The organism is Nonomuraea typhae (assembly GCF_009760925.1).
Classification (GTDB): domain Bacteria; phylum Actinomycetota; class Actinomycetes; order Streptosporangiales; family Streptosporangiaceae; genus Nonomuraea; species Nonomuraea typhae.
Genome location: NZ_VRLV01000002.1, coordinates 1185502 through 1235091, shown reverse-complemented (window position 1 = coordinate 1235091; position 49590 = coordinate 1185502). Strand labels below are relative to the sequence as shown.

At 71.1% G+C, this 49590-nt stretch carries 45 protein-coding genes, 1 tRNA gene and 2 rRNA genes (1 of these 48 only partly in view); 35 read left to right on the top strand and 13 right to left on the bottom strand.

Annotation, left to right across the window (positions count from 1 at the left end):
* The 18 genes from FVE25_RS12270 to obgE all read left to right on the top strand — a co-directional run.
* A 23S ribosomal RNA gene (locus FVE25_RS12270) occupies positions 1 to 121 on the top strand; the annotation flags it as partial.
* 77 nt (positions 122 to 198) lie between these two features.
* Positions 199 to 315, top strand: a 5S ribosomal RNA gene (rrf, locus tag FVE25_RS12265).
* Between the two features lie 175 nt (positions 316 to 490).
* The gene (locus FVE25_RS12260) at positions 491 to 1810 is read left to right on the top strand and encodes a bifunctional folylpolyglutamate synthase/dihydrofolate synthase (protein ID WP_157246520.1); all 1320 of its coding nucleotides are present in this window, start codon (positions 491 to 493) and stop codon (positions 1808 to 1810) included.
* 76 nt (positions 1811 to 1886) lie between these two features.
* A complete protein-coding gene (locus FVE25_RS12255) occupies positions 1887 to 2228 on the top strand; it encodes a DUF4233 domain-containing protein (RefSeq protein WP_246266928.1) in 342 nt (113 codons plus the stop codon).
* Positions 2229 to 2299: 71 nt separating this feature from the next.
* Positions 2300 to 4291: a hypothetical protein gene (locus FVE25_RS12250; protein ID WP_157246519.1), complete on the top strand. Its 1992-nt coding sequence runs from the start codon at positions 2300 to 2302 to the stop codon at positions 4289 to 4291.
* Between the two features lie 148 nt (positions 4292 to 4439).
* Positions 4440 to 4850, top strand: a complete 411-nt coding sequence (gene ndk, locus FVE25_RS12245; RefSeq protein WP_157246518.1) for a nucleoside-diphosphate kinase — start codon at positions 4440 to 4442, stop codon at positions 4848 to 4850.
* Between the two features lie 382 nt (positions 4851 to 5232).
* Entirely contained in the window at positions 5233 to 6264 is a 1032-nt protein-coding gene (locus FVE25_RS12240; RefSeq protein WP_157246517.1) for a rod shape-determining protein, read from the top strand.
* Complete coding sequence (gene mreC / locus FVE25_RS12235) at positions 6264 to 7142, top strand: rod shape-determining protein MreC (protein ID WP_157246516.1); 879 nt, start codon at positions 6264 to 6266, stop codon at positions 7140 to 7142. Before FVE25_RS12240 ends, mreC begins: the two co-directional genes overlap by 1 nt.
* Positions 7139 to 7603: a rod shape-determining protein MreD gene (gene mreD, locus FVE25_RS12230; protein WP_157246515.1), complete on the top strand. Its 465-nt coding sequence runs from the start codon at positions 7139 to 7141 to the stop codon at positions 7601 to 7603. The genes mreC and mreD overlap by 4 nt, the downstream gene beginning before the upstream one ends.
* Entirely contained in the window at positions 7600 to 9642 is a 2043-nt protein-coding gene (gene mrdA / locus FVE25_RS12225) for a penicillin-binding protein 2 (RefSeq protein ID WP_157246514.1), read from the top strand. The genes mreD and mrdA overlap by 4 nt, the downstream gene beginning before the upstream one ends.
* Complete coding sequence (gene rodA, locus FVE25_RS12220; RefSeq protein WP_157246513.1) at positions 9639 to 10805, top strand: rod shape-determining protein RodA; 1167 nt, start codon at positions 9639 to 9641, stop codon at positions 10803 to 10805. The genes mrdA and rodA overlap by 4 nt, the downstream gene beginning before the upstream one ends.
* A 4-nt stretch (positions 10806 to 10809) precedes the next feature.
* Positions 10810 to 10989, top strand: a complete 180-nt coding sequence (locus FVE25_RS12215) for a hypothetical protein (protein ID WP_157246512.1) — start codon at positions 10810 to 10812, stop codon at positions 10987 to 10989.
* 20 nt (positions 10990 to 11009) lie between these two features.
* Positions 11010 to 12920 carry a TIGR03960 family B12-binding radical SAM protein gene (locus FVE25_RS12210; protein WP_157246511.1) on the top strand — a complete coding sequence of 637 codons (1911 nt, stop codon included), beginning with the start codon at positions 11010 to 11012 and terminating at the stop codon, positions 12918 to 12920.
* A 323-nt stretch (positions 12921 to 13243) separates the two neighbouring features.
* Complete coding sequence (locus FVE25_RS12205) at positions 13244 to 14008, top strand: TIGR03936 family radical SAM-associated protein (protein ID WP_157246510.1); 765 nt, start codon at positions 13244 to 13246, stop codon at positions 14006 to 14008.
* A 141-nt stretch (positions 14009 to 14149) separates the two neighbouring features.
* A complete protein-coding gene (locus FVE25_RS12200) occupies positions 14150 to 17152 on the top strand; it encodes an Rne/Rng family ribonuclease (protein ID WP_181019544.1) in 3003 nt (1000 codons plus the stop codon).
* Between the two features lie 230 nt (positions 17153 to 17382).
* Positions 17383 to 17685: a 50S ribosomal protein L21 gene (gene rplU, locus FVE25_RS12195; protein WP_157246509.1), complete on the top strand. Its 303-nt coding sequence runs from the start codon at positions 17383 to 17385 to the stop codon at positions 17683 to 17685.
* Positions 17686 to 17704: 19 nt separating this feature from the next.
* Positions 17705 to 17962, top strand: a complete 258-nt coding sequence (rpmA, locus tag FVE25_RS12190) for a 50S ribosomal protein L27 (protein WP_157246508.1) — start codon at positions 17705 to 17707, stop codon at positions 17960 to 17962.
* 737 nt (positions 17963 to 18699) lie between these two features.
* Positions 18700 to 20052: a GTPase ObgE gene (gene obgE, locus FVE25_RS12185; RefSeq protein ID WP_157246507.1), complete on the top strand. Its 1353-nt coding sequence runs from the start codon at positions 18700 to 18702 to the stop codon at positions 20050 to 20052.
* Between the two features lie 356 nt (positions 20053 to 20408).
* Here obgE and FVE25_RS12180 read toward each other — a convergent pair whose 3' ends face one another.
* Positions 20409 to 21236, bottom strand: coding sequence for a helix-turn-helix domain-containing protein (locus FVE25_RS12180; RefSeq protein ID WP_219825436.1), 828 nt, complete (start codon positions 21234 to 21236; stop codon positions 20409 to 20411).
* Positions 21237 to 21255: 19 nt separating this feature from the next.
* Here FVE25_RS12180 and FVE25_RS12175 point away from each other — a divergent pair, with 19 nt between their 5' ends.
* The 5 genes from FVE25_RS12175 to FVE25_RS12160 all read left to right on the top strand — a co-directional run bounded on the left by FVE25_RS12175 (position 21256) and on the right by FVE25_RS12160 (position 26455).
* Positions 21256 to 21777: a TIGR03086 family metal-binding protein gene (locus tag FVE25_RS12175; protein WP_219825435.1), complete on the top strand. Its 522-nt coding sequence runs from the start codon at positions 21256 to 21258 to the stop codon at positions 21775 to 21777.
* Between the two features lie 81 nt (positions 21778 to 21858).
* Entirely contained in the window at positions 21859 to 22977 is a 1119-nt protein-coding gene (gene proB / locus FVE25_RS12170; protein WP_246266926.1) for a glutamate 5-kinase, read from the top strand.
* A gap of 4 nt (positions 22978 to 22981) precedes the next feature.
* Entirely contained in the window at positions 22982 to 24286 is a 1305-nt protein-coding gene (locus tag FVE25_RS12165) for a glutamate-5-semialdehyde dehydrogenase (protein WP_281367842.1), read from the top strand.
* A gap of 20 nt (positions 24287 to 24306) precedes the next feature.
* The gene (locus FVE25_RS53785) at positions 24307 to 24483 is read left to right on the top strand and encodes a hypothetical protein (RefSeq protein WP_181019543.1); all 177 of its coding nucleotides are present in this window, start codon (positions 24307 to 24309) and stop codon (positions 24481 to 24483) included.
* A gap of 82 nt (positions 24484 to 24565) precedes the next feature.
* A complete protein-coding gene (locus FVE25_RS12160) occupies positions 24566 to 26455 on the top strand; it encodes a serine/threonine protein kinase (protein ID WP_157246504.1) in 1890 nt (629 codons plus the stop codon).
* Positions 26456 to 26755: 300 nt separating this feature from the next.
* Here FVE25_RS12160 and FVE25_RS12155 read toward each other — a convergent pair whose 3' ends face one another.
* Entirely contained in the window at positions 26756 to 27778 is a 1023-nt protein-coding gene (locus FVE25_RS12155; RefSeq protein WP_181019542.1) for a M48 family metallopeptidase, read from the bottom strand.
* Positions 27779 to 27866: 88 nt separating this feature from the next.
* Between FVE25_RS12155 and nadD the strand changes: the two genes are divergently transcribed.
* The 5 genes from nadD (at position 27867) to FVE25_RS12130 (ending at position 31574) form a co-directional block, all read left to right on the top strand.
* On the top strand, positions 27867 to 28481 hold the full coding sequence (gene nadD / locus FVE25_RS12150; RefSeq protein ID WP_157246502.1) for a nicotinate-nucleotide adenylyltransferase: 615 nt from the start codon (positions 27867 to 27869) through the stop codon (positions 28479 to 28481).
* A 25-nt stretch (positions 28482 to 28506) separates the two neighbouring features.
* On the top strand, positions 28507 to 30378 hold the full coding sequence (locus FVE25_RS12145) for an ABC transporter ATP-binding protein (RefSeq protein ID WP_157246501.1): 1872 nt from the start codon (positions 28507 to 28509) through the stop codon (positions 30376 to 30378).
* Positions 30379 to 30416: 38 nt separating this feature from the next.
* The gene (rsfS, locus tag FVE25_RS12140) at positions 30417 to 30812 is read left to right on the top strand and encodes a ribosome silencing factor (RefSeq protein ID WP_157246500.1); all 396 of its coding nucleotides are present in this window, start codon (positions 30417 to 30419) and stop codon (positions 30810 to 30812) included.
* Positions 30809 to 31435: a histidine phosphatase family protein gene (locus tag FVE25_RS12135; RefSeq protein WP_157246499.1), complete on the top strand. Its 627-nt coding sequence runs from the start codon at positions 30809 to 30811 to the stop codon at positions 31433 to 31435. The genes rsfS and FVE25_RS12135 overlap by 4 nt, the downstream gene beginning before the upstream one ends.
* 66 nt (positions 31436 to 31501) lie before the next feature.
* Positions 31502 to 31574: transfer RNA gene (locus tag FVE25_RS12130), tRNA-Ala, on the top strand.
* Positions 31575 to 32175: 601 nt separating this feature from the next.
* Here the strand turns inward: FVE25_RS12130 and FVE25_RS12125 are convergent.
* Positions 32176 to 32574 (bottom strand): hypothetical protein, encoded by a 399-nt coding sequence (locus FVE25_RS12125; protein WP_219825433.1) that lies wholly within the window; start codon positions 32572 to 32574, stop codon positions 32176 to 32178.
* A 612-nt stretch (positions 32575 to 33186) separates the two neighbouring features.
* Positions 33187 to 33696 (bottom strand): peptidase inhibitor family I36 protein, encoded by a 510-nt coding sequence (locus tag FVE25_RS12120; RefSeq protein ID WP_157246498.1) that lies wholly within the window; start codon positions 33694 to 33696, stop codon positions 33187 to 33189.
* Between the two features lie 190 nt (positions 33697 to 33886).
* Between FVE25_RS12120 and FVE25_RS12115 the strand changes: the two genes are divergently transcribed.
* The gene (locus tag FVE25_RS12115; RefSeq protein ID WP_157246497.1) at positions 33887 to 37555 is read left to right on the top strand and encodes an nSTAND1 domain-containing NTPase; all 3669 of its coding nucleotides are present in this window, start codon (positions 33887 to 33889) and stop codon (positions 37553 to 37555) included.
* A 40-nt stretch (positions 37556 to 37595) separates the two neighbouring features.
* Here FVE25_RS12115 and FVE25_RS12110 read toward each other — a convergent pair whose 3' ends face one another.
* On the bottom strand, positions 37596 to 38261 hold the full coding sequence (locus tag FVE25_RS12110; protein ID WP_157246496.1) for a DNA alkylation repair protein: 666 nt from the start codon (positions 38259 to 38261) through the stop codon (positions 37596 to 37598).
* Positions 38262 to 38671: 410 nt separating this feature from the next.
* On the opposite strand from FVE25_RS12110, the gene FVE25_RS12105 reads away from it, so the two are divergent.
* Positions 38672 to 39118, top strand: a complete 447-nt coding sequence (locus FVE25_RS12105; protein WP_157246495.1) for a MerR family transcriptional regulator — start codon at positions 38672 to 38674, stop codon at positions 39116 to 39118.
* Positions 39119 to 39133: 15 nt separating this feature from the next.
* Here FVE25_RS12105 and FVE25_RS12100 read toward each other — a convergent pair whose 3' ends face one another.
* Complete coding sequence (locus FVE25_RS12100; RefSeq protein ID WP_157246494.1) at positions 39134 to 39634, bottom strand: hypothetical protein; 501 nt, start codon at positions 39632 to 39634, stop codon at positions 39134 to 39136.
* A gap of 33 nt (positions 39635 to 39667) precedes the next feature.
* Here FVE25_RS12100 and FVE25_RS12095 point away from each other — a divergent pair, with 33 nt between their 5' ends.
* The gene (locus tag FVE25_RS12095; protein WP_181019541.1) at positions 39668 to 40411 is read left to right on the top strand and encodes an SDR family oxidoreductase; all 744 of its coding nucleotides are present in this window, start codon (positions 39668 to 39670) and stop codon (positions 40409 to 40411) included.
* A gap of 5 nt (positions 40412 to 40416) precedes the next feature.
* Here the strand turns inward: FVE25_RS12095 and FVE25_RS12090 are convergent, their stop codons facing one another.
* Positions 40417 to 41151, bottom strand: coding sequence for a maleylpyruvate isomerase family mycothiol-dependent enzyme (locus FVE25_RS12090; RefSeq protein WP_157246492.1), 735 nt, complete (start codon positions 41149 to 41151; stop codon positions 40417 to 40419).
* Between the two features lie 44 nt (positions 41152 to 41195).
* Here FVE25_RS12090 and FVE25_RS12085 point away from each other — a divergent pair, with 44 nt between their 5' ends.
* The gene (locus tag FVE25_RS12085; protein WP_157246491.1) at positions 41196 to 42161 is read left to right on the top strand and encodes a helix-turn-helix domain-containing protein; all 966 of its coding nucleotides are present in this window, start codon (positions 41196 to 41198) and stop codon (positions 42159 to 42161) included.
* Here FVE25_RS12085 and FVE25_RS12080 read toward each other — a convergent pair.
* A complete protein-coding gene (locus FVE25_RS12080) occupies positions 42091 to 42963 on the bottom strand; it encodes a hypothetical protein (protein ID WP_157246490.1) in 873 nt (290 codons plus the stop codon). The two genes, FVE25_RS12085 and FVE25_RS12080, sit on opposite strands and share 71 nt — an antisense overlap.
* Positions 42964 to 43098: 135 nt before the next feature.
* Between FVE25_RS12080 and FVE25_RS12075 the strand changes: the two genes are divergently transcribed.
* Entirely contained in the window at positions 43099 to 44040 is a 942-nt protein-coding gene (locus FVE25_RS12075; protein ID WP_157246489.1) for a GNAT family N-acetyltransferase, read from the top strand.
* Here the strand turns inward: FVE25_RS12075 and FVE25_RS12070 are convergent.
* Both FVE25_RS12070 and FVE25_RS12065 read right to left on the bottom strand, forming a co-directional pair.
* Positions 43936 to 44910: a hypothetical protein gene (locus FVE25_RS12070; protein WP_157246488.1), complete on the bottom strand. Its 975-nt coding sequence runs from the start codon at positions 44908 to 44910 to the stop codon at positions 43936 to 43938. The two genes, FVE25_RS12075 and FVE25_RS12070, sit on opposite strands and share 105 nt — an antisense overlap.
* A 37-nt stretch (positions 44911 to 44947) precedes the next feature.
* Positions 44948 to 45916, bottom strand: coding sequence for a helix-turn-helix transcriptional regulator (locus tag FVE25_RS12065; RefSeq protein ID WP_157246487.1), 969 nt, complete (start codon positions 45914 to 45916; stop codon positions 44948 to 44950).
* A gap of 46 nt (positions 45917 to 45962) precedes the next feature.
* Between FVE25_RS12065 and FVE25_RS12060 the strand changes: the two genes are divergently transcribed.
* Positions 45963 to 46412: a hypothetical protein gene (locus FVE25_RS12060; protein WP_157246486.1), complete on the top strand. Its 450-nt coding sequence runs from the start codon at positions 45963 to 45965 to the stop codon at positions 46410 to 46412.
* Here FVE25_RS12060 and FVE25_RS12055 read toward each other — a convergent pair.
* A complete protein-coding gene (locus FVE25_RS12055; RefSeq protein ID WP_157246485.1) occupies positions 46409 to 46765 on the bottom strand; it encodes a hypothetical protein in 357 nt (118 codons plus the stop codon). The genes FVE25_RS12060 and FVE25_RS12055 overlap by 4 nt on opposite strands.
* Positions 46766 to 46839: 74 nt before the next feature.
* Between FVE25_RS12055 and FVE25_RS12050 the strand changes: the two genes are divergently transcribed.
* Positions 46840 to 47595 (top strand): SDR family oxidoreductase, encoded by a 756-nt coding sequence (locus tag FVE25_RS12050; RefSeq protein WP_157246484.1) that lies wholly within the window; start codon positions 46840 to 46842, stop codon positions 47593 to 47595.
* On the opposite strand, the gene FVE25_RS12045 is transcribed toward FVE25_RS12050, so the two are convergent.
* Entirely contained in the window at positions 47592 to 47972 is a 381-nt protein-coding gene (locus tag FVE25_RS12045; protein WP_157246483.1) for a hypothetical protein, read from the bottom strand. The genes FVE25_RS12050 and FVE25_RS12045 overlap by 4 nt on opposite strands.
* Positions 47973 to 48032: 60 nt before the next feature.
* Positions 48033 to 49590, bottom strand: the 3' portion of a protein-coding gene (nhaA, locus tag FVE25_RS12040; RefSeq protein WP_157246482.1) for a Na+/H+ antiporter NhaA. Its footprint extends 239 nt past the window's final position; the window shows 1558 of its 1797 coding nt (coding positions 240–1797); its start codon lies off the right edge, out of view — the gene reads right to left on this strand; the stop codon is at positions 48033 to 48035.

Sequence of the window (49590 nt, the reverse complement as noted above, 5' to 3'; positions counted from 1 at the left end):
AGGTCTCCCACCCCTGTGAGGGGGGTAAGGCTCCCGGTAGACGACCGGGTTGATAGGCCGGAGGTGGAAGCGCGGTAACGTGTGGAGCTGACCGGTACTAATAGGCCGAGGACTTGACCACAAAGCAGACTCTCTTGTGAGAGTCGTCTTGCTCGCGTCCACTACGCAATTCTGAGACAACAAACGGTCTCAAGATGTTGCGGTGGTTATGGCGGGAAGGAAACACCCGGTTACATTCCGAACCCGGAAGTTAAGCTTCTCTGCGCCGATGGTACTGCACTCGGGAGGGTGTGGGAGAGTAGGTCGCCGCCGCACAAAACTTGATCAGAAAGGGCCATCCCGGCACGGGGTGGCCCTTTCTGCGTTACACGTGAGGGGCTGTCCCGTGCCGGGACGGCCCCTTTTTGCGTTGTGGAGGCGTGTGCCGCACGTACGTTGCAGATGCACACGCCGCGGTCGAGGGAGTGGGGGAGGTCAGTAGGGTTGGAGGGTGGACTATCGTGCGGTTGAGCGTGCGATCTTGGACCGAGGCGTCGAATGGAAGTTCGAGCCCACCCTGGACCGGATCGCGGCTCTGTTGGATCTGCTTGGCTCGCCTCAGCGGGCTTACCCTGTCGTGCACATCGCCGGGACCAACGGCAAGACGAGTACGGCCCGGATGGTCGAGGCGCTGTTGCGGGAGCGGAATCTCCGGGTGGGGAGGTTCACGAGTCCGCATCTGGTGTCGATGCGGGAGCGGATCTGCGTGGACGGGGAGCCGCTGAGCGAGGAGCGGTTCGCTGAGGCGTATGCGGACATCGCGGCTTTCGTGGAGCTCAATGACACCACGGGGCGCCCGATTCAGTTCTTCGAGCTGCTGACGGCCATGGCGTTCGCGGTGTTCGCGGACACTCCGGTGGACGTGGCGGTGATCGAGACGGGAATGGGCGGCAGCTGGGACGCCACCAACGTCGCGGACGGGCAGGTTGCCGTGATTACGCCGATTTCGCTGGATCACACCGAGCGGCTGGGGCCGGACGTCGCGACCATCGCGGGGGAGAAGGCGGGGATCATCAAGGCCGGCTCCACCGCGATTCTGGCGCAGCAGGAGCTGGAGGCCGCCGAGGTGCTGATGCGGCACGCGGCCGACGTCGGGGCGGTCGTGGCCCGGGAAGGGCTGGAGTTCGGGGTGCTCGGGCGCGAGATCGCCATGGGCGGGCAACTGCTCAGCCTCCGCGGGCTCAAGGGCGCGTACGAGGACGTCTACCTCCCGCTGTACGGAGCGCATCAGGCGGGGAACGCCGTCACGGCGCTGGCCGCCGTCGAGGCGCTGACCGGCGGGGACGATCCCCTGGACATCGAGCTGGTACGGCAGGCGTTCGCGCAGGTCAGCTCGCCTGGGCGGTTGGAGGTCGTGCGGCGGGAGCCCACCGTGGTGGTGGACGCGGCGCACAACCCGGGCGGGATGGTGGCGACGCTCGACGGGCTGCACGAGGCGTTCGACTTCGCCAAGGTGATCGGGGTGGTCGCCGTCATGCGGGACAAGGACGTCTCGACGATCCTCGACCTTCTCGAGCCGGTCTTCGACGAGATCATCGTCACCCGCAACTCCTCGCCTCGGTCGATGCCGCCGGAGGAGCTGGGGGCGCTGGCCGAAGGGTTCTTCGGGCCGGATCGGGTGCACGTCGTCGCCCGCCTGGACGACGCCATCGACCGTGGCATCGCGATGGCGGACGCCGAGGGCGAGTTCAGCGGCACCGGGGTGCTGATCACCGGTTCGGTGATCACGGCCGGGGACGCGCGGTTTCTGCTGAAGGCGGATGGGCGATGACGTCCGCCGCCGGTCGTCTGGTACGGCGGGCACCGGGTAACCGGGGCGCTGGCCGTACCGGTGAGAGAGGTGTGTGGTGAACTTCGCGGTCACGCCGGGCATGCGGCGGCTGGGCTCCAGCGTGCTCGGGATGGAGGCGATCGTCGCCGGGCTGATCACGCCGGTGGCGATCACGGTCGGCGGGGTGACGCCCGCGCTGGCGATGGTGGCCGGGCTTGGGCTGGCGGTGTTGTGCCTGGTGACGATCGGGCTGCTCAGGAAGCCGGTGGGGTACGTTCTGGGGACGCTGGTTCAGGTGCTGGCGATCGCGACCGGGTTCCTGGTGTCCATGATGTTCTTCCTGGGGGTGGTGTTCGCGGCGCTGTGGTTCACCGCGATATTCGTCGCTCGCCGTGTCGAGGGCGTGACTTCCCGCTAAAGTCGGCCAACATGGCCGTCCCCCCAATTCAGCGGTCCCCGAAGGCGGCTGCCGCGGGGCCCTCCGCAGGCGTGAAGTTCCCGTGGTTGCTCGACGTCGTGCTCGGGCTGCTCGTCGTGGCGGCGTTGCCGCTGGCGATCGTCGCGATTCCCAACACCGTCTCCGTCGTGGCCGATCTGCTGCCCGGCGACATCGACCGGGTCGGGCTGACGCGCGCCCACGGGCTCACGCTGCCGGCGATGATGCTGACCGTGCCGCTGGCCGCCGTGGCGTTGCGGCGCATGCGCGTGGCGTACGTGCTCGTGGCCGGGCTGGCGTTGCTGGCCGTGGCCGACGTCGCCGGCGGTTATGCCGGGTCCACGTTCCTGGTCGGGGTGCTGCGCGTGCTCCACGGCGTGGGCGCCGGCGTGCTGATCCCCGCCACGCTGGTGGCCGTCTGGGATCGTCCGCCGGTCATGCGCGCCCTGTGGACCGGCATGCTCTCCGTCAGCCTGCTGGCCGCCCAGGCGCTGGCCCTGTGGCCGCTGGACAAGGCCGATCACTGGCAGATCACGCTTCAGCCGTACCCGCTGCTGACCGGGGTCGCGCTGGCGCTGGCCGCCGCGTACCTGCTGGTCTGGCTGCTGCAGGGCGAGAGCGCGGCCCCTGCGCCGCGGGCCAAGGAGCGCAGCCGGCTGTTGCTGGCCACCGTGCCCGCGGCGGGCATCGCGGTGCTGGCCATCAGCACGGCCAGCCAGGACTGGAGGGCCGGGCTCGTGGTGCTGGTCGCCGTGCTGTCGGTGGCCGCGCTGCTGGCGCTGGCGACCATCGGCGGCGCTGAGAGCCGCACGCTGGCCTACACGTTCGTGGCGGTCGGGGTCGTGCTGCTGCCCATGCTGGCCCAGGTGACCACCGTTGAGCTGGGCGGTCTCGGCGGGCCAGGGCTGAACGGGCTGTGGGTGGCCTTCGGGGTCGCCGCGCTGGCGGCGATCGGCGCCGCCGTGGCGGTGGCGCTGTTCGGCGGGAACGTCGTGTCCTGGCTGACGCGTGGCGGGCTGGTGCTGATGGTGCTGGGGCTGGCCACGGTGCGGCTGATGGCGCCCGCCCAGCAGGGAGGGCTGCTCGTGGTGCCGTTCACGTTCCTGGCGGTGGGCGCCGCGGTGGCGCTGACGGCGGCGTTGAGGCGGGCGGGCGTCGGGGTGGCGCTGTTCGGGCTGGCGTTGTGCTTCCCCGGGGTGCTGTCCGGGTACCTGCTGGGGACCGGGGTTCAGGTCATGATGCTGCGCGGCAAGCGTTCGGCGCAGGCGCTCGTGGACGGGTACGTCGAGGCGCTGCACACGTGGGCGCTGATCGGCGGATTCCTTATCGTGGCGGTCATCGTGCTCGGGGCGCTGCTGGGCCGGCGGTCCGACGCGGGGCCGGTCGTGGCCGAGGGCGCCTCTGAGGGTACGGCTGCCGCCGCGGCGTCCGAGGAGGGTACGGCTGCCGCGGCTCCGGCCGAGGGCGGTCCCTCCGGGGCGGGTGATGGCGCCTCTGGGGATGCTCTGGGCGGCATAGGCGGTTCTGGGGAGTCTCGGGAGGGTTTGGGGGACTCTGGCATGGCTCAGGCGGACGTGGAGGCCGCTAGGACGGGCCAGGCAGAGACGGAACCAGCCAGAGCTGAGGCGAAGACGGATCCAGCCAAGGCTGAGGCGAGTCCTGAGGGCGGAGGGCGGCAGGAGCAAGAGCGGGCTCAGGAGCGGAAGCCGGAGCAGGCTCCGCGACCAGCTCAGGCGGAGAAGCCGGAGCAGGCTCGGCCACCAGCTCAGGCGGAGAAGCCGGAGCAGGCCCCGCGACCAGCTCAGGAGCAGGAGCCGGAGCAAGCTCCGGAACAGGCTCGGGAGCGGGTTCGGGAGACGGAAGCGGATGAGGTGGACGAAGGGGACCGGCCCACGGGGGAGATTCCGCGAATCGTGCTGCCCACCCCCGTGAACGGGGACTCGCCGGTCACCGCCGATCCGGCTCGGGCGGCCGGCGAACGGGATCCCGTGGCGCCTGCCGTACCGCCGCCTGCGCAGTCGCCGGAGGACGACGACAATCCGTGAACTGCACGGCGGGGGAGCGCCGCCGGGACGGTAAGCTGGGCCGCGACGTGAGGACGGAGACCGTCCCGCGATGCGGGCCTCGCGGAGCGAAGCAGATCATCGCCCCCAGCTGCCCCGGCCCCAGAATCCGTTCAAAGGAGAACTCCACGTGTCCGAGCGCACTCTTGTCCTGATCAAGCCCGACGGGGTGAAGCGGGGCCTCATCGGTGACGTGATCGCCCGTGTCGAGCGCAAGGGCCTCAAGGTCGTCGCCATGGACCTGCGCACGCTCGACGTCGACACCGCGAAGGCCCACTACGCCGAGCACTCCGAGCGGCCGTTCTTCGGCGAGCTGGTGGAGTTCATCACCTCGGCGCCGCTGGTGGCGCTGGTTCTCGAGGGCCCGCGGGCCGTTGAGGCGTTCCGTGCGCTGGCCGGGCTGACCGACCCGGTGAAGTCGGCCCCCGGCACGATCCGTGGCGACCACGCGCTGGAGATCGGCGAGAACGTCGTGCACGGCTCCGACTCGCCCGAGTCGGCCGCCCGGGAGATCAAGATCTTCTTCCCGGACCGCTTCTAGTCGTCGTCCTCCTGCCGGCGAGTCCGTCGGGAGGGATTCTTTGCAAACGCGCCCGCGTGGCTTCACAGCCGCGCGGGCGTTGTGGTTTTGCCGCTCTTGGTGTGACCCGGCGCGGGCGCCGGGTGCGGATGCGCGGTGGCGGGATCGCCGTGCGGGCCGGGGTTCGCGGCGTCGAGGGCGCTTCGGATGATGGCCGCGTACGGCGTGGCGTGGGGCGCTCACGACAGCTAGCCCGATCCAGGGTAAAGAGGGCGATACCGGAGGTACGCAAGATTTTTCTGGGGTGGTGGTGCGCATCGTGCTCACTGGTGGGTACGTCACGTTACGATTCGAATGCGATCCGTAGTCATCAGTGAAAGACGTTACGGAAGGCTCGTTCCCCATGGGCAGCAAGCTCGCCTTTCTCGGCCGCGACATGGCGGTTGATCTTGGCACTGCCAACACGTTGGTCTACGTGCGTGGCCGCGGCATCGTGCTCAACGAGCCGTCCGTCGTAGCCATCAACACGGCGACCGGCAAGATCGTCGCGGTGGGCATCGAGGCCAAGCGCATGATCGGCCGTACGCCGGGCAACATCGTCGCGGTCCGCCCGCTCAAGGACGGCGTGATCGCCGACTTCGACGTCACCGAACGCATGCTGCGCTACTTCATCCAGCGGGTGCACAAGCGCCGGCACTTCGCCAAGCCGCGCATCATCATCGCCGTGCCCAGTGGCATCACCGGTGTCGAGCAGCGCGCGGTCAAGGAAGCCGGCTACCAGGCGGGCGCGCGCAAGGTCTACATCGTCGAGGAGCCGATGGCGGCGGCGATCGGGGCGGGGCTGCCGGTGCACGAACCCACCGGGAACATGGTGGTGGACATCGGCGGCGGCACCACCGAGGTGGCCATCATCTCGATGGGCGGCGTCGTGACCAGCCAGTCGATCCGGGTCGGCGGCGACGAGCTCGACCAGGCGGTGATCACCTTCGCGAAGAAGGAGTTCTCGCTCATGCTCGGCGAGCGCACCGCCGAGGAGATCAAGATGGCGATCGGCTCCGCCTGCCCGACCGTGGACGAGTGCCACGCGGAGATCCGCGGCCGTGACCTGGTCAGCGGGCTGCCGAAGACGATCGTGGTGTCCGCGCAGGAGATCAGGAAGGCCACCGAGGAGCCGGTCAACGCCATCATCGACGCGGTCAAGACCACACTCGACAAGTGCCCGCCGGAGCTGTCCGGCGACCTCATGGACCGCGGCATCGCGCTCACCGGCGGCGGCGCCCTGCTCAAGGGCCTGGACGAACGCCTCAAGGCCGAGACCGGCATGCCCGTCCATCTGGTGGAGAACGCCCTCGACTCGGTCGCGCTCGGCTCCGGCAAGTGCGTCGAGGAGTTCGAGGCGCTGCAGCAGGTCCTCGTTCCGGAGTCGCGGCACTGATGAGGGACACGCGCCGCGCCCGGCTGATCCTAGGACTGCTGCTGACGGCGGCGCTCGTGCTCGTGACGGTCGACCATCGCACCGGCGACGGCTCGCCGCTGTCGGCGTTGCGCTCGGCCGGTTCGTGGATTTTCGGTACGGCGGAGCGCGCCGCGACCGCCGTGGCCGGACCGGTGACGGGTTTCTTCCAGTCCATCGCCAACGCCCCCGGGGCCAAGGCCGACATCGCGCGGCTGGAGGCGGAGAACTCCCGCCTGCGCGCCCAGATCGCGGCGGGCCGGCTCGACGCGGCCCGTTCGGGAGAACTGCGCCGCATGCTGGGCCTGGCCGGGATGGGCGGCTACAAGGTGGTGCCGGCCAGCGTCGTGGCCCGGCGCGGTCAGCCGGGCTTCGAGGAGGCCATCGAGATCGACGCCGGCACCGACGACGGCGTGCGTGCCGAGATGACGGTGATCAACGGCGCGGGCCTGGTGGGCAGGGTGATCAGGGCGGCGCCGGGCACGTCCACGGTGGTGCTGCTCAGCGATCCGGCCTCGGCCGCGGGAGCCCGGCTGGAAGGCGGCAACGAGATCGGGGTCGTGCACGGCGTCGGGGAGAACGGGCGGCTGGTGCGCTTCCGGCTGCTGGATTCGACGGCGCCGCTCAGCCGGGGCGCCAGGCTCGTCAGCTTCGGCTCGCAGCGCGGCGTGCCGTACGTGCCGGGGGTGCCCGTCGGGGTGATCGAGCGGGTGGAGGCGACGCCGGGTGAGCTGACCCGGATCGCCTACGCGCGGCCGTACGCCGACCTGACCGCGCTGGACGTGGTGGGGGTGGTGGTCGAGGCGCCGAAGCGGGATCCGCGTGACGCGGTCCTGCCGGTGCGGAGGAGCGCGCCGTGATCGCGGTCCTGGTGGTGCTGGCGACGGTGCTGGTGCAGCTCACGCTGGTGAACCGGCTGCCGTTGCCCGCGGGTGGCGTGCCGGATCTGGTGTTGCTGGCGGTGGTCGGGGTGGCGATGCTGCGGGGTCCGGTGGCGGGCGCGGTGATCGGGTTCTGCTCGGGGCTGCTGGTGGACGTGGTGCCGCCGGTGGCGCATGTGGCGGGGGAGTACGCGTTCGTGCTGACGGTCGTCGGGTTCCTGGCCGGGCGCGGGCTGGGTGGCGTGGTGAGCACGGTGATGGCCTGCGTGCTGGTGGCGCCGCTGCTGGCGGCGGCGGTCGGCGGGCTCATCGGCGAGGAGGGGGTGACTCTCGAGGCGTTGGTCGCGAGGGCGCCGGTGACGGTCATGTACACGCTGGTCGCGGCGCCGGTGGTGATCTGGGCGGTGACCCGGGGGAAGCAGCCGAGGTATGCGGCATGAGCAGGATGAGGACCCGGCTGGTCGTGGTGAACGTGCTGGTCGTCACCATGATGATCGGCCTGGCCGTCCGCCTGTGGCAGGTGCAGGTGGTGCGGGGCAAGGAGTTCGTCTCGGCGGCGGCCGAGACCAGGACGCGCGCCGTGGTGGTGCCGGCGGTGCGGGGGCAGATCCTGGACGCGGCCGGCGATGCGCTGGTGCGTAACCGCACGACGCTGGTGGTCTCCGTGGACCGCACGCTGCTGACGCGGATGCCCGACGGCGGGCAGGGGGCGCTGCGCAAGCTCGGCGAGGTGCTGGGGCGGCCGGCCAAGCTGCTGGAGAAGCGGATCCGCTCGTGCGGGCCCGGGGTGACCCGGCCGTGCTGGCCCGGCTCGCCGTACCAGCCGATTCCGATCGACCAGGAGGTCAGCACACGTGAGGCGCTGCAGATCCTGGAGCGGCAGGAGGAGTTTCCCGGCGTCACGGCCGAGGTGATGGCGGTCAGGGAGTACCCGCACGGCAAGTCGGGGGCGCAGCTCGTCGGATACCTGCAGCCGGTGACGCAGGAGGAATTGGACAAGCGCGACGGGCTCAAGGCCGCGTTCTCCGGCGTGGACCTGGTGGGGCGCGACGGGCTGGAGTCCGTCTACGACGAGGCGCTGCGCGGCAGGCCGGGGCTGCGCCGGGTGCAGGTCGACCGGCTGGGCAAGGCCATCGGGGTGGAGCAGCAGGTGGCGCCGGTCTCGGGGGACACGCTGATCACCAGCATCGACTCGCGCGTGCAGAACGTGGTGGAGCAGGCGCTCGACGGGGCGATGAAGCGGGCGCCGAAGGCCGACGGCGCGGCGGGCGTGGTGCTGGACGCGCGCACCGGCCGGGTGGTCGCGCTGGCCAGCGCGCCCGGGTACAACCCGGCGATCTGGACCGGCGGGATCTCCGAGAAGGAGTACCAAGATCTGCTGTCGGAGAAGGCGGGCAAGCCGCTGGTGTCGCGGGCGATCAAGGGGGAGTTCGCGCCAGGGTCGACGTTCAAGGTGTCGTCGGTGTCGGCGATGTTGCGCTCGGGCTACCCGCTGAACGGGCACTACGGCTGCCCCGGCTCGTACATGGTGGGCGATCGGCCGTTCAACAACTTCCGCGGCATCGGGCTGGGCACGCTCACGTTGCACACGGCGCTGGTGAAGTCGTGCGACACGATCTTCTACAAGGCGTCCTACGAGCAGTGGCTCAGGGACGGCGGGCTGCATCCCAAGAAGCCGCCGCGCCAGCCGTTCGAGAACACGGCCAGGGCCTTCGGCTTCGGCAAGCCGACCGGCATCGACCTGCCGGGCGAGTCGGCCGGCCGCATCCCCGACCGCGACTGGAAGAAGGATCTCTGGGGGCAGACCAGCGCCGAGAACTGCAAACGCTCGCGCACCGGCTACCCCGAGGTGAAGAGCGCCTCCCGGGCCGCCTTCCTCAAGCGCCTGGCCTACGAGAACTGCGTCGAGGGCTTCCTGCTGCGCCCCGGTGACGCCGCCAACTTCTCCATCGGGCAGGGAGACGTGCTGGTCACGCCGCTGCAACTGGCCGGCGCCTACGCGGCGCTGGTCGGCGACGGCAAGCTGCGCAGCCCGCGCGTCGCCTGGGCGCTGGTACGGCCGGACGGCACGCTGGTCAAGCGCATCGACCCGCCGGTCACCGGCAAGCTGCCGATCACCGAGAAGGAGCGCGCCTACATCAAGAACGCGCTCAGCCAGGTCGCATCCGACGGCACCGCGGCCGGGGCCTTCAGCGGCTTCCCCATGGACAAGGTGCACATCGGCGGAAAGACGGGCACCGCCGAGGTCTGGGGCAAGGAGGACACCTCCTGGTTCGCCTCGTTCGCGCCCACCGACAAGCCGAGGTTCGTGGTGGTGGTCATGGTCTCCCAGGGCGGGATGGGCGGGCAGACGGCGGCGCCGGCCGTACGCGAGATCTATGAGGGGATCTACGGGATCAAGCGCCCGCCCGCGCTGCCGGACGGGAAACCCGCCTCCAAGCTGCCCATGATCGCTCGGGACGGGACGGTCACCCGATGACGGCTCGCGTGCTTCCGGCCAGGCGCCGCTCGTTCGCCACCCGTGCCGTGGGGGCGCAGTCGGCCGTGTGGCGGCTCGACGGGGTGCTGCTGGTGGCGGTCGCCGCCCTGTGCGTGATCGGCACGCTGCTGGTGTGGTCGTCCACGCGCACGTGGGCGCCGGGCTCGACGGGCCTGGTGAAGAAGCACGTGCTCAACCTGGCCATCGGGGCGGCGTTGTGCGGGGCGGTGGCGATGGTCGACCATCGGCTGCTGCGCGCGTACGCGCCGGTGGTGTACCTGGTGACGCTGGTGGGGCTGGCCATCGTGGTCACGCCGCTGGGCACCACGGTCAATGGCTCGCACTCGTGGATCATGCTGGGCGGCGGGTTCGCGGTGCAGCCGTCGGAGTTCGCCAAGATCGGCCTGGTGCTGATGCTGTCGATGCTGCTGGCCCAGCCCGCCGAGGGCACCGATCGGCCGCGCGGGCTGGACATGGTCTTCACGCTGGTCGTGGCGGGCATCGCGATGGGGCTGGTCATGCTGCAGCCCGACCTCGGCACCACGCTGGTGCTGGCGGTGATCACCACGTGCGGGCTGGTGCTGGCCGGGGTGCGCAAGCGGTGGATGATCCTGCTCGTGCTGGTCGCGGCGGCCGGGGCGGTGGCGGTCTGGACGATGGAGCTGCTGGAGCCGTACCAGGTGGCGCGTTTCACCGCCTTCCTCGACCCGAGCGTGGATCCGCGTGGCGTCGGCTACAACTCCACCCAGGCGCTCATCGCGATCGGCTCGGGACAGCTGTTCGGCAAGGGGCTGCTGGAGGGCGGGCAGACGACCGGGCGGTTCGTGCCCGAGCAGCACACGGACTTCATCTTCACCGTGCTGGGGGAGGAGTTCGGCTTCCTGGGCTCGGTGACCGTGGTGGCGCTGCTCGGCGTGGTGCTGCTGCGCGGGCTGAAGATCGCCCGGCAGTGCGACGACCGCTTCGGGACGCTGGTGGCCGGCACGATCGTGTGCTGGCTGGCCTTCCAGACCTTCGTCAACGTCGGGATGACCGTGGGCATCATGCCCATCACCGGACTCCCTCTCCCCTTCGTCTCGTACGGCGGGACCGCGACTTTCGCGAATCTCATGGCAATTGGCCTGCTACAGGCGATAAGGATCAGGGAACAGGCGTTTAATTAGAAGTATGTTCGTGGCCTACTGCGACGAGTGCGGGGACCGGTTCCTGCTTCCCGCCAGCCACATCGTCGCCGTGCACAACCTCGCCAGCGGCGTCATCGCTGTCGAGCTGACCTGTTACGAGAACCACACGGTGCTCGTCCTGAGCGGGAACGACATCGACATCCCTGGACCCGCCACCGTCTGAGCACGGATAGTCTTGGGTCCATGTCTGTCGAGTCTGTTTTCCCACGCCTGGAAGCGCTGCTGCCCAAGGTGCAGAAGCCGATCCAGTACGTCGGCGGCGAGCTCAACTCGACCGTCAAGGACTGGGACGCGGCAGACGTGCGCTGGGCGCTCATGTATCCCGACGCCTACGAGGTGGGGCTGCCCAACCAGGGCGTGGCGATCCTCTACGAGATCCTCAACGAGCTGCCGGACACGCTGGCCGAGCGCACCTACTCGGTCTGGCCCGACCTCGAGGCGCTCATGCGCGAGCACGGGGTGCCGCAGTTCACCGTGGACGGCCACCGCCCGGTGCGCGCCTTCGACGTGCTCGGGCTGTCGTTCTCCACCGAGCTCGGCTACACCAACATGCTGACCGCCCTCGACCTGGCCGGCATCCCGCTGCACGCCGCCGAGCGCGGCGACGACGACCCGATCGTGCTGGCCGGCGGCCACGCCGCCTTCAACCCCGAGCCGATCGCCGACTTCCTCGACGCGGCCGTGCTGGGCGACGGCGAGCAGATCGCCATCGCCATCACCGAGGTCATCCGCGAGTGGAAGCGGGAGGGCAGCCCCGGCGGCCGCGACGAGCTGCTGATGCGCCTGGCCGAGTCCGGCGGCGTCTACGTGCCCAAGTTCTACGACGTCGAATACCACGCCGACGGCCGCATCAAGCGGGTGGCGCCCAACCGTCCCGACGTGCCGTGGCGGGTGCACAAGCACACCGTCATGGACCTCGACGAGTGGCCCTACCCGAAGAAGCCGCTGGTGCCGCTGGCCGAGACCGTGCACGAGCGGTTCAGCGTCGAGATCTTCCGCGGCTGCACCCGCGGCTGCCGCTTCTGCCAGGCGGGCATGATCACCCGCCCGGTCCGCGAACGGTCGATCACCACGATCGGCGCCATGGTCGAGAACGGCATCAAGGAGTCCGGCTTCAACGAGGTCGGCCTGCTGTCGCTGTCGTCCGCCGACCACTCCGAGATCGGCGAGGTCGCCAAGGGCCTGGCCGACCGCTACGAGGGCACCAACACCTCGCTGTCGCTGCCCTCCACCCGCGTGGACGCCTTCAACATCGACCTGGCCAACGAGTTCTCCCGCAACGGCCGCCGCTCCGGCCTGACCTTCGCCCCCGAAGGCGGCTCCGAGCGCATGCGCAAGGTGATCAACAAGATGGTCACCGAGGAAGACCTCATCCGCACCGTCACCACCGCCTACAGCCAGGGCTGGCGGCAGGTGAAGCTCTACTTCATGTGCGGGCTGCCGACCGAGCGCGACGAGGACGTGCTGGGCATCGCCGACCTGGCCAAGAAGGTCATCCAGGCCGGCCGGGAGGCGACCGGCTCGCGCGACATCCGCTGCACCGTCTCCATCGGCGGCTTCGTGCCCAAGCCGCACACGCCCTTCCAGTGGGCCGCCCAGGCCGACCACGAGACCGTCGACCGGCGGCTGAAGGAGCTGCGCGACGTCGTCCGCAACGACAGGCAGTACGGCCGGGCCATCGGCTTCCGCTACCACGACGGCAAGCCGTCCATCGTGGAGGGGCTGCTGTCGCGTGGCGACCGGCGGGTCGGCGCGGTCATCCGGGCCGTGTGGGAGGACGGCGGCCGCTTCGACGGCTGGAGCGAGCACTTCTCCTTCGACCGGTGGATGGCCGGCGCGGAGAAAGCCGGCGTCGACGTCGGCTGGTACACCACCCGCGAGCGCGAGGAGAACGAGGTCCTGCCCTGGGACCACCTCGACGCCGGGCTCGACCGCGAGTGGCTGTGGCAGGACTGGCAGGACGCGGTCAACGAGACCGAGGTCGAGGACTGCCGCTGGACGCCGTGCTACGACTGCGGCGTCTGCCCGACGATGGGCACCGAGATCCAGATCGGCCCGACCGGCAAGAAGCTCCTGCCCCTCACCGTGGTGTGACGCCGCCGGGCGCGACACGCGCGGGCGCGGGAGCCGGCCACGGAACTTGGTCAAGGTTTGGCCGTGACGGCGAGCACCCCGTCCGACGTGAGAAGCGACCCCCACGATCGGCGGTCACCAGCGTCGGCGGGTGGTGGTGGGGCGGCCTGCCGTACGAGAAGAGGATTTGCGCAGAGTGGACAGACACGTCCTGGTCGGGAGTTAGAGAACAGCGCGTACAGTCTCCTGGCCGAGCGGCATATCCTGTGGAGAGGAAACTCTGACATGGGAAGGACGACAACGCTCTGAAACCTGTTCCCGACGGGCCACCGCCCGCGCCCACGGTGCAGCGGCTTCGCATCCGCTACGCCAAGCGCGGCCGCCTGCGCTTCACCAGCCACCGCGACATCTCGCGGGCCGTCGAGAGGGCGGTCCGCCGTGCCGGCATTCCGGTGGCCTTCAGCGCGGGCTTCTCGCCCCACCCCAAGATCTCCTACGCGGGCGCGGCGCCTACCGGCGTTGCCAGCGAGGCCGAATACCTCGAGATCGGCGTCACGGAGCCGTGCGACCCAGGGCGGATACGCGCCGACCTGGACGCTTCGCTGCCGCCCGGGCTCGACGTGCTCGAAGTCGTCGAAGCACGGTCCGGCGGCCTGGCCGATCGCCTGGAGGTCTCTGCGTGGGAGTTGCGGTTGCCCGGCGCGGATCGCGAACAGGCCGGTGTGGCGGTGGAGAAGTTCCTCGCCGCCGGCACTGTTGAGGTGGAGCGCCTGACGAAGAAAGGCCCCCGGCGCTTCGACGCGCGGGAGGCGGTACAGACGCTGGCGATCTCCGAGGGAACGGAGAGAACCGCAGCTCAGGTGCCCGGACAGTCGTGTGTCATACTGCGCATGGTTGTTCGGCACGTGACTCCTGCCGTTCGACCCGACGATGTGCTCACAGGGCTGCGCCTTGTGGCCGACTTCGCGCCGCCGGTTCCCCCCGAGGTGACCAGGCTGGCGCAGGGGCCGCTTGACGTATCAGGTGAGCCTGCCGACCCGTTCGACCTTGACCGCGACATCACGCGCGGCGGCGAAGCGGGACCGGCGGGCGAGCACGCCGCCGGTTAGGACGCGCCTGGCTGCCCGCCAGGCGTATCCGCTGACAGGACTTGGCGCCAACACCCCTCACGGGGCGGGGGCGGACAACGAGACACGAGGGCTCCTGCGCGGCGCGGCGACGCGCCCGGGAGCTGACGGGAGAGCGCCCGCATGCTCGAGAACGAGCCCAACGCCGGGGCCCATGGCCCCGACGGGGAGACAACTGAAGATCAGGCCAAGACCAGGCCCCGCCGGGCCGCCCGGCCGGCCGGACCGCCTCCGGAGCTGCCGGAGGAGTCCGCGCCGACCGTGCTGACCGTGCCCGCGGGGGCGGTGGTCAGCCAGGTCGAGGAGGCCGTGGCCGAGGCGGTTGCCGAGGAGAAGCCCAAGCGGGCCGCTCGGAGCCGGTCCACGGCCACCACCACGCGCCGCCGTACGAAGAAGGCCGAGGAAGAAGCCGCCGCCGAGCCTGAGGCCGCCGCCGAGCCCCAGGGCGAGGTCGCGCCGACGGCTGAGGAGAAGCCGCTGCGCAAGCGGGTTTCGCGGCGTGCCGCCGGGCCGCCGCCGGAGATCGACGAGCACGTCGGTACGGCTGTCGCCGACGGGAGCGCTCCCGGCTCGGCCGCCGAGGACGCTCCCGCGGCGGCTGGCTCCGCGGGGGCAGCGGAAGGCGCCGAGGCGCCCGTCAAGCGGACCCGGCGCACCACCAAGGCCAAGGCCGCCGCTGAGGACGCGGCTGAGGCGCCCGCGCCGGTCAAGCGCACGCGGCGCACCCGCAAGGCCGCCGCGGAGCCGGAGAGCCCGGTCGAGGCCGCTGTGGAGGCCGTCCTGACGGAGTCCGGCGTGGGCTCGGGGCAGGTCGAGGGGCTGGCCGAGGAATTGGGCGAGGGGCCGGCCGAGGCTGTGGCCGAAGAGGTCGTCCGGGCCCAGGCCGCCGACGCCGTGGCCGAGGTGCTCGGCGAGGACGTGCTGGACGAGCTGCCCGAGGAGGAGCCGCTCGACGACGAGCCCGCCGGGGAGGACCTCGACGAGGACGACCGTCCCAACCTGCTGGCCGACCCGTTCGGGCTGACCGCGCGCCGCCTGGAGCAGGGTGACGCCTCCTACCAGCGTCCTGCGGCCATTTTCGCGCCGCTGTTCCAGGCGCCGGATCCGAGCCAGGCCCAGCCCGCCGCGCCCCGCCGTACCGAGGCTGAGCCCGTCGCGGCCGAGGTCGTGGAGGAGAGCGCCGCGACCTCGACCGAGGCCGACGCCGACAGCGACGCCGACACCGAGGTCGACGTGGACGTGGACGGTGACGGTGACGCCGAGGACGAGACCGGAGGCCGCCGCAGGCGCCGCCGCCGGGGCGGGCGCGGCCGGGGCCGTGCGCGTGAGCGTGACGAGGCCGAGGACGCAGAGGACGAGGACGAGGACGAGGAGCCGGCCGAGGAGGAATCCCAGGAAGAGGAGGCGTCCTCCTCGCGCCGCCGCCGTCGGCGCCGCCGCCGCGGCAGCGACGACGCCCCCGAGCCGGCCAGCGACGACCCGCCGAACACCGTGGTCAGGATCCGCGCGCCGCGCTCCGGCCGGGCCGGGGCCGTGGACACCTCCAGCGACGGCGTGCAGAGCGTGCGCGGCTCCACCCGCCTGGAGGCCAAGAAGCAGCGCCGCCGCGAGGGCCGTGAGCTGGGCCGCCGCCGTCCGCCGATCATCACCGAGTCCGAGTTCCTGGCCAGGCGCGAGTCGGTCGACCGGATGATGGTGGTGCGCCGCCACGGCGACCGCACCCAGATCGCCGTGCTCGAGGACGGCATCCTGGTCGAGCACTACGTCAACCGCGAGGCCAGCCAGTCCTACGTCGGCAACGTCTACCTGGGCAAGGTCCAGAACGTGCTGCCGTCGATGGAGGCCGCGTTCGTGGACATCGGCAAGGGGCGCAACGCCGTCCTGTATGCCGGTGAGGTGAACTTCGACACCGCCGGGCTGGAAGGCCAGCCGAAGCGGATCGAGTCGGCGCTGAAGTCCGGCCAGTCGGTGCTGGTGCAGGTCACCAAGGACCCGATCGGCCACAAGGGCGCCCGCCTGACCTCGCAGATCAGCCTTCCCGGCCGATACCTCGTCTACGTCCCGGACGGGTCGATGACCGGCATCAGCCGCAAGCTGCCCGACAAGGAGCGCGCGCGGCTCAAGAGCATCCTGAAGAAGGTCATGCCCGAGAACGCCGGCGTCATCGTGCGCACGGCCGCCGAGGGCGCCTCGGAGGACGAGCTCGCCCGCGACGTGGCCCGCCTGTCGGCGCAGTGGGAGAACATCCAGAAGAAGGCCAAGTCCGCCAGCCCGCCCGAGCTGCTGTCGGCCGAGCCCGACCTGACCGTCCGGGTGGTGCGCGACGTCTTCAACGAGGACTTCACCAACCTCGTCGTGCAGGGCGAGGAGGCGTGGGAGACGGTCGACGAATACGTCAAGTACGTCGCCCCGCACCTGGCCGACCGCCTGACCCGGTGGGAGGAGGAGACCGACGTCTTCGAGTCGTACCGGATCGACGAGCAGCTCGGCAAGGCGCTGGAGCGCAAGGTGTGGCTGCCCAGCGGCGGTTCGCTGGTCATCGACCGCACCGAGGCGATGACGGTCGTGGACGTCAACACCGGCAAGTTCACCGGCCAGGGCGGCAACCTGGAGGAGACGGTCACCAGGAACAACCTGGAGGCGGCCGAGGAGATCGTGCGCCAGCTCCGGCTGCGCGACATCGGCGGCATCATCGTGATCGACTTCATCGACATGGTGCTGGAGTCCAACCGGGACCTGGTGCTGCGCCGCCTGCTGGAGTGCCTGGCCCGCGACCGGACCAAGCACCAGGTGGCCGAGGTCACCTCCCTGGGCCTGGTCCAGATGACCCGTAAGCGGGTCGGCCAGGGGCTGCTGGAGGCGTTCTCGACGCCGTGCGACTGCTGCAACGGCCGCGGCCTGATCGTCTCCACCGAGCCGGTGGACGGCAAGCCGGAGCCACGCGGCACCCAGGGCAAGATGGCCATCGAGAAGGCGGTGGCCGACAAGGTGTCCGCGGCTTCCGGGTCCCCGAACCGTGATACTGTGACCGGTGCGCTTGACGACGTCCCAGCCGAGGATGACCAGGCGAACCAGACTTCCGGCAGGGGGCGGCGACGCTCTCGCCGAGCCAAGTCGGCCGAGTAGCCAGGCGCTCCCGCCAGGGAGCGCTCCTCGACCGGCAGCCCGTCGATCCGTCCGGTTCGACCAGGGCACCGCTCATCCGGTACCCTAGTCAATCGGTGCGTCCAGTGGCGCGCCCTGTTCGCGCGCCATCTCGGATCGTCGGTTTCCCGACAGGTTCCGAGTGCTGGGCGCAGCATTCGGTGGTCGCCGATTTGCCGGTGACCACAAGCAGACAGTAGAAGGGTTCCGCGGTGTACGCGATCGTTCGTTGCGGCGGCAGGCAGCAGAAGGTCTCCGTCGGTGACGTCCTCGAGGTGGACAAGGTCGCCGGCGAGGTCGGCTCTTCGGTTACGCTGCCGACGGTGCTCGTCGTCAACGACGGCGATGTGACCACGGAGGCGGGCAAGTTCACGGTCAGCGCCGAGATCCTCGGCGAGACCAAGGGACCGAAGATCCGCATCCTCAAGTACAAGAACAAGACCGGTTACAAGAAGCGCCAGGGTCACCGCCAGCGGTACACCCAGGTGAAGATCACCGGCATCAACCAGGCCTGAGTCACGGGAGTTTTGCGAGATGGCACACAAGAAGGGCGCGTCGTCCACCCGGAACGGCCGTGACTCCAACGCCCAGCGGCTCGGCGTCAAGCGTTTCGGCGGCCAGCTGGTCAACGCGGGCGAGATCATCGTCCGCCAGCGCGGCACCCACTTCCACCCCGGCGACAACGTCGGCCGCGGCGGCGATGACACGCTGTTCGCGCTGGCCGCCGGTCACGTGCAGTTCGGCCGCAAGCGCGGTCGCCGCGCGGTGAGCATCGTCCCGATCGCGGAGTAGTCCGCGGCCGATAGGCGTTCCTAAGGGGTGGGTCCCTTGACCCGCCCCTTAGTCGTGTCTGGGGTTTTCACGGTGTCTTGCGCTGCTTTCCGCCGGCGGGTGGTCTGCGCCGGGTTTCGGGCGGGTGGTCCGCGCCGGGTCTTGGGCAGGTGGTCTGCGTCGGGTTCGGGCGGGTGGTCCGCTTCGGGTTCGGGCGGGTGGTCCGCTTCGGGTTCGGGCGGGTGCTCTGCGCCGGGTCTTGGGCGGGTGGATTCTGTTACGGCAGGCCGCCATGCCACCACCCGCCGTCGTGGGCGGGCGCCGATCGTGGGGATCGCTTCTCACGTCGGACGTGGTACTCGCCGTTACGGCGGGGCGTTGGCCGGCCGCCGTGGCTCGTGCTGCCCGCCGTAAGGCGGCGCCGGGCTTCGCCGACCACCGCCCCACCGCGCGGCGCCGGGTGAAAACCCCTGGTTAGGCCGGTGGGGAGGCGCTTGGCGTGTCCGGCGCGGCCCCTGTGATGCTGGACCGGTGCCCCTGAGGTGCTGTGATCGGAGAATCGTGCCTGGTCGGAGGGCTGTGCCTGGCCGGCGGGGTGATTTTCCGGGTTGGGGATGAAGGCGGGCGGCGGAGGCGTTGGGCCAGGAGCTGGACGGTGCCGGAGACCCGGGGGCCGGTGGACCGGTTCTTGGGTGGTGGGTTGAGCTGGGAAGATGGAGAGGTGTCCCCGCTGGGGGACATCGGGAGGAGGGGCCGTAATGCCGGACTTCGTGGACCAGGTGGTCCTGCACGTCAGGGCCGGTGACGGAGGGAACGGCTGCGCCTCCATCCACCGCGAGAAGTTCAAGCCGCTGGGCGGCCCGGACGGCGGGGACGGGGGCCGGGGCGGGGATGTGATCCTGGAGGTCGACCCCAACACCGCCACCCTGCTCGACTACCACCGGCGGCCGCATCGCAAGGCGGACAACGGCAAGCAGGGGCAGGGGTCCAACCGAGACGGGGCCAACGGCGGGGACGTGGTGCTGCCGGTGCCCAACGGGACCGTGGTCAAGGACGCGGAGACCGGGGAGGTCCTGGTGGACCTCGTGGGAGCCGGGACGCGGTACGTGATCGCCCAGGGCGGGCACGGCGGGCTGGGGAACGCCGCCCTGGCCTCGACGAAGCGGAAGGCGCCCGGGTTCGCGTTGCTGGGCGAGCCGGGCGACGGTCTGGACGTGGTCCTGGAGCTCAAGAGCGTCGCGGACGTGGCGCTGGTCGGGTTCCCGAGCGCGGGCAAGTCCTCGCTGATCGCGGCGCTGTCGGCGGCCCGGCCGAAGATTGCGGACTATCCGTTCACGACGTTGATCCCCAACCTCGGCGTGGTCACCGCGGGGGAGACCGTCTTCACCGTCGCGGACGTACCTGGCCTGATCCCCGGTGCGTCGCAGGGCAAGGGGCTCGGGCACGAGTTCCTGCGGCACGTGGAGCGGTGCGACATGCTCGTCCACGTCATCGACTGCGCCACCCTGGAGCCGGGCCGCGACCCGATCACCGACTACGAGGTGATCGAGGCCGAGCTGGAGGCTTACGGCAAGCTGGAGGACCGGCCGCGCATGGTCGTCCTCAACAAGGCCGACGTCCCGGACGCGCGCGAACTGGCCGAGATCGTCCGCCCCGACTTCGAGGCCAAGGGACTGCGGGTGTTCGTCATCTCGGCGGCCACCCACGACGGGCTGCGGGAGCTGACGTTCGCGATGGGCGAGTGGGTGGCGGCGGCCCGGGCCAAGAAGCCCGTGGAGGAGCCGACCCGGCTGGTCATCCGGCCCAAGCAGATCGGCGAGGCCGGGTTCTCGGTGCGGCAGGTCAGCGAGAACCAGTTCCAGGTCACCGGGGAGAAGCCCGAGCGCTGGATCCGCCAGACCGACTTCACCAACGACGAGGCCGTAGGCTACCTGGCCGACCGCCTGGAGCGCCTCGGCGTCGAGGAAGCCCTGGTGAAGGCGGGCGCGGTGGCGGGGGCCGAGGTCATCATCGGGCCGATGGAGGGCGGCTACATCTTCGACTGGCAGCCCACCCTGAACGCCGAATCCACCCGCCAGGGCCCCCGCGGCACCGACTCGCGCCTGGCGTAGCCGCGCACGTAGTCGTCTCCGCACAGCACGTAGTCGTCCTTGTGCAGGACGTAGTTGTTTTGTGCAGGACGTAGTTCACATCTTGTACGGCGAGGCCGCCCCCACCACCGCCCACCGGACGTGGCCGGGGTGTCGGGGCGGCGCCCGACAGTCGGACGGGGTCCTCGCCGCCACAAACCCACCTTGACCACCTGAGCGGGGCTCGCGCCACAAACCCACCTTGACCACCTGGGTGGGGCTCGTGCCACAACCCCTTGGCCGCCTGGCCGGGGCTCGCGCCACAACCCCTTGGCCGCCTGGGCGGGGCTCCCGCCGCTACCCTCGGCCGTATGGGCGGGGCCCGGTTGGGCGGCGTGTCAGGATCGGTTTCCCAGGCGGGCGTATGCCGCCGGTGGCATGCCGACGGCGGCGGTGAAGTCGCGGGTCAGGTGGGCCTGGTCGGTGTAGCCGAGTTCGGCGGCCAGGGTGGCGAGGTCGAGGCCCTGGTAGACGCGTTCGGCGGCCTCGTGCAGGCGGAAGCGGCGGATCACCCATTTGGGCCCGATGCCCACGTAGTCCTGGAACAGGCGCTGCAGGGTGCGCATGGAGCGTCCCGACAGGGCGGCCAGTTGGTCGACCCGGGTGATGGTGACGTCGTTTTCCGCCAGGCCGACCAGGTCGGCTACCTCTTCGGCTACCGGGTCGCGCTCCGGGGCCAGGCTCAGCAGGAAGCGCTCGATCAACGAAACGGCGGCGCGGGGATCGGGTTCGGCCAGGACCCGGCGGACCGTGGTTGTCCCGGCCGGGCCGTACAGCCGGCCTATCTCGGTGAAGTGGCCGGTCAGCTCGGAGACGGGGCGGCCGAGGAACGGGCGGAAGCCGCCGGGGCGGAAGCGGGTGCCGATGACGCGGCCGCTGCCGTGCATCGTGTAGGAGAAGCCGCCTCGGATCACGCCGGCGATCTGGTGGAAGTCGTGGGTGATCGTCATGTTGACGGTGGGGTGGGAGACGATGCGCTGTTCGTACGGCTCGGCGAGGTCGGTGTAGGTGACGACCCAGAAGTGTTCTACGAAGGGCGAGAGTTCCTGCGGGGGCGCCTGGCGGGAGAAGTCGAAGGCGCTGAGGCCCGCGTAGGGGTTGACCCAGCCGCGCTGTCGCGTTTCTACAAGCCGCCCTTCTGGAGGGCGGGGCACCATGGCTGCCATGGAAGACATGATGCCGCTGATGACCCGGTCCTCTGAACTGACCTCGGATCTCGTGCGTGGCGTCCGGGATGAGCAGCTCGGGCTGTCCACGCCGTGTGCGAAGTTCGACGTCAGGGATTTGATCAACCACCTGGAGTGGGTGGCGGAGATGTTCGTGTCGCTGGCGGCCAAGGGGCCGCGGACCGAGCAGGGGCCCTATGCGGGGGACTTTCCCGAGCGGGCGGAGCGGACGCTGGCCGCCTGGTCGCGGCCCGAGGCGTGGGAGGGGATGAGCCCGGCCATGGGGATGCCGCAGCCCATGGTGGCGCACCTGTATCTGACCGATCTGGTGGTGCACGGGTGGGATCTGGCGAGGGCCACCGGGCAGGCGTACGAGCCGATGCCCGAGGCCGTCACGGGGTCGCTGGTGTTCACCGAGCAGATGGTGGACATGGGGCGTGAGCTCGGGGCATTCGGGCCGCCGGTGGAGGTGCCGGACGACGCGCCCGCATTGGACCGACTGCTGGGCCTGATCGGGCGCGACCCGGCCTGGAAGGCGTGAGCACACCCTCCTGCATGCACCCCTGCGGCGTAAGCTCGGGCTCCCACACCCCGCGCGGGCACGTGGGGATAGGCTCGTATGGTGCGAGATCGGATCAGTTCCGCGTCGAAGGTCGTCGTCAAGGTGGGCTCCTCGTCGCTGACCACCCCCCAGGGCACGATTGACGTCGACCGGGTGGACGCCCTGGTGGACGTGCTGGCCGCGCGCCGGAGCGTGGGTGCGCAGATCGTGTTGGTTTCGTCGGGAGCCATCGCCGCCGGACTGGGCCCGCTGGGGCTGGCGTCGCGGCCGAGGGATCTCGCCACGCAGCAGGCGGCCGCCTCCGTGGGCCAGGGCGTGCTGGTCGCCCGCTACACCTCGTCGCTGGCCCGGTATGCGATCCGGGTGGGCCAGGTGCTGCTGACCGCCGATGACATGATGCGCCGCGCCCACCACGTCAACGCCCAGCGCACGCTCGGCCGGCTGCTCGAGCTGGGCATCCTGCCGGTGGTCAACGAGAACGACACCGTGGCCACGGACGAGATCCGCTTCGGCGACAACGACCGGCTCGCGGCGCTGGTGGCGCACCTGATCAGGGCCGATGCGCTGATCCTGCTGTCGGACGTGGACGCGCTCTACGACGGGCCGCCGAGCCGTGCGGGCTCGCGCAGGCTGGCGGAGATCCGGGGCCCGGAAGACCTGGTGGGCGTCGAGCTGGGCAGGAACGGCGCGGCCGTGGGCACCGGTGGCATGATCACGAAGGTTCAGGCGGCCAAGATCGCGACCGGCGCGGGGATTCCGGTCGTGCTGACCGCGGCGGCCCACGCGGCTCAGGCCCTGGCCGGGGCGGACGTGGGCACCTACTTCCACCCGGGCGGGCGGCATCCGGGCACCCGGCTGTTGTGGCTGGCCCATGCCACCACCGGGCGGGGACGGCTGCACCTGGACGAGGGCGCCGTGGAGGCGGTGGTCGCGCGGCGCAAGTCGCTGCTGCCCGCGGGGGTGACCTCGGTCGAGGGCGAGTTCGCGGCCGGCGACCCGGTGGACCTGTGCGCGCCCCTGGGGCGGGTGGTCGCGCGAGGGCTGGTGAACTTCGACGCCGGGGAGATCCCCGGGCTGCTGGGCCGCTCGACCCGGGAGCTGGGCAACGAGCTCGGTCCGGAATATGAACGCGAGCTGATTCACCGCGACGACATCGTCATACTGGAGCCTCACCGGTAAGCGAATGGAGCGTGCGATGTCCGATGAGTTCCTGAAGGTCGCCCAGGCGGCACGAGAGGCCGCTGCCGAGCTGGCCCCGCTGCCGCGGGCGCCGAAGGACCGGGCATTGCGCGCGATCGCCGACGCACTGGTCGAGGGTGCGGCGGAGATCGTCGAGGCCAACGCCCAGGACGTGGCGCGGGCCCGTGAGCAGGGCACCGCCGAGGCGATGATCGACCGGCTCCGCCTCGACAAGCAGCGCATCGAGGCCATCGCCGAGGCGGTGCGGCAGGTAGCCGACCTGCCCGACCCGGTGGGCGAGATCGTGCGCGGCGGCACGCTGCCCAACGGGCTGGAGCTGCGCCAGCTCCGGGTGCCGCTGGGCGTGATCGGCATCATCTACGAGGGCCGGCCGAACGTCACCGTGGACGCGGCGGCGCTCTGCCTCAAGAGCGGCAACGCCGTACTGCTGCGTGGCTCGTCCAGCGCCTATGACTCCAACACGGCGCTCGTGCGGATCATGCAGGCGGCCCTCGACGACACCGAGGTGCCGTCCGGGGCGGTGCAGCTGGTGCCGGGGCAGACGCGCGAGTCGGTCAAGGTGCTGATGCGGGCGCGTGGCCTGGTCGACGTGCTGATCCCGCGGGGCGGCGCCTCGCTGATCAACTCGGTGGTCGAGGAGTCCACGGTGCCGGTGATCGAGACGGGTGTCGGCAACTGCCACGTCTACGTCGACGCCGACGCCGACCTGGACCTCGCCCTGGACATCCTGGTCAACGCCAAGGCGCAGCGGCCGTCGGTGTGCAACGCGGCCGAGACGTTCCTGGTGCACGCCGCGGTGGCCGGGGAGTTCCTGCCCAAGGCGCTGGCGCGGCTGGCCGAGGAGGGCGTGACCGTGCACGGGGACGCGCGGGTCGCCGCGCACCCGGGCGTGGTGGCCGCCACCGAGGACGACTTCTACGCCGAGTACCTCTCCCTGGACATCGCCGCGGCCGTCGTCGACTCGCTGGAGGAGGCGGTGGCCCACATCAGGAAGTACGGCTCGGCCCACACCGAGGCGATCGTCACCCGGTCGCAGCAGGCGGCCCGGCGGTTCGTGTCGCTGGTCGACTCGGCGGCCGTGGCGGTCAACGCCTCGACGCGGTTCACCGACGGGGGCGAGTTCGGGTTCGGCGCCGAGATCGGCATCTCCACCCAGAAGCTCCACGCCCGCGGCCCGATGGGGCTGCCGGAATTGACGTCCACTAAGTGGGTTTACACGGGCGAAGGACATATGCGCACCTCAGAAGGCACCGTCATCTCAGCGTGTCAAGGTGGCGACCGAGAGTGACGTTGACTTGACTGGGGTCCATGGAGATTGTGATCGCCCTGGTCTTCGCCGGTGCGGTGCTCTTCGGGGCCGACCGGCTGCTGCTCTGGCTGGAGAGCCGGGGGCACGTGCACTGGCGCCGTAAGGGGCGCAGGGACCTGTCTCAGGCGCCCACCACGGAGCTCGACGACATCTTCAGCGATTCGACCAAGACATAAACCTTCGGCGCGCCTCGGGCGCTAACTTCGGCCTCACCGCTAGGGTTGTGTCCCTTATGGGTGCGCCGAGCGGGGAGGGACGGTGAGCAAGCTCGGCAAGGTCGGGCCGTACACCCTTCTCGAACGGCTTGGCCGAGGCGGCATGGGCGAGGTGTATCTCGCCGTCGCCCGCCGTGGCGAACGCGTCGCGATCAAGGTCCTGCGAGACCTGGTCGAGGATGAGTCCGCCCGCATTCGCCTGGAACGCGAGGTCCGGGCGCTGCGCCGGGTCGAGAGCCCGTACGTGGCCAGGGTGTTCGACGCCGATCTCGACTGCGACCGGCCGTACCTCGTCATGGAGCACATCGAGGGCGACACGCTCCTGGAGCGGGTACGGCGCAGCGGCCCGCTCGACGTCGGCGGCCTGGTCGAACTGGCGCAGGGCATCGCCACCGCGCTGGCGATCACGCATGCGGCCGGGGTGATCCACCGCGACCTCAAGCCGGCCAACATCCTCATGAGCGAGCGCGGGCCGGTGCTCATCGACTTCGGCATCGCGCAGGTGCTGGACGCCACCCGGCTGACCATGACCGGCACCTTCCTCGGCACCCCCGGCTACACCGCGCCCGAGATCTTCGCCGACGAGCAGGTGGACTCGCCCGCCGACGTGCACGCGTGGGGGGCGACGGTGGCGTTCGCGGCGACCGGGCGGCCGACGTTCGGGCGCGGGACGGCCGAGGCGCAGATGTACGCGGTGCTGAACGGGCAGGCCGATCTCAAGGGCGTGCCCGTGGAGTTGCTGCCGCTGGTGCGGGCGGCGCTGCATCGGGAACCGGCCAAGCGGCCCACCGCGGCGCTGCTGGCCGATCGCCTGTCCCGGCTGGCCCGGGCGACCGCCTCCGACGCGCCGGGCGAGGCGGTGGCGGAGGTGCCGCCGCCGCGCCGGCGGCTTCGGCCCGGGGCGGGCGACGACGCCGCCCGGGGGCGGGCGGGTGAGGAGCAGAAGACGCCGCCGCCCAGAGCCCGGGCGCCGCGGGTGCGCTCCGGCTCGGCCGAGGAGCCGGGCACGCCGGTGCCCCGGGGGCGAACCAGGGACGAGCCGGGCACCCCGGTGCCCAGGGGGCGCGTGGCGGATCCGGGGCGGGGCCGTACCGCCAAGGAGGAGCCGAACACTCCCGTGCCCAGAGGGCGGGCGGCCGACCCGGGGCGGGGCCGTACCTCGAAGGAGGACCTGGCGCGCGGGCGGGCCAAGGAGGAACTGGTGCGGGCGCGCGCCAAGGAGGAGCCCGGGGTGCGCGGCCGCGTCAAGGAGGAGCCCGGGGCGCGTGGCCGGATCAAGGAGGAGCCCGGGGCGCGTGGCCGGATCAAGACCGGTGACAACCCCAAGACGCCGGTGCCGCGTCCCCGGACCAAGCTCGCCGCCGAAGGGCGGCTGGTCCGCTCGCGCGGCCGGACCAGGGAGGGCGGCGCGACCACGCTGCCCGCGGGCAACACCGCGTTGCTGCTGCTGGCCGTGCTGGCGGTGCCGTGCGTGGTGGCCTCGGTGGTGTATCCGATCGCCTCGATCGGGATCACGGCCGCGCTCGTGGTGCTGACCAGGACGTTGTGGATGAGCCACTGGCTGGTCAGGAACCGCTCCAGCAAGCGGGTGCGGGTGTTGCTGCGCGTGTTGTTGTTCCCGTTCGCGCTGGTCGGGGCGGCGGCCACGGCGGCCGTGTGGCCCGGGGCGCCCGTGGCCCTGGTGGCCGGAGGAGCGCTCTGGGCGACGGGCGGCGGTGAGATCGCCTCCGACTGGTGGCAGCAGGTGGCGCCGGTGACCGTGGCGGCGGTGGTGTTCGGCGTGTTGTGCGGCGGGGTCACCGGGCGGGAGATCGAGCGGATCGGCGCCCGGTTGCCGAACCTGCGCCGCGAGGGGCTGCGTGCTCTCGCGGTTCTGGGTGGGTTCGTGGCGCTGTGTGCCGCGGCGGTCCGGGCGATCGATCTGCTGCTCTAACCGGTTTCACGTACTCTGACCGGCTTCGCGGCGGTCTCTGAGCGGTTGCACGGCCGTCCAGGCCGTGAGGGCGCCGCACGGCGGGAGGTCGTGCGGCGCTGCTCGGCGCCCTTGTGCGGCGGGGTACCTGGGCCACGGCGTCCGGTCTGCGGATCGCCGTAACGGCGGGCACCCCGTCCGACGTGAGAAGCGATCCCCACGATCGGCGCCCGCCGGCGTCGGCGGGTGGGGGGATGTGGGCTGCGCCGTAAAGAACCGGGGTTCTCACGGCCGGGTGTGCTCTCCTGGACGGAGAGCACATTAGTTGTCGCGGCGGGAGAAGCGGTTGAAGATGCGCTCGCCCGCGTTGACCGCGCCCTCGGCCACGTCGCGCAGGACGCCGATGAACGGGTCCTGGGACTCCGACCACGAGCGGCGGTAGGACTCCGCGGCGGCCTTGATCTCGTCCGTGACGCGGGCGTCGGCGTCGTCCTCCCTGCGGGGGTAGTCACCGCCGAGGATGCGCTCGTACTCGCCCGTGCGCTGCCACTTGTCCAGCTCCGCCACGCGCACCACGGCGAACGGGTGCGTGGTGCCGAGCAGGTTCAGCACCTTGAGGAAGCCGTCGCGCAGGTCGCCCGCGGTGTCGTACTCCTGGTACTGGGCGAGGAACGCCTCGATGTTCATCTCGTGCGTGTAGTCGCCGCCGGCCAGCTTCATGAGGGCGCGCTTGGCGGCCTCGGGGTTCTGGCCGGTGAGCAGGCCGCCTCGGTCGGAGGACAGTTCCGACTTGCGGTACCACTCCTCGAGCCCCGCGACGATCGCGCGCAGGCCGATGTAGCCGAGCGGGATCCACGCTACGCGCGTGGCGAGCGTGGTGAGGATGTCGAGCATGGTGCGGTAGACCGCGTGGCCCGACAGGATGTGCGAGGTCTCGTGGCCGATGACGAAGCGCTGCTCCTCCTCGTTCATGAGGTTGAGCAGGCCGGTGGTCACCACGATGAACGGGTCGTCGAAGCCGATGGCCTTGGCCTGGACGTGCGGGTCCTGCTGCACGTAGATCTCGGGGATCCGGTGCAGGTCGAGGATGTAGGCGGCGTCGCGGCCCATGTCGTGCAGGGAACGGAACTGGGTTTCGCTCACTCGCACGGCCGAGGCGAGGTACATGAGGCGCAGGCGCCGCTCGCTTACGAGGCCGGACATCTGCTTGAGAACGGTGTCGAACCCACTCAGCTTGCGCAGAGCGACCAGCGCGGACCGGTCTGCGGGGTGTTCGTAGGCACGAGACGAGATGCCGGGCAGTTGGATGCGGTTGCGATCCGGGGTGGTCGTCATGCCCGGCATGCTACGTCGGCTACGGGAGTGATGCGCGGTTACTTGGGAAGGGGGGTGGCTATGTGGCGTGGTATGGCCGCCGCGTAAGGTCCTTTTCATGATGAATGCGCCCATGGGCCAGGGGAAGCGACGCGTGGGGGTGATGGGCGGCACGTTCGACCCCATCCACCACGGGCACCTGGTCGCGGCGAGCGAGGTGGCCCACCACTTCGACCTCGACGAGGTCGTCTTCGTGCCGACGGGCCGGCCGTACCAGAAGTCCTCGCGCGAGGTCAGCGCGCCCGAGGACCGTTACCTGATGACCGTCATCGCGACGGCGTCGAACCCGCGCTTCTCCGTCTCCCGCGTGGACGTGGACCGGCCCGGGCCCACCTACACCATCGACACCCTGCGGGACGTCTCGGAGATCTACGGCGCGGACGCCGAGTTGTTCTTCATCACCGGCGCCGACGCCCTGGAGGCCATTCTCGGCTGGCAGGACGCCGAGGAGTTGTTCACGCTGGCCCACTTCGTCGGGTGCACCCGGCCCGGGCACACCCTGCACGACCCCGGGCTGCCCGCGGGGAAGGTGACCCTGCTGGAGATCCCGGCCCTGGCGATCTCGTCGTCGGAGTGCAGGCAGCGCGTGGCCAAGGGGGAGCCGATCTGGTACCTGGTTCCGGACGGCATCGTGCAGTACATCGGGAAACGCGGGCTCTATCGCGCCGTTTGATGAGATTTGCGGCGATCATGGGCATATGACGGATGAGGTCTTCGACGGACTGGAGCTGAAAGAGCAGGCGTGGTGGGCGCATGACGCGGAGGTCACCGCGTCCGGGCTCTTCACCATGGTGCGGCGGCTGCCGGCCCTGATCCGGGACGTGCTGGTGCTGAGCTGGCAGACCAGCCGCGTGGACACCGTGGTCATGATGGGTGCCGCGCTCCTGTCGGAGATCTTCACCGCGCTCGGGCTGCTGGCCACCACCGACGTGCTCAGCCAGCTGTTCTCCGCCGTGCCCACCGCCGAACGCCTGGCCGCCGCGCTGCCCGGCATCGCCGCCGTGGTCGGCGCCGCCGTCCTGCGGGCCGCCTTCCGCGAAGCCGGTCAGTGGGCCCGTGACCGGCTCGAGCCCCTGCTCACCCAGGCCGCCCAGACCCGCCTGGTCACGCTCACCACCGGAGTCGAACTGGCCGCGTTCGACGACCCGGACTTCCATGATCAGGTCCAGCGCACCTCCGCGACCGCCACCCGCGGGCCGTCGATGCTGCTCTGGGCAGTCATGGAAACCGTTTCCGGATTTATCGGGTTGCTGGCTGTTTCTGGTGCTTTGGGGGTGCTGCATCCGGTGCTGCTGCCGCTCATCCTGCTCGCCGCCGTCCCCAGCACGTGGGCCTCCGTGCGCGCCGCCCGCGTCAGCTACCAGGTCACCGCCGGGATCGCCGCCGCCAGACGGCGCCAGAGCACCCTCCAGGACCTCATGACCCAGCGGCCGGCCGCCGCCGAGATCCGCTCCTACACCATGCGCCCCTACCTGCTCGCCGAATTCAGCCGCATCTACCGCTGGATCATCCGCTACGAACTGCGCGCCGTCCGCCGCCAGCAACTCGCCGGCCTCTGGGGCAGCGCCCTCGGCGGCATCGCCAAGGGCCTGGTCTACGTGGCACTCGGCCTGCTGCTGTGGAGCGGCCAGGTCGTGCTCGCCGTCGCCGCCACCGCCGTCCTCGCCATCCAGCGCGCCGGAACCGCCACCGAGCAGGCGCTCCACGGAGTCAACCAGGCATACGAAGCCGGCCTGTTCTACGAGGACTACGTGCACTTCATCGCCGACGCCAGCGCACGAGCAGAAACCTCCGGCAGTACGGCGCCGCCCGCCGAAACCGACCGCATCCGGGTCGACGGCATCAGATTCACCTACCCGGCGGCCGACACCCCCGCCCTCACCGACGTCTCCATCACCGTGAACCCCGGCGAGATCGTCGCCCTCGTCGGCGAGAACGGCTCCGGCAAAACCACCCTCGCCAAGGTCATCGGCGGCCTCTACCTCCCCCAGACCGGAACCGTCACCTGGGGCGGCGTCGACCAGCGCGCCATCGACCGCACCGCCCTCCGCGAGAAGATCGCCGTCATCGCCCAGGACTTCACCCACTGGCCCCTGAGCGCCGGAGAGAACATCACCATCGGGCGGCACGACTCCGGCGCGCCCCTGGACGAGGTGCTCACCGCCTCCGGCGCCGACGCCGTCGTGGACCGCCTGCCGTACGGACTGGACACCATGCTCGACCCCAGCTACCAGGGCGGGACCGAACTGTCGGGCGGGCAGTGGCAGCGCATCGCCGTCGCCCGCGGCCTCTACCGGGACGCGCCCCTGCTCATCTGCGACGAGCCCACCGCCGCGCTCGACGCCCGCTCCGAACACGCCATCTTCGAGAGCATCCGGCGACACGCCGTGCAGCGCACGGTGCTGATGATCACCCATCGGCTGGCCAGCGTCCGCTGGGCCGACCGCATCTACGTGCTGGAACACGGGAAAGTCGTGGAACAGGGCACGCACGCGGCGCTCATGGAACGTTCGGGCATCTACGCCGAGATGTTCACTCTGCAGTCGAGGGCCTACACCGAGGAAGGGTAACCTCGTAGGTAGCCGATAGAGGAGGACTGACCCGCATCGTGACCGCATCCGACAGAGCCGTCCAGCTCGTCCAGATCGCCGCCGAGGCCGCGGCCGACAAGCTGGCCGATGACATCCTCGCCTACGACGTCAGCGAGCAGCTCGTCATCACCGACGCCTTCCTGCTCTGCTCCGCCACCAACGACCGCCAGGTCCGCGCCATCGTCGACGAGATCGAAGACCGCCTCCGCATCGAGGCCGACGCCAAGCCCGTCCGCCGCGAGGGCGAGCGCGAGGGGCGCTGGGTGCTCCTCGACTACATCGATCTGGTCGTGCACGTTCAGCACGAAGAAGACCGCACCTTCTACGCGCTCGAGCGCCTGTGGAAGGACTGCCCCGCCATCGGGCTCCCCGAAAGCGTCACGCACGCCAACATCCAGCGAGCGCGCACTTGAGCCGCAGAATCGTCTGTCTTCGGCACGGCCAAACCCTCTGGAATGTCGAGCACCGCTTCCAGGGCCACACCGACATCCCGCTCGACGAAACCGGAATCGCCCAGGCCACCAGGGCGGCATCCCTGCTGGCCGCGCTCCGGCCCACCATGATCGTCTCCTCGGACCTGCAGCGCGCCCACGACACCGCGCTGGCCCTGGCCCGCCTGGTCAAACTCGACGTCCCCGTCGACAAAGAACTCCGCGAACGCGGCGGCGGCGCCTGGGAAGGGCTGACCCGAGACGAGATCCGGGCCCGCTGGCCCGAGGAGTACATCGCCTGGGAGGCCCCCGACGGCGAGCCCGTCACCGAGGTCGCCGCCCGCGTGGCCGCCGCCATGCGCCGCTGGGCCGCCCAGCTCGACGACGACGGCCTGCTCGTCATCGCCTCCCACGGCGCCGCCATCCGGCTCGGCATCTGCGAACTGCTGGGGCTGCCCGAGGACCTGTGGCACACCCTCGGGGGCCTCGGCAACTGCAGCTGGTCCGTGCTGGAAGAGGGGCGCAAGGGCTGGCGCCTGCTCGAACACAACGCCGGCACCCTGCCGGAACCGGTCAACAGCGACGACATCGTGGAGGCCGATTAGGCGAAAGGACCGGGATGCCTATATGCTCTCGGAGCGCCGCATCGAGTGGACTCGTAGCGGTGACCAGGGGCTATAGCGCAGCTGGTAGCGCACCTCCATGGCATGGAGGGGGTCAGGGGTTCGAATCCCCTTAGCTCCACAGGCAAGGTACTCCGCGCGTTCTTCCAGTGGCTAGGGGTCGGAGCCCACCCTGGTCAATGGGCCGCCCTCTGCAGGGGGCAGCTACGGCGTGTACCACCAGAAGTACCAGTGCTCACCAGGGATGGTTGAGTAGTAGCAGCCATCGGTCGGGTGGCCACGGCCCTCGTACCGGCTCCTTTCTATCTCGCACAACCACGGCGCAATGAAACCGCCTTCCCAGGTCCACGTGCCTTGGGCCTTCTGCGTGGGGGGAGTGGGCGCTGCATCGGCTGACGTAGTTGCCGTGGCCGAAGTTGCGGGTAGTTGAGCGGTTCCGAGAATGGCGACGGTGGCCAGGATCGAGCTGGCGATGAGTCGGGATACGCGCATGGCCTCTCCTGTCGAAAGTGTGTTCAGAAGTTGTCTCTGATCCGTCAGAACCACGGCTTGCCGGGCTGGGCCCGGAAGGTAGAGCCGGCGGTCCTCCTGGTGACGACCCGGGCGCTGGAAGGCGGCAGCATCCCCTCACGTCACCTTCGATCGCGTCACCGCCGACTAAATGATCATCTTCTGGGCCGGTGACCTGACGGTCGGCGACCAGGCGACGGCCGAGAGCGCGCTCAGCACTCGCCTCGCCACGTCACCGACGTGATTTCGGCATAGGCCACGCCGAAGTCGAGTTTGTAGGTGCCGGGGCCAGGGTTGTAGTGCAGGCACTCGGACCAGGTGGTGCCGAACCTGTCATAGTTCACCTGAACGTGATCGGCCCCGGGCTGAGGTATGCCGTTGTTGAACAGCGATCCCGTCGTCACGTTGCCGGACCAGTTGCCCCAGGTCTTGAGAACTACCCGGCCGGTCCAGGGGGGGCTTCCTGGTTCCCATGCACAGAAGTAGCCCTTGGGGCAGCCAGGCGGGCTCGGTTCGGCGGAGGCGGGCGGAGCTGTGGCCAGGACGGTGGCTGCGGTGATCAGGGAGACCGCGGCACCAGCGAGGGTGCGGCGTTTGGTAGTGGTGTGCACCAGTCCTCCGATGAGAGGTTGTCGTTTTCTCAGTTGAATAGCCTGATGAACAGGAGTCGGAGGGAGGTTCCTCCCGGGGGCTCTTTTCGGCCGCGCGGAATGAAGAGTTTGCGGCCGCCGTGGTCACGGTCCTGGGCAGGGAACGCTGGTCCCAGGGTGGATGTGAACCATGGCTCCTGTTCGGTAGGCCTCAGGCACTATGCCGTGACCTGAGCACAACGTGAGCCACTGCGCTCCGTTGCTCAGCGAGGCGGCGCATCCTGGCGCGGGCGTGTTGGCGAAGGCGGCCAGACCGGAAGGGGCCGCGTTTTGCCGTGGCCTCGTGCAGTCATCGTAGAGATAGAGGCTGGAGACGCCTGGTCCGGTGGTCAGCACGAGCCGGCCAGGAACCACCGCCGAAGCCGGGGCGGCGACGAGCGTCCCAGCCCCGGCGAGGGTGACCAGCAAAAGTGCCGCAGTCTTCTTCATGCGCTTCCTCCGAGCGTCTTAGGTTTTCGCGATTTCCGTTGACAGCGCCTGTGGCGAACCGTCGCCGTCTCCCCGGCGGGCAGCGTACGAGGACAGGCCACCGCACGTGCAGGGGCCCGTCCTCGTGTGGCTCGGTGCGGGCGATTAAGGCCGGTGCCCTCCGCAGGGCGTGATTCCGTCGGTCACCCCAAAGGTGCTCACGATGCGTGATTCCCCATAGGCAATCGAATTACCGAGGTACTGCCACCCGTGGTAGTAGTTCCAGAAGGTGGCCTCAGTGCGAGGGCTCTGGTCGTTTATGAAGGAGCGGAGTTTGTCGCTCCAGCCATTTTCGTAGCCGATGTTGTAGAACCTGCAGTAGTAGAATTTCAGATAATTCCCTCTGAAATTGGGCTGATCCCAGATACAGAGGTTGAGGTAGCTGCAGCTGCCCTCTTCGGTGTCGACGCCCGCGGTCACTTCCGCGCCGTCCGGGTAGCGCAGGGTGGTGGGCGAGATCTGCGTCGCCCCCGGGTTCGCGGCCTTGAAGTCGTCGAGCATGGACTGGATCCGGATGGCCTCGGCGTCGCCCGGCGGGCTGGCGGCCGCCGGAGCCAGCGCGGTGGCGAGAGTGATCATTAAGACTGTGATCGCGATCAGGATTCTGCGTGCCACTTTTTCCTCCCCGTCGGAAGCTGTCACCAGGGATGTAGCACGGCGGAGGTTGTTCAGACCCGGACCTGTCGCGCCGATCAAACAACGGCGAACAATCGTCAGGGGTTGATCACCCCCCGAAGCTCGGGGTTGAGTGGGGTCAGGCGGGTGGACATGTACGGTCGAGTTTCCCGGCTCGGGGGAGGCTAGGGTGCCGCGGCGTGAGCGGCCATTGGAGGGGGACGACCCGGAGGTGCTGCGGTTCGCCGCGGATCTGCGGTTGTTGCGGGTCAAGGCGGGCGAGCCGACGTATCGGCAGATGGCGCGCCAGGCGCATTATGCGGTGGCGACGTTGTCGGAGGCGGCCTCGGGCCGGCGGCTGCCGACGCTGGCGGTCACGCTCGCGTATGTGAACGCGTGCGGCGGCGACACCCTGGAGTGGGAACGACGCTGGCGGGAGCTGAGCGGCCGAGAGCCGGCCGCTGCGGAACCGGCCGAGGAGGCGGCGCCGTACCTGGGATTGACGGCATTCCAAGCCGCCGACGCCGCTCGGTTCTTCGGCCGCGAGCAACTGGTGGCCGAGCTGATCCGGCGGGTGGCTGAGCAGCGGTTCGTGGCAGTGGTCGGCGCGTCGGGGACGGGCAAGTCGTCGTTGCTGCAGGCCGGGTTGCAGGCGCGGGTGCTGGCCGGGGAACGGCCCTGGCCAGTGGTGCTGATCACGCCGGGGGCGCATCCGGCGCGCGTGTGGGATCCGGTCGGTCCCGCGGAGACGTTGATCATCGTGGATCAGTTCGAGGAGGTCTTCACCCTCTGCCAGGATCCGCGGGAGCGGGCGCGGTTCATCGACATGCTCGTCGATGCCGCACGTGCGCATCGGGTAGTGATCGGCGTGCGCGCCGACTTCTACGGCCACTGCCTGGCCGAGCCTCGGCTGCTGGAGGTGCTGCGGCAGGCGCAGCTGCCGGTCGGGCCGATGAGCAGCGAGGAACTACGCCAAGCCGTCGTACGGCCGGCCACCGACGCCGGCTGCGTGGTGCAGGGTGCGCTGGCCGCCCGGGTGGTCGCCGACGCGGCCGGGCACGGGGGCGTGCTGCCGCTGGTCTCGCACGTGATGCTGGAGACCTGGCGGCGGCGCCGCGGCAACACCCTCACCCTGGCCGACTACGAAGCCGCGGGCGGTATCGAGCACGCCGTCGCTCACAGCGCCGAGCGCCTGTACACCCAGCTCACCCCCGTCCAGCGGGAAATCGCCCGCAGGATGCTGCTGCGGCTGGTCACCCCGGGCGAGGACGCCCCGGACACCCGGCGCCGGGTGCGCCGTCACCAGCTCGGCGACGCCCCGGGCACGGGTGAGGTGCTGGAACGGCTGGTCGCCGCCCGCCTGCTGGTGCTCGACCGTGACAGCGTCGAGATCAGCCACGAGACGCTCATCGGCTGCTGGCCGCGTCTGCGTGAATGGCTGGCCGAAGACCGGCAGGGGCTGCGCATCCACCACCGTCTCACCGAGGCCGCCGAGACCTGGCAGACGCTGGGCCGCGACCCCGGCGCCCTCTACCGGGGCCTTCGCCTGGAGGAGGCGGCCACGTGGGCCGAGCGGCAGACGCCCGTCCTGAGCCCGGCCGAGCAGGAGTTTCTGCAATCCAGCCGGCACGCCCGCGAGCGCGAGCGGGCGCTGGGCCGGCGCCGTGCCCTGGCCGCCCGGATGCTCATCGCCGTGCTGGCCACGCTCGTGGTGCTGGCCGCCGGCGCGACCGGATACGCGCGCACCCAGCAGGAAGCCGCCGCCGGCCAGCGCAACACCGCGCTGTCGCAGCGGGTGGCCGAGCAGGCCGTCCAGCTGCGGACCGGCGACGCGCCGCTGGCCGCGCAGCTCGCCCTGGCCGCCTACCGGCTCACCCCCACGGTGGAAGCGCGCGGCAGCCTGCTCAGCGCCTTCACCACCCCGCTCGGTGACCGGCTCGGCCACGAGCTGAACACCGTGACCTTCAGCCCGGACGGCCGCGTCATGGCCGGCGGCGGCGACGATCGCACCGTCCGCCTGTGGCGCGTCCACGACAACGGCCCGCCCACACCGCTGGCCGAACTGCCCGGCCAGAACGATGACATCGAGTCGCTGCGCTTCACCCCCGACGGCCGCGTCCTGGCCGCCGGCCTGTACGACGGCACCGTCCGGCTGTGGTCGGCGGCCGAACCCGGCCCCCCGAAGCCACTGGCCGGCTTCACCGCCCACGCGGCTCCCGTCTTCGCCGTCGCGCTCAGCGCCGACGGCACGATCCTGGCCACCGCCGGCGGCGACGGCACCGTACGACTGTGGGACATCGCCCGCGCGACCGCCCCCACACGCCTGGCCACGATCACCGCACACCGCCAGGCGCTCACCGCGCTCGCCTTCCACCCCTCGAGCGCCACGCTGGCCACCGCCTCCGACGACGGCGCCGCCCTGTGGGACGTCGCCGACCCCCGGCGTCCCAGGCCACTGCCCCGCCTGCGCGGGCAAGCAGGCAAGGTCACCGCCGTCGCCTTCAGCCCCGACGGCCGGCACCTGGCCACCGCCGGCTGGGACCACCGAGTCCGGCTGTGGCAGCTGGCCGGCCCGGGCAGCCCCGCCGTCCTGACCGGACACACTGGCCCTCTGCAGACCCTCGCCTTCAGCTCGGACGGCCGCCGGCTCGCCACCGGCGGCTGGGACCACACCATCCGGCTGTGGAACCTCACCCAGCCGGGCGCCCCGCCCAGCGTGCTGACCCCGCACACCGACGCGGTCTGGGCGCTGGCCTGGCGGCCCGGCGACAAGCTGCTCGCATCCTCGGCCCTCGACGGCACCACCCGGCTCACCCGCCTGCCCGGCCCCGTCCTCGACGGCAACCCGGCCGCCCTATCGGCGGCCGCCTTCAGCCCCGACGGCCGCACCCTGCTCACCGGAAGCGAAGACTTCACCGCCCGGCTGTGGGACATCACCGACCCCTACCAGCCGGCCCCGCTGCCCCAGCTGACCGGCCACACCGGACAGGTCGAGACGGTCGCCTTCCACCCGGAGGGCAACCTGGCCGCCACCGGCAGCATCGACACCACCATACGGCTGTGGCGCCTGGCCGACCGTGCCCGGCCCTCTCTCCTGGCGACCATCCGCACCGGCCACCCCGGAGGTGTCCGCTCCATCGCCTTCACCTCCCGCGGCACCCTGCTGGCCAGCGCCGGCGCGGGCGACCCCGTCGTACGCCTGTGGGACGTGAGCGATCCGGCCCGCCCACGCGCGGCCGGCACGGTGCGCGAGGGCGGCAATGGAGCGCTGGCGCTCGCCTTCACCTCCGACGCGCGGCGGCTGGTGACCGTGCACGGCCTCGTGTTCGTCCTGTGGGACGTGACTAACCCTCGTCTTCCGGTACGGCTGGCGACCGGCCCCGCACAGCCGGAGACGATACGTGCGACCAGTTTCTCTCCCGACGGCCGCACCCTGGCCACCGCTTCCCTGGATCGCATCGTGAAGCTGTGGGACGTGCGCGACCCCGGCCGCATCCGGCAGATCGCCACCCTCGCCGGCCACACCGACGCACTCCAGAGCATCGCCTTCGCCCCGGACGGCCGCACCCTGGCCACCGCTTCCCTGGACCGCACCGCGAAGCTGTGGGACGTCCGCGACCCCGCACAACCCCGGCCCCTGGCCACTCTCACCGGACACACCGACCGCCTCTACGCGGTCACCTTCAGCCCCGACGGCCGCACCCTGGCCACGGCCTCAGAAGACCACACCGCCCGGCTGTGGCCGATCGACCCCCAAGACGCGGCTGCCCGCGTATGCGCCCGGGCCCGCCCCGCGCTCACCCCCGCCCAATGGCGGCAACACTTCGCCGACCTGCCCTTCCAGCCACCCTGCCGATGAAGCCTGCGCCACCTCGTCCTTCCCCGGACCGGTCCCGGCGCTACCCCTGCCGGCGCACTATCTCGGCGATCCAGATGGGGGCGAACGGGGACGTGCAGCCCGGGGGCGTCGGATAGTCCTTGAGCACCTCCAGGCGCTCGCCGATGTCGATGGCGCGGGCGCGGTGTTCGGCGTGTTCGATGCCGATCTGGGCCAGGCAGTGGTTCATCGCCCATTGCAGGCGCGCCGGGGCGGGCTTCATGTCCGTTTCGATGGTGTCGAGCAGCTTCGTGAGGTCGAGGCCCTGGGGGTTCTTGGCCACGCGTTCCGTGGTCAGCGCCCAGCCGGCGCTCGCGACCACCGGGTCCGGGTCGGTGGACCAGGCCAGGCGCAGGTCTTCGGCGTGGGGGCTCTTTTTCACCACGTAGTTCACGAGCCAGTCGTGCACCTTGGGGGCGCGGGTTTCGCGCACCATGGCGTCCAGGTCGTCGAGGGTGAACGCCTTCGGGCGGCAGATCAGGAGCGCCAGCAGTCGTGCGGCGGTGTCATCGGTGGCCCAGAGTTCGCGGGCGAGGTCATGCTGGGTCTTCAGCCGCTTGGCGACGGCGCGCAGTTTGCCGAGGTTCACGCCGTGATCGTCACCGTGTCTCTCGTTCACCGCGCGGATCTTGGGGTCCTCGAGCCCGGCCAGTTCGGCCATCACCGCGGTCGCCGTCGTCTCGGCCATCTGCGTCTCCTGTCCCTCACGCGCGGGATTCAGCCTACGGTCCCGGTGACCGGCCCGGTGCCGGCCACCGTGGATGGGCCACCTCCCTGGCCTTCAGGACTGGTCGCTGCCGATCACCCTCCTCCAGGGAGAAGGTCAGGGTGTGGGCGGCCGCCAGGAGCGCAGGTGATGGGATCTGCTGGCCGGGGTCCCCGCCCCGTCTCGTGTTCTGCGGCCGAGCGACCAGCGGCGGACTAGCCCGATCTTCCGCAAACGGCACATGATTGTGCCCCCTATTCCGATTTATCCACCCCGTCAATACAAGGTTAGTTATATCGGGCCCATCTATATTTCCTCTATACCATGGAAAAAGGGGATTAAGGGCAGAGCCGGGCTGGGAGGCAGCGCCTTCACGTAGGCTGGACGGCAAGATGTCCGAGCACATGCTGACCATCGGGGAGCTCGCGGACCGGGCCGGCGTCGCCACCTCGGCGCTGCGCTACTGGGACGAACTGGGGCTCCTGCCCGCACCCGTGAGGGTCTCGGGGCAGCGGCGGTATCCGGAGTCCGCACTGGCGCTGGTCGGGGCCGTTCTGCTGCTGCGCGACGCCGGGTTCTCCCTGGCCGAGCAGAAGGCGCTGATGGCCACCCGCGGCGGCGCGCGGGAGGAGTGGGACCGGCTCGCCCGGCGGAAGCTGGCCGAGCTCGACGAGCAGATCGCCAAGGCCAGGGCCGCCCGCGAGGCGATCGAGCACGGCCTGCGCTGCGGGCGGGACGACCTCCTGGGCTGCCCCAACTTCAACGGCCTGGTCACCGCCCGCCTGGCCGGGCAGCCGCTTCAGGATGCGCACGAGCACTGCGCGGGTCACGGGGGGTGACCCCCGCGGGCCCGGTCAGCGGTGGGTGCAGATGCAGTTCCGGTCGTTCTGGGGCGGGTCGATGACCCGGTCGCCGAGCGGGATCAGGAGCTTCTCGATGGCGAGGGCGGCGCCCACCGACTCCTCGGTCACGTCGTAGCCGTCGGCCACGCTGATCGTGAGCCGGTCCGCATACACCCACACGAACGCGGGGTGGACTGCCAGCGTGACCCAGCCGGGCTGGTCCAGGTGCGGGTGGCCGGGGATCGGGGTGGGGAAGCGGGCGAGTTCCTCGGGTGGGTACGGCCGGCCGGCGACGGGCAGTGCCGTACCGGGCGGGATGGTCGTGACCGTCAGGCCGAGTGCTTCGAGGAGCTCGGCCGGGTCGCCGGTCAGGCGGAGCGCGGCCAGCAGGTGGTCGCCGTCGTTGTTGTGCCCGCCGTACGCGCGGCAGAAGTGAAAGGCGGTCAGGCTGCGCGCCCACCCGAACAGCCGCTCGGGCGGGTGCTGTGCATAGAGGTAGTCATCCCAGTTCATTGCGTCAAGACCTCCGCTGGTAGTTTGCCCGGCATGGCGGCAATGTCCAAGGTTGCGGTGGTCACAGGGGCGGGCTCGGGGATCGGGCGGGCGGTGGCCAGAGGGATGCGGGCGGCCGGATACCGGGTGGTGGCCGCGGGGCGCCGGGAGGAGCCGCTGCGCGAGACCGCCACGCCGCAGGACGACGGGTGGCTGGTCGTGCCCGCGGACGTGCGCGATCCGGGCTCCGTCGCGGCGTTGTTCGCGGCGGCGGTGGAGCGCTTCGGCAGGGTGGACGTGCTGTTCAACAACGCGGGCACGGGTACGCCACCGGTCCCCGTCGACGAGTTGGACGTCGAGCAGTGGCGTACGGCCGTGGACACCAACCTCACCGGCTCCTTCCTGTGCGCCAGGGAGGCGTTCCGGATCATGCGCGGCCAGGGCGGCGGGCGGATCATCAACAACGGGTCGATCTCGGCTCACGCCCCGAGGCCGTTCAGCGCGCCGTACACCGCGACCAAGCACGCCATCACCGGCCTCACCAAGGCGCTCTCCCTGGACGGCAGGCAGTTCGGCATCGCCTGCTCGCAGATCGACATCGGCAACGCGGCCACCGACATGACGGCGGTCATGGCCGAGGGCGTGCTGCAGGCCGACGGGACGACGGCCCCCGAGCCACGCATGGACGTCGAGCACGTGGTCGGCGCCGTCCTGTACATGGCGAGCCTGCCGCCGGAGGCGAACGTGCAGTTCATGACCGTGATGGCGACGGCCATGCCGTACGTCGGGCGCGGTTAGAACGGTCAGAGCGTGGCGTTGGCCAGCCAGTGATCCAGCAGGTCCCCGTCGCCGTGCAGGTCGACGGCGGTGGCGGGGATGCGGCCGGTGAGCACCAGAACGAGGTCCTGGACCCGGCCCGTGATCACCAGGTCGCCGCCGGTCGAGGCGGGCTCCCAGGTGACGCCGTCGGGCGCGCGGGTGACGAGCCAGCCCGTCAGGTCGCGTTCCGTGGGGTTCAGGCGGATGGTCTGGCCGGTGCCGCGCAGGCCCTCGAAGCGGGGGATCGGGGAGCGGAGCAGGGTCAGGCCCTCGGTGATGGTCTCGGCGGCCAGGTCCTGGGGGAGCGCGCAGGGCAGGCCCACGGTGTAGGCGGCGTCGAAGCGGTGTATGGCCAGGTCGCAGAGGATCCGGCGGACCCAGAAGCGGGCGGGCCCGGGGCCGAGGAAGGTCCAGACCTCGGTGTCGGGGACAGTGGCGGCGTCGACGAGCTCCCGGGCGCCGGCCTCCAGCCAGGCGGGCCAGGACTCCGGCGGGCCGGCGTCCTCGGCCCTGGGGTCGGGCAGGGCGTCCGGCGGTCCGTTGCGCAGGATCGAGGCGGCCCAGCGCGGCGCCTGGCCGATGTGGGCGACCAGATCGCGTAGCTGCCATTCCGGGCAGGTCGGGACCTTCGCCGCGGGGTCGGCGCCGGTGACCGTCTGGGCGAAGGCGGCGGTCTGGCTCAAAAGCGCGCCGGTGAGCCACTGGTCAGGTGATTTCATGGAAGGACCGTACGATCTCCAGTGGGGTGGAGGTTCAAGTCATTGTGACGCAGAACACACTCGGCATCGGTGATCTCGCCCGGCTCACCGGTCTTTCCGTCCGCACGATCCGCTTCTACTGCGACGCGGGGCTGCTGGATTCGCGGCGGAGCCCCGGCGGGCATCGCCGGTTCGAGCCGGGCGCGGTCGAGCGGCTCACACTGGTCAGGCGGCTGCGCGGGCTCGGGTTCGGGCTGACAGCGATCGAGGCGGTGCTCGCGGGGGAGCGTTCCGTCGCCGAGGCGGTGGCGGCCGAGCGTGCCGCGCTGGACGTCGAGTTGGCCACGCTGGCCTGGCGGCACGCCTCGCTGCGGGCGGTGGAGGAGGCGGGCCCGGCCGCGCGGGCGGCCCGGCTGGACCTGGTGGCGGCGGTCACCGACCGCGGCGCGGCCCACGACGCCCTCGTCGGCTTCTGGAAGTGGCAGATAGGCACCTGGCCGGACCAGGAGCGCTGCGCCTTCCTGTCGATGACCGCGCCCGAGCCGCCCGCCGACCCGACGCCGACGCAGGTCGTCGCCTACGCCGAGCTGGTGTCGGTGGCCACCGACCGCTCCCTTCTCCGGCTACGGCAGGCGCAGACGCTGGCGGACGCGGGCAGGATCCACGCCGGGCGCGATCTGATGGCCGCGACCGTGGAGGCCTGGCTGCAGGCCGAGGCGCCGGTGCTGGCCGGGGAGCCCCCGGGGCCCAGCCTGGCGCTCGACACGTTCGTCGCCGCGCAGGCCGGCGCCCGGAGGGTCCAGGACAGTCAGGCGTTCCGCCGGGACCTGCTCGGCCGCGTGGCGATGGACCGCGACCCGCGCATGCGGCGCTACTGGCGGCTGCTGCGCGAGATCACCGGCGAGCGGGCCACGCTGGGCGACCTCCACACGTGGATCCTCGACGGGCTCGAGGTCTCGGTCACGCCTGGGCGAGAATCCGGCGGATCATGGGCTCGAAATGGATCGGGGGGAGGGTGTGCCCCGGCATGAGGCTGAGGACCGCGGCCACCTTCCCCGAGGCCAGCGCGAGCACGTGCTCGTTGGCCGTCGCGGCCGCGGCGATCGCCGCCGCCCGGGAGGCGCGAGGGGCCTCGAGAAGGAAGACCAGTAACCCGTCCCGGATGTCGTCCTGGTCGGCGTGCAGGTCGGTGCAGCCGGTCAGCCCCCTGGTCAGGCGGGTGCGGCCGCCGACCCAGACGGTCGGGAACTCGGAGCCGAGCGTGAGGCTGGTGATCCGGTAGCCGGCGCGCTCGATCTCGTCGGCCAGGGCGACGGTCATCGCCGTGAGGTCGCTCTCCGGGGCGAAGTAGGCGTGCTCGGTGCCGAACAGGACCAGCCCGTCCGGCGTCTCCCGCGGGATGAAGCCCCAGTCGCCGGACAGATCCACCCGGGTGCCGGTGGTGCCGACGATCAGCGCGGCCGCGTCCCGGCTCAGCTGCGCGGTCGCCGTGGCGGCCAGGGCGGCGGCGTCCAGGCCGAGCCGCTGGGCGGCCCAGGTGAGGACGGCTCCGGCCCAGATCACGTCGCGCCGGTCCATACGCTCCTGGTCGAGGGCGGCCAGCGCGGCGTAGCCGTACCGGATCGGAGCGGGGTCGCCGGTGCGGGCGGCGGCGAGCGCGCAGCGCCGGGTGAAGGAGATCAGCAGGTAGAGCTCGTCCATGCTGAGCCTGCCGGGGTCGAGGCCCTTGTCGAGGACGGCGCGGATCTCGGCGTCACGGGGGGACTCGATCCAGCGCCAGAGACGGACCTCCTGATCGGTGTAGGCAATGCCTGAAAGAGGGGATGGGTCCATACATAGACGTTACGCACGATGCGCAGCCGATTGCAGGCCGTCATGCGGATCTTTCATGAAAGAAAATTTCTAATCTAGCCGCCGTGGTGAAAATCATCTTGACGCGCGCATGGGCCGGCCGGAATGCTCGTGCGCATGCCGGTGACCATCCGCGCGTTCGCCGCGGCAGATGTGCCCTCGCTGATCGACTGCTGGAACCTCAGCCTCCCCGCCGACCCCACGACCCCGGCCTGGTTGCGTGACAGCGTCCTGCTCGACCCCAACTTCGACCCCGAGGGGCTGCGCGTGGCCGTGGCCGGCGGCCGGGTGGTCGGCTGCGCCTACGCGGTGCGCCGCCTGACCCCGCTCGCGCCGGGCACCGGACTGGAGCCGGAGAGCGGGTGGATCCCGTTCTTCTTCGTGGCACCCGGCCACCGCGGCTCCGGGCTCGGGCGGCGGCTGCTGGGTGAGGCCCTGGCCTTCCTGCGCGGGCACGGCCGCACCCGGGTGGACTTCGCCTCCTACACGCCCAACTACGTGCTGCCGGGCGCCGACGCCGAGCTCTACCCCGCCGGGTTCGCGCTGCTGGAGAAGGTGGGCTTCACCGCGTTGTACTCGCCGGTCGCGATGGATCGCACGCTCGTGGGTTACGCCTGCCCGCCCGACGTGCACGTCCTGCGCGAGAAGCGCGAGAGCGAGGGGTACGGCTTCCGCCGCCCCTCGGACGGCGAACTGCCCGAGCTGATCCGCTTCGCGGCCGACGCCTTCAACCCCGACTGGGGCGAGGCCATCCGTCACCACACCTCCCCCGAACGCATCCTTATCGCGAAATTTCGGGACAAGGTGGTGGGGTTCTCCGCCTACGCCGCCTACCGCGGCATACCCGAGCGCTTCGGCCCCTTCGGCGTGGACCCGGGCGAGCGCGGCACCGGTCTCGGCACGATTCTCCTCCACCTCACCATGACCGCCATGCGCGCCGAGGGCCTGCACTCCTCATGGTTCCTCTGGACCGGCGAGACCGGCCCCGCCGCCCGCCTGTACACCAGGGCGGGCTACGCGGTCACCCGCCGCTTCCACGTGATGCGGCGGGGCGTGTAGCCGCTCCTCCCACCAGCGCGCTCGATGCTGCGCCCGCGACATCCGGGCGTGCAGCCGGTGCAGGACGGTGACGTTGTGGGTGTTGACCTCCAGCTCGCCCGCCCCGGCCAGGCGGCGTAACGGCCGGCCGTGACAGGTGGCGCACGGGCAGGGGTCCTCCGGCAGCCGCTCCACCGGGACGAACGCCAGCCGCTCCGGCACCAGCGCGTTCCTGGCCCCGCCGCGCCGCCAGCCGCCGCGAACCGGCGGCGGCTCCGGGTGTTCGGGGTACAGGTGGCGCAGCACCTCCCGGACGCCGACCGCCGCCCAGGGCGCCCCGTGTGCCAGCGCGCCCAGCGCCTCGGCGCCCGCCGACAGCAGCGGCAGCCCCAGCCGGAACGCCTCCGGCCGGGCGCCGGCGGCGGCGTCCTCGGCCACCAGGGCGACCGGCCCGCCGTAGCCGGCGATCGCCGCGGTGAGCGCGGGCAGATCCGGCCCCAGCCAGTCGGCGTGCAGGGGGAGCACCGCCACGACCTCGTCCCACCGGCTCGCCTGGTCGAGGATCGTGCGCAGCGCCCGGGTGTCGTTCCTGCCGATGTAGCCGGAGTCGGTCAGCGGGATCGTCACCCTGGCCTCGACCTGGTCGGCGATCCAGTGGGCGGACAGGCCCGCCGTACCGCTGACCCGGCCGGAGCCGGCGTAACGGCGGCGGTCGGCGAGCACCGGGCCGGCGTAGCCCTGGCGGCGGACCATCCTGACCGCGTCGTGCGCCGCCTGCCCGGTGAAGACCAGCCCCGACTGCGGCTGACCGCCGAGCACGCGGGCGTCGTAGACGTCGCGGGTGGACAGCTGGACGAGCAGCCGGTCGTGGAGGCGGTCGTGGAGGTCCATGGGAGGCTCCTCGCAGGGCTATAAGCCTCATACCCCCTCAATCCTCGCGATAGCGGGCAGTCAGCTCCTCCAGGGTTTCCACCATGCGCCGGCGCAACTCCGGCGGCGAGCGGACCTCGGCGTCGCCTCCGAGGCGCAGGAACTCGCCCAGCGCGTGCTCCACCGACTCGATCGGCAGCGTCACCTCGCTGCGGCCGTCCGGCAACGGCTGTGCGGTCCGCTCGGCCGCCCCGGCCACGCCGGGCGTCATCAGGTCCCGCAGCCGCTCCAGCCCGCGCGGCGTCAGCCGTACCACCGCCTCCCCGCGGCGCAGGCGCGCCTCGAACTCGGTGAGGTACTCCTGCCAGTGGGCGGCCAGGTCGAAGCCCTCCGGCCGGGCGAACTCCTCCTCCAGCACGGCCAGGTCGAGGATCTGCCAGACCCGGTAGGTGCGCACGCTCTCCCCGCAGCGGGCCACGAGATACCAGCGGCCCGCCTTCACGACCAGCCCGTACGGCTCCAGCCGCCGGGTCACCTCGCCTTTCCAGCTCTTGTACCGCACGTCGAGCACCCGGTCGCGCCAGACGGCGTCGGCCACGGCGGGCAGGAACGGCAGCGGGTCACGCTCGCGGTACCAGGCGGGCGCGTCCAGATGGAAACGTTCGCGCACGCGGCCGGCCCGGTCGCGCAGCTCGACGGGGAGCGCCGCCATGAGCTTGAGCTGCGCCGCCGTGACCACCGCGCCCAGGCCGAGCTCGGCGGCCGGCCCCGGGAGCCCGGCCAGGAAGAGCGATTCGGCCTCGTCGGTGGTCAGGCCGGTCAGCCGGGTGCGGTAGCCGTCGAGGAGCTGGTAGCCGCCGTTGGTGCCGGCGTCGCCGTACAAGGGGATGCCCGCGGCGTGCAGGGACTCCACGTCGCGGTAGATCGTGCGCACGGAGACCTCGAGACGCTCGGCGAGCTCCTGCGCGGTCATGCGCCCGCGCGTCTGCAGGAGCAGCAGGATCGACATCAGCCGGGAAGCACGCATGTCACTGACAATAGGTGTCAGTGAGGGGGCCATAGCGTCCCGGGCCATGAACGATTTCGCTTTCTTCACCGGCGCCTGGAACGTCCGCAACCGCCGTCTCGTCAAGCGGCTCGCGGGCAGCGACGAGTGGGAGGAGTTCCCCGGCCGGACGTTCGCCAGCAGTCACTTCTCCGGCGGGGCGCACTTCGACGAGGTCGACTTCCCCGTCAAGGGTTTCACGGGGCTGACGCTCCGGCTGTTCGACCGGGAACGCGGGGAATGGTCCATCTACTGGGCCGACAGCAGGACCGGGCGCCTCGACCCGCCGATGCGCGGCACCTGGCAGGGCGACCGGGGTGAGTTCTACGGCGACGACCAGCACGAGGGGACGCCGGTCCGCTGCCGTTTCATCTGGACGCGGATCGGCGACGACGAGGCGCGCTGGGAGCAGGCGTTCTCGGTCGACGGGGAGCAGACCTGGGAGACCAACTGGATCATGGAGCTGACCAGGGCCTAGAGGCCGCTGCTCCGGACCCAGAGCACCACGCCGATCGCCAGCGCCGCGACCAGCAGCACGAGCCCGCCCGCCACGATCACCCACCACCAGGCCGACCGCGGGGGCTTGGCCTCGTACTGCTCCACGTCGGGGAACATGTCGGGCGTGTACGGCAGGCGCACGGTGCCGATGCCGAGGTTGTCCAGGTCGTCCTGCCCGTGGGGCGGCTGCGGCGGAGGCGCCTGGGGCCGCGGGCCGGGCTGTTGCTGCGGCGGCCAGGTCCGCGGCCCCGTCGGGGACTGCGGGGTCGGCCAGCGGTGACGCACGGTCTGGTCGGGGTCGGGATGCTGCGGGCCCTGCTGTGGTGGAGTCATGATCTCCCCGAGAGTCACGCTGATGATATTTCCTGCCATTGTCACATTTGCCGAGGGTGCCTCGTCTGGATGGCATGACGAGAATCGTGGTAACCGGAGCAAGTGGCCGCCTCGGCCGGGCCGTACTCGCCGGGCTGGCCGGCGCCGAGGTGCGCGCGATCAGCCGGAGCCCCCGCTCGGGCGGCGACGTCGAGTGGATGGTCGCCGACCTCACCACGGGCGACGGGCTGGCCGCGGCCGTGACCGGGGCGGACACGATCCTGCACCTGGCCTCTGCCCCTTACCGGGGCCGCTATACCCGTGAGGTCGAACTGAAGGGCACGAGCCGCCTGCTGGCCGCCGCGCGGGAGGCGGGGGTGCGGCATCTCGTCTACACCTCGATCGTCGGCGTGGACCGGATCCCGTGGGGATACTTCGCGACCAAGCTGGCCGCCGAAGACCTGGTCCGGGCCGGTCGCGTGCCCTGGACGATCCTGCGGGTGACGCAGTTCCACGAGTTCGTCGACCAGGCGCTGAAGGGGGTGGCGCGCTCCGGCTTCCTGGTCGCCGACGCCGGGATCACCGCCCAGCCGGTGGACGTGCGCGACGTGGCGGGTGAACTGGCCGCGCGGGTCTCCGAAGGGCCCGCGCTGGACGTCCTGGAGTACGGCGGGCCCGAGGTGCTCGACCTGGGCGGGGCGCTGGCGGCCTGGCAGCGTGCCCGGGGTCGGCGGCCGGTGCTGCGGGTGCGGGTGCCGGGCAAGCTGGGACGCGCCTTCCGGGCCGGGTACCTCACCACCGCCGCCCGGCCGTCCGGGAAGATCACCTGGGCGGAGTACCTGGCGGGCTAGCGCTGCGGGCCGTACCCGGGGCCCTGCGGAGGGGCGGGCTGGCCGTACCCGTAACCCTGGGGCGGGGCGGGCGGCTGGGGGCGCGGGCCGCGGCGCGCGACGACGCCCGCTACCAGCAGCGCGAAGCCGGCCAGGAGCAAGATAGTCTCGAGGAGGCCGACGACGGCGAAGATGACGCCCAACGAGGCGGCGCTGAGGCCGAGGTCCCGTTGGAAGTCGATGGCGAAGATCGTCGGCGTCCGCACCAGGACGCTCAGCACCAGCAGCAGGCAGCCGATCATGCCCAGGGTGGCCGCCTTGCCGTGGTCGCGCTTGGCTCTCCCGCAGAGGACCGCGCCCACGACGAACGCCACGATCGTGATCAGGTTAAAGAACATGTAGAACACATTGCCCAGGTCCATCATCACGCCCTATCTGTAGAAGTGGCCGAAACGACCTTATGGGGATATCCGGGCATCCTCCACCGCCCGGGCGATCGACGCCGGATCCAGGGCTCCCTGGTAACGCACCCCGTTGACGAACAGCGTGGGCGTCCCGCGCACCCCGCTGTCGTGCCCCGACCGCTCGTCCGCGGCGATCCGCCGCCGATGCCGGGGCACGTCCTTCCACGGCTGGACGTCCAGCTCCGCCGCGTAGTGCCCCAGATCTTCATCGGTCAGGTACCGCTGGTTGTCGTAGAGGATGTCGTGCATCTCCCAGAACCGGCCCGCGTCGGCCGCCGCCTCCGCGACCAGCGCAGCGGCCACCGCCCTCGGGTGCATCGTCCGCAGCGGGAAGTGCCGGAAGACCAGCCGCACGTCCGGGCTCCGGTCGAGCAGCTCGCGCAGCGCCCCGTGCAACCGGCCGCAGTAGGGGCACTCGAAGTCGCCGTACTGCACGATCGTCACCGCCGCGTCGTCCGGCCCGCGCACGTGATCGTCGGGCCCCACGGGTACGGCCAGCAGCTCGGGAAGATCCTCCTCCGGCTCGGCCTCCGGCGGCGCGCAGACCCCGCCCCGGTCCCAGACCAGCCGGAAGACGATCCAGCCCAGGAGTGCCGAGATCAGTGAGCCCGCCAGGATGCCGATCTTGGCCTGGGCGGCGATGGCCGGGTCGTCGAAGGCCAGGTCCACGATGAACAACGCGACCGTGAACCCGATGCCGGAGACCGCCGCGCCGCCGAGCAGTTGCCCCCAGACCAGGTTGCCCGGCAGCACGCCCCAGTTGAAGCGCAGCGGGATCCAGGTGCCGAGCGAGATCCCGGCGAACTTGCCCAGCACCAGCCCGAGCGCGATGCCCAGCGACACCGGCGAGGTGAGCGCCGCGCGCAACGTCTCGGCGTCGAGCCGGACGCCCGCGTTGGCCAGCGCGAAGATGGGCACGATCACGTAACTGCTCCACGGGTGCAGCCGGAGCTGGAGGCGCTCGTTGACCGACACCGCCCGCTGCACCGACCGGGCCGCCTCCCGCGCCGCGCTGGCCGACGGCTCGCTGGTGAACTGCTGAACCGCCTCACCCGCGCGCAGCAGCTTGTGGTCGCTCGGCGCGTACACGAACACCAGCACCCCGAGCGCGATCCCGACGAGCGTGGGGTGGACGCCGCTCTCCAGCGTCGCCACCCACAACGCGAACCCGAGCACGATGTAGGCCGGCGCCCGCCAGATCCTCAGCCAGCGCAGCGTCACGATCGCCGCCAGCAGCAGCCCCGCCACGACCAGCGCGGGCAGCGACAGGTGGGCCGTGTAGAAGATCGCGATGATCATCATGGCCAGGACGTCGTCGACGATCGCCAGCGTCAGCAGGAACGCCCGCAGCGGATCGGGGCAGCGAGCCCCGACCACCGCCAGCAGGCCCAGCACGAACGCGGTGTCGGTGGCGATGGGCACACCCCAGCCGCCCGCCGCCGGGCCGCCGGCGTTGAAGGCCAGGAACACGGCCGCCGGCACCAGCATCCCGCCCAGGGCGGCCACCGCGGGGACGGCCACCAGGCGCCGGTCACGCAGCTGGCCGAGCCGT

Coding starts and splice junctions, on each gene's coding strand:
- FVE25_RS12240 (WP_157246517.1), top strand. CDS start 5,233: ATGGGCAGCAAGCTCGCCTTTCTCGGCCGCGACATGGCGGTTGATCTT.
- mreC (WP_157246516.1), top strand. CDS start 6,264: ATGAGGGACACGCGCCGCGCCCGGCTGATCCTAGGACTGCTGCTGACG.
- mrdA (WP_157246514.1), top strand. CDS start 7,600: ATGAGCAGGATGAGGACCCGGCTGGTCGTGGTGAACGTGCTGGTCGTC.
- rodA (WP_157246513.1), top strand. CDS start 9,639: ATGACGGCTCGCGTGCTTCCGGCCAGGCGCCGCTCGTTCGCCACCCGT.
- FVE25_RS12215 (WP_157246512.1), top strand. CDS start 10,810: ATGTTCGTGGCCTACTGCGACGAGTGCGGGGACCGGTTCCTGCTTCCC.
- FVE25_RS12210 (WP_157246511.1), top strand. CDS start 11,010: ATGTCTGTCGAGTCTGTTTTCCCACGCCTGGAAGCGCTGCTGCCCAAG.
- FVE25_RS12200 (WP_181019544.1), top strand. CDS start 14,150: ATGCTCGAGAACGAGCCCAACGCCGGGGCCCATGGCCCCGACGGGGAG.
- rpmA (WP_157246508.1), top strand. CDS start 17,705: ATGGCACACAAGAAGGGCGCGTCGTCCACCCGGAACGGCCGTGACTCC.
- obgE (WP_157246507.1), top strand. CDS start 18,700: ATGCCGGACTTCGTGGACCAGGTGGTCCTGCACGTCAGGGCCGGTGAC.
- FVE25_RS12180 (WP_219825436.1), bottom strand. CDS start 21,236: ATGGCAGCCATGGTGCCCCGCCCTCCAGAAGGGCGGCTTGTAGAAACG.
- FVE25_RS12175 (WP_219825435.1), top strand. CDS start 21,256: ATGACCCGGTCCTCTGAACTGACCTCGGATCTCGTGCGTGGCGTCCGG.
- FVE25_RS12165 (WP_281367842.1), top strand. CDS start 22,982: ATGGAGCGTGCGATGTCCGATGAGTTCCTGAAGGTCGCCCAGGCGGCA.
- FVE25_RS53785 (WP_181019543.1), top strand. CDS start 24,307: ATGGAGATTGTGATCGCCCTGGTCTTCGCCGGTGCGGTGCTCTTCGGG.
- FVE25_RS12155 (WP_181019542.1), bottom strand. CDS start 27,778: ATGCCGGGCATGACGACCACCCCGGATCGCAACCGCATCCAACTGCCC.
- nadD (WP_157246502.1), top strand. CDS start 27,867: ATGATGAATGCGCCCATGGGCCAGGGGAAGCGACGCGTGGGGGTGATG.
- FVE25_RS12145 (WP_157246501.1), top strand. CDS start 28,507: ATGACGGATGAGGTCTTCGACGGACTGGAGCTGAAAGAGCAGGCGTGG.
- FVE25_RS12110 (WP_157246496.1), bottom strand. CDS start 38,261: ATGGCCGAGACGACGGCGACCGCGGTGATGGCCGAACTGGCCGGGCTC.
- FVE25_RS12105 (WP_157246495.1), top strand. CDS start 38,672: ATGTCCGAGCACATGCTGACCATCGGGGAGCTCGCGGACCGGGCCGGC.
- FVE25_RS12100 (WP_157246494.1), bottom strand. CDS start 39,634: ATGAACTGGGATGACTACCTCTATGCACAGCACCCGCCCGAGCGGCTG.
- FVE25_RS12095 (WP_181019541.1), top strand. CDS start 39,668: ATGGCGGCAATGTCCAAGGTTGCGGTGGTCACAGGGGCGGGCTCGGGG.
- FVE25_RS12090 (WP_157246492.1), bottom strand. CDS start 41,151: ATGAAATCACCTGACCAGTGGCTCACCGGCGCGCTTTTGAGCCAGACC.
- FVE25_RS12080 (WP_157246490.1), bottom strand. CDS start 42,963: ATGGACCCATCCCCTCTTTCAGGCATTGCCTACACCGATCAGGAGGTC.
- FVE25_RS12075 (WP_157246489.1), top strand. CDS start 43,099: ATGCCGGTGACCATCCGCGCGTTCGCCGCGGCAGATGTGCCCTCGCTG.
- FVE25_RS12070 (WP_157246488.1), bottom strand. CDS start 44,910: ATGGACCTCCACGACCGCCTCCACGACCGGCTGCTCGTCCAGCTGTCC.
- FVE25_RS12065 (WP_157246487.1), bottom strand. CDS start 45,916: ATGCGTGCTTCCCGGCTGATGTCGATCCTGCTGCTCCTGCAGACGCGC.
- FVE25_RS12060 (WP_157246486.1), top strand. CDS start 45,963: ATGAACGATTTCGCTTTCTTCACCGGCGCCTGGAACGTCCGCAACCGC.
- FVE25_RS12055 (WP_157246485.1), bottom strand. CDS start 46,765: ATGACTCCACCACAGCAGGGCCCGCAGCATCCCGACCCCGACCAGACC.
- FVE25_RS12050 (WP_157246484.1), top strand. CDS start 46,840: ATGACGAGAATCGTGGTAACCGGAGCAAGTGGCCGCCTCGGCCGGGCC.
- FVE25_RS12045 (WP_157246483.1), bottom strand. CDS start 47,972: ATGTTCTTTAACCTGATCACGATCGTGGCGTTCGTCGTGGGCGCGGTC.